Annotated in this window: 45 protein-coding genes and 3 pseudogenes; 29 read left to right on the top strand and 19 right to left on the bottom strand. The window is 47.6% G+C overall.

The window, feature by feature from the left end; genetic code table 11:
• Positions 1–30: 30 nt before the first annotated feature.
• Positions 31–366: a hypothetical protein gene (locus EAO33_RS04475; protein WP_162982207.1), complete on the bottom strand. Its 336-nt coding sequence runs from the start codon at positions 364–366 to the stop codon at positions 31–33.
• 111 nt (positions 367–477) lie between these two features.
• Between EAO33_RS04475 and traF the strand changes: the two genes are divergently transcribed.
• Positions 478–1878 (top strand): conjugal transfer protein TraF, encoded by a 1401-nt coding sequence (gene traF, locus EAO33_RS04470; protein ID WP_120945383.1) that lies wholly within the window; start codon positions 478–480, stop codon positions 1876–1878.
• Between the two features lie 393 nt (positions 1879–2271).
• On the opposite strand, the pseudogene EAO33_RS09830 reads toward traF, so the two are convergent.
• Positions 2272–2459 (bottom strand): annotated as a pseudogene (locus EAO33_RS09830) (hypothetical protein).
• Positions 2460–2692: 233 nt separating this feature from the next.
• Here EAO33_RS09830 and EAO33_RS04455 point away from each other — a divergent pair.
• Positions 2693–2855 (top strand): annotated as a pseudogene (locus EAO33_RS04455) (AAA family ATPase); the annotation flags it as partial.
• 101 nt (positions 2856–2956) lie between these two features.
• Here EAO33_RS04455 and EAO33_RS04450 read toward each other — a convergent pair.
• From EAO33_RS04450 to bioD, 5 genes are read right to left on the bottom strand one after another with little or no spacing between them, the layout of a single operon-like run.
• Positions 2957–3649: a tetratricopeptide repeat protein gene (locus tag EAO33_RS04450; RefSeq protein WP_120945367.1), complete on the bottom strand. Its 693-nt coding sequence runs from the start codon at positions 3647–3649 to the stop codon at positions 2957–2959.
• Positions 3650–3664: 15 nt separating this feature from the next.
• Positions 3665–4363: a carboxy-S-adenosyl-L-methionine synthase CmoA gene (gene cmoA / locus EAO33_RS04445; protein WP_120945365.1), complete on the bottom strand. Its 699-nt coding sequence runs from the start codon at positions 4361–4363 to the stop codon at positions 3665–3667.
• Positions 4360–5136: a thiazole synthase gene (locus EAO33_RS04440; RefSeq protein WP_120945363.1), complete on the bottom strand. Its 777-nt coding sequence runs from the start codon at positions 5134–5136 to the stop codon at positions 4360–4362. The genes cmoA and EAO33_RS04440 overlap by 4 nt, the downstream gene beginning before the upstream one ends.
• Entirely contained in the window at positions 5136–5777 is a 642-nt protein-coding gene (sodB, locus tag EAO33_RS04435) for a superoxide dismutase [Fe] (RefSeq protein WP_120945361.1), read from the bottom strand. The genes EAO33_RS04440 and sodB overlap by 1 nt, the downstream gene beginning before the upstream one ends.
• A 47-nt stretch (positions 5778–5824) precedes the next feature.
• Positions 5825–6484, bottom strand: coding sequence for a dethiobiotin synthase (bioD, locus tag EAO33_RS04430; protein ID WP_120945359.1), 660 nt, complete (start codon positions 6482–6484; stop codon positions 5825–5827).
• A gap of 89 nt (positions 6485–6573) precedes the next feature.
• Between bioD and EAO33_RS04425 the strand changes: the two genes are divergently transcribed.
• Genes EAO33_RS04425 through EAO33_RS04370 form a run of 12 tightly spaced genes read left to right on the top strand, consistent with a single transcriptional unit; the run spans position 6574 to position 16239 of the window.
• Entirely contained in the window at positions 6574–6990 is a 417-nt protein-coding gene (locus EAO33_RS04425) for a universal stress protein (RefSeq protein WP_120945357.1), read from the top strand.
• Positions 6991–7010: 20 nt separating this feature from the next.
• A complete protein-coding gene (locus EAO33_RS04420) occupies positions 7011–9230 on the top strand; it encodes an AAA family ATPase (protein WP_120945355.1) in 2220 nt (739 codons plus the stop codon).
• A gap of 8 nt (positions 9231–9238) precedes the next feature.
• Positions 9239–9604 carry an aspartate 1-decarboxylase gene (panD, locus tag EAO33_RS04415; RefSeq protein ID WP_120945353.1) on the top strand — a complete coding sequence of 122 codons (366 nt, stop codon included), beginning with the start codon at positions 9239–9241 and terminating at the stop codon, positions 9602–9604.
• Positions 9598–9900, top strand: a complete 303-nt coding sequence (locus tag EAO33_RS04410) for a YbaB/EbfC family nucleoid-associated protein (RefSeq protein ID WP_120945351.1) — start codon at positions 9598–9600, stop codon at positions 9898–9900. The genes panD and EAO33_RS04410 overlap by 7 nt, the downstream gene beginning before the upstream one ends.
• 5 nt (positions 9901–9905) lie before the next feature.
• Positions 9906–10901: a DUF7488 domain-containing protein gene (locus EAO33_RS04405; protein ID WP_235853055.1), complete on the top strand. Its 996-nt coding sequence runs from the start codon at positions 9906–9908 to the stop codon at positions 10899–10901.
• Positions 10888–11778 (top strand): polyprenyl synthetase family protein, encoded by an 891-nt coding sequence (locus EAO33_RS04400; protein ID WP_120945379.1) that lies wholly within the window; start codon positions 10888–10890, stop codon positions 11776–11778. The genes EAO33_RS04405 and EAO33_RS04400 overlap by 14 nt, the downstream gene beginning before the upstream one ends.
• On the top strand, positions 11775–12542 hold the full coding sequence (gene surE / locus EAO33_RS04395; RefSeq protein ID WP_120945349.1) for a 5'/3'-nucleotidase SurE: 768 nt from the start codon (positions 11775–11777) through the stop codon (positions 12540–12542). The genes EAO33_RS04400 and surE overlap by 4 nt, the downstream gene beginning before the upstream one ends.
• Positions 12543–12571: 29 nt before the next feature.
• Positions 12572–13237, top strand: coding sequence for a hypothetical protein (locus tag EAO33_RS04390; RefSeq protein WP_120945347.1), 666 nt, complete (start codon positions 12572–12574; stop codon positions 13235–13237).
• Between the two features lie 3 nt (positions 13238–13240).
• Positions 13241–13870, top strand: a complete 630-nt coding sequence (locus EAO33_RS04385) for a 6-pyruvoyl trahydropterin synthase family protein (protein ID WP_120945346.1) — start codon at positions 13241–13243, stop codon at positions 13868–13870.
• A complete protein-coding gene (locus EAO33_RS04380; RefSeq protein WP_120945344.1) occupies positions 13867–14616 on the top strand; it encodes a 7-carboxy-7-deazaguanine synthase QueE in 750 nt (249 codons plus the stop codon). Before EAO33_RS04385 ends, EAO33_RS04380 begins: the two co-directional genes overlap by 4 nt.
• On the top strand, positions 14616–15935 hold the full coding sequence (locus EAO33_RS04375) for a DHH family phosphoesterase (RefSeq protein ID WP_205589499.1): 1320 nt from the start codon (positions 14616–14618) through the stop codon (positions 15933–15935). The genes EAO33_RS04380 and EAO33_RS04375 overlap by 1 nt, the downstream gene beginning before the upstream one ends.
• Positions 15925–16239, top strand: a complete 315-nt coding sequence (locus tag EAO33_RS04370) for a hypothetical protein (RefSeq protein ID WP_120945342.1) — start codon at positions 15925–15927, stop codon at positions 16237–16239. The genes EAO33_RS04375 and EAO33_RS04370 overlap by 11 nt, the downstream gene beginning before the upstream one ends.
• A gap of 18 nt (positions 16240–16257) precedes the next feature.
• Here the strand turns inward: EAO33_RS04370 and EAO33_RS04365 are convergent, their stop codons facing one another.
• The 4 genes from EAO33_RS04365 to EAO33_RS04350 all read right to left on the bottom strand — a co-directional run bounded on the left by EAO33_RS04365 (position 16258) and on the right by EAO33_RS04350 (position 21542).
• Positions 16258–16971 carry an HpaA family protein gene (locus EAO33_RS04365; RefSeq protein WP_120945340.1) on the bottom strand — a complete coding sequence of 238 codons (714 nt, stop codon included), beginning with the start codon at positions 16969–16971 and terminating at the stop codon, positions 16258–16260.
• A gap of 159 nt (positions 16972–17130) precedes the next feature.
• Positions 17131–18570, bottom strand: coding sequence for a type I glutamate--ammonia ligase (glnA, locus tag EAO33_RS04360; RefSeq protein ID WP_120945338.1), 1440 nt, complete (start codon positions 18568–18570; stop codon positions 17131–17133).
• Between the two features lie 40 nt (positions 18571–18610).
• Positions 18611–20671 (bottom strand): carbon starvation CstA family protein, encoded by a 2061-nt coding sequence (locus tag EAO33_RS04355; RefSeq protein WP_120945336.1) that lies wholly within the window; start codon positions 20669–20671, stop codon positions 18611–18613.
• 22 nt (positions 20672–20693) lie between these two features.
• Positions 20694–21542, bottom strand: a complete 849-nt coding sequence (locus EAO33_RS04350) for an outer membrane beta-barrel protein (RefSeq protein ID WP_235853054.1) — start codon at positions 21540–21542, stop codon at positions 20694–20696.
• Positions 21543–21660: 118 nt separating this feature from the next.
• Between EAO33_RS04350 and EAO33_RS04345 the strand changes: the two genes are divergently transcribed.
• The 3 genes from EAO33_RS04345 to EAO33_RS04335 are packed head-to-tail and all read left to right on the top strand — an operon-like array spanning position 21661 to position 25461.
• Entirely contained in the window at positions 21661–23208 is a 1548-nt protein-coding gene (locus EAO33_RS04345; protein ID WP_120945334.1) for a glycerol-3-phosphate dehydrogenase/oxidase, read from the top strand.
• A gap of 8 nt (positions 23209–23216) precedes the next feature.
• Positions 23217–24704, top strand: a complete 1488-nt coding sequence (glpK, locus tag EAO33_RS04340) for a glycerol kinase GlpK (protein ID WP_120945332.1) — start codon at positions 23217–23219, stop codon at positions 24702–24704.
• Positions 24705–24714: 10 nt separating this feature from the next.
• The gene (locus EAO33_RS04335; RefSeq protein WP_120945330.1) at positions 24715–25461 is read left to right on the top strand and encodes an MIP/aquaporin family protein; all 747 of its coding nucleotides are present in this window, start codon (positions 24715–24717) and stop codon (positions 25459–25461) included.
• Here the strand turns inward: EAO33_RS04335 and dnaK are convergent.
• Genes dnaK through EAO33_RS04320 form a run of 3 tightly spaced genes read right to left on the bottom strand, consistent with a single transcriptional unit; the run spans position 25451 to position 28677 of the window.
• Complete coding sequence (gene dnaK, locus EAO33_RS04330; RefSeq protein ID WP_120945328.1) at positions 25451–27328, bottom strand: molecular chaperone DnaK; 1878 nt, start codon at positions 27326–27328, stop codon at positions 25451–25453. The two genes, EAO33_RS04335 and dnaK, sit on opposite strands and share 11 nt — an antisense overlap.
• A gap of 21 nt (positions 27329–27349) precedes the next feature.
• Complete coding sequence (gene grpE / locus EAO33_RS04325; protein WP_120945326.1) at positions 27350–27868, bottom strand: nucleotide exchange factor GrpE; 519 nt, start codon at positions 27866–27868, stop codon at positions 27350–27352.
• Positions 27835–28677 carry an HrcA family transcriptional regulator gene (locus tag EAO33_RS04320; RefSeq protein ID WP_235853053.1) on the bottom strand — a complete coding sequence of 281 codons (843 nt, stop codon included), beginning with the start codon at positions 28675–28677 and terminating at the stop codon, positions 27835–27837. The genes grpE and EAO33_RS04320 overlap by 34 nt, the downstream gene beginning before the upstream one ends.
• A gap of 226 nt (positions 28678–28903) precedes the next feature.
• On the opposite strand from EAO33_RS04320, the gene EAO33_RS04315 reads away from it, so the two are divergent.
• A complete protein-coding gene (locus EAO33_RS04315) occupies positions 28904–30379 on the top strand; it encodes an SEL1-like repeat protein (protein ID WP_120945324.1) in 1476 nt (491 codons plus the stop codon).
• A gap of 60 nt (positions 30380–30439) precedes the next feature.
• On the opposite strand, the gene EAO33_RS04310 is transcribed toward EAO33_RS04315, so the two are convergent.
• On the bottom strand, positions 30440–30607 hold the full coding sequence (locus tag EAO33_RS04310; protein ID WP_205589498.1) for a hypothetical protein: 168 nt from the start codon (positions 30605–30607) through the stop codon (positions 30440–30442).
• A 72-nt stretch (positions 30608–30679) separates the two neighbouring features.
• Here EAO33_RS04310 and EAO33_RS04305 point away from each other — a divergent pair, with 72 nt between their 5' ends.
• The 4 genes from EAO33_RS04305 (at position 30680) to EAO33_RS04290 (ending at position 35546) form a co-directional block, all read left to right on the top strand.
• Positions 30680–30883 carry a 2-hydroxymuconate tautomerase family protein gene (locus tag EAO33_RS04305; RefSeq protein ID WP_120945322.1) on the top strand — a complete coding sequence of 68 codons (204 nt, stop codon included), beginning with the start codon at positions 30680–30682 and terminating at the stop codon, positions 30881–30883.
• Between the two features lie 76 nt (positions 30884–30959).
• Positions 30960–32201: an MFS transporter gene (locus EAO33_RS04300; protein ID WP_120945320.1), complete on the top strand. Its 1242-nt coding sequence runs from the start codon at positions 30960–30962 to the stop codon at positions 32199–32201.
• Between the two features lie 150 nt (positions 32202–32351).
• Positions 32352–33656 (top strand): methyl-accepting chemotaxis protein, encoded by a 1305-nt coding sequence (locus EAO33_RS09965; RefSeq protein ID WP_120945318.1) that lies wholly within the window; start codon positions 32352–32354, stop codon positions 33654–33656.
• Between the two features lie 183 nt (positions 33657–33839).
• Positions 33840–35546 carry a DUF262 domain-containing protein gene (locus tag EAO33_RS04290; RefSeq protein ID WP_205589500.1) on the top strand — a complete coding sequence of 569 codons (1707 nt, stop codon included), beginning with the start codon at positions 33840–33842 and terminating at the stop codon, positions 35544–35546.
• A gap of 11 nt (positions 35547–35557) precedes the next feature.
• On the opposite strand, the gene EAO33_RS04285 is transcribed toward EAO33_RS04290, so the two are convergent.
• Positions 35558–36466 carry a radical SAM protein gene (locus tag EAO33_RS04285; RefSeq protein WP_120945314.1) on the bottom strand — a complete coding sequence of 303 codons (909 nt, stop codon included), beginning with the start codon at positions 36464–36466 and terminating at the stop codon, positions 35558–35560.
• Positions 36467–38746 carry a type I DNA topoisomerase gene (gene topA / locus EAO33_RS04280; RefSeq protein ID WP_120945312.1) on the bottom strand — a complete coding sequence of 760 codons (2280 nt, stop codon included), beginning with the start codon at positions 38744–38746 and terminating at the stop codon, positions 36467–36469.
• 108 nt (positions 38747–38854) lie between these two features.
• Here topA and EAO33_RS04275 point away from each other — a divergent pair, with 108 nt between their 5' ends.
• The 7 genes and pseudogenes from EAO33_RS04275 to EAO33_RS04245 all read left to right on the top strand — a co-directional run bounded on the left by EAO33_RS04275 (position 38855) and on the right by EAO33_RS04245 (position 47395).
• Positions 38855–40399 (top strand): flagellin B, encoded by a 1545-nt coding sequence (locus EAO33_RS04275; RefSeq protein WP_120945310.1) that lies wholly within the window; start codon positions 38855–38857, stop codon positions 40397–40399.
• Between the two features lie 16 nt (positions 40400–40415).
• Positions 40416–42328 (top strand): annotated as a pseudogene (locus EAO33_RS04270) (motility associated factor glycosyltransferase family protein).
• 40 nt (positions 42329–42368) lie between these two features.
• Positions 42369–44525, top strand: a complete 2157-nt coding sequence (gene flgE, locus EAO33_RS04265; RefSeq protein ID WP_120945308.1) for a flagellar hook protein FlgE — start codon at positions 42369–42371, stop codon at positions 44523–44525.
• 8 nt (positions 44526–44533) lie between these two features.
• Entirely contained in the window at positions 44534–44878 is a 345-nt protein-coding gene (gene hypA / locus EAO33_RS04260; RefSeq protein WP_120945306.1) for a hydrogenase/urease nickel incorporation protein HypA, read from the top strand.
• Positions 44875–45471, top strand: coding sequence for a nickel-binding protein Mua (mua, locus tag EAO33_RS04255; protein ID WP_205589497.1), 597 nt, complete (start codon positions 44875–44877; stop codon positions 45469–45471). Before hypA ends, mua begins: the two co-directional genes overlap by 4 nt.
• Positions 45468–46556, top strand: a complete 1089-nt coding sequence (lpxB, locus tag EAO33_RS04250) for a lipid-A-disaccharide synthase (protein WP_120945304.1) — start codon at positions 45468–45470, stop codon at positions 46554–46556. Before mua ends, lpxB begins: the two co-directional genes overlap by 4 nt.
• Positions 46557–46591: 35 nt before the next feature.
• Complete coding sequence (locus tag EAO33_RS04245) at positions 46592–47395, top strand: outer membrane protein (protein ID WP_120945302.1); 804 nt, start codon at positions 46592–46594, stop codon at positions 47393–47395.
• 464 nt (positions 47396–47859) lie between these two features.
• On the opposite strand, the gene EAO33_RS04240 is transcribed toward EAO33_RS04245, so the two are convergent.
• Positions 47860–50034, bottom strand: a complete 2175-nt coding sequence (locus EAO33_RS04240) for an Eco57I restriction-modification methylase domain-containing protein (RefSeq protein WP_235853052.1) — start codon at positions 50032–50034, stop codon at positions 47860–47862.
• 5 nt (positions 50035–50039) lie between these two features.
• Positions 50040–51194 (bottom strand): N-6 DNA methylase (locus tag EAO33_RS09450; RefSeq protein ID WP_235853051.1); only part of this gene is annotated, 1155 nt, incomplete at its 5' end.

The following is a 51194-nucleotide window of genomic DNA, read 5'->3' as shown; positions in this document are numbered from 1 at the left end:
CTCCATGCCTTGATTCTCTGCCTGAGCTCTCTATACACATCTTCTTCTGCATGTCGGCGTGCTAACCCTTGAGCGCGTTCTGCATTCCCACACATACTCCATCACTTCTGTATTATCCACCCCAAAATGACTCTTCGCTAGTTTCAGCCCCGCCTTGAGCAACATATACAAAAACGCCCTAAAACGCGCACTCTTGCTATGAAATTCTTGCAAAAAGGACTCTATCATCAAGGCGGTGAGATGATTAAGGGGGACATCCCCAAGCCGTGCCACAATCTGGGCGCAATAGTACGCATACGCGCGGAGTGTCTTAGGGCGCACCTGTTGGGATTTAGCAGAGAGAAAAACAGGATAGACCTGTGCCAAAGTAGCAGAACTTTGTTGCTTAATGTGTTTTTAACCCATCAATGTTTTCAAAAGCCAAAGCTAATGGCTAAGGATTATGCTATCATTACCCAAATCTTTCAAAGGTGTTTAATGTCTGTTAGTAAAACGCTAATTTGGTGCACTTTAGCCTGTGTGGGCGCAGAGGCTTTAGAATTTGGTGAAATGGGGAATACCAGTTTTGGCATGGGTGGGGCTGGGGTTGCTTTAGAAAACTCGGCTTGGGGGCTGTATTACAATCCGGCTTTATTAGACATGGATGCGCGCACCAAGCTAGGTTACAGCTTTGGCATGGGAATTAGTGAGAAAAATATTCTGCCATTAGCTTCTACAGCCCTAGAGAATATGAATTTAAGTAACCTCGATATTTCTAGTCTGTTATCTGGCTCTAGTCTGCGGAATTTTATGAGCGGGAAGAGTGTTAGTATTAGTGCCGCTCAAGGTCCAGCCGCACAAACAGCAGTGCAAGCCGCTAATGCCTTACAAAGTTTTTTGTCGTTGAATGGTGTGAATATGAGTTCCCAAAATGGCATTGTGGTGCAGATTCACCCTAAACTTAAAAAAGTCAAAGGTGGGATCGGGACTTTTGGGGTAGGTATTTTTGCTAGCATCTTTGCTGGGGCAAGTGTAGTAACTGACCCGCGCTATAGGCAGCTCATTGTAGGTCCCATAGGTAATGGTATATACGCTGGTGTAAGTGCAAGCCCAAATAGTCTAACCATCTCTCCAAGTAGCCAAAATGCCTTTATCAATAATTCGCTTCTCTCTCCCTATGCGCAAAATGCCGCCCGTGTGCAAGCCCTAGCCATTGGTTCTCTCCCCATTGGCTACGCTAAAGGGTTTGACTTTAACAAAGCGGGCAAACTCTCTGTAGGGGTAACCTTTAGGTATCTATACACTCTGAGTTACGGCTTTGGTGCTTCTGGAAGTGATTTCATAAATAAAACCGAACAATTATTATCAAACTTTTCTTTTAGTCCGCAGGACATGGTGCGCCAAAGCCACTTTGGTCTAGATTTGGGAACAGCTTATCGCATTAAAGGTTTTGCTGTAGGTTTGGTGGGTAAATACCTCAATGCGCCTAAAATCACCTATGCCCACATACCTAGTATGCGTATTGATCCACAAGTGCGTCTAGGTTTAGGGTATCGTTGGAAGTGGCTCAATTTGGCTATGGATTTTGATCTCACCTCTAATAAAATGCTTATGTTGGATAAGCGTAGCCAAATGATTGGGGGCGGAGTGATGTTTAATTGGAAATGGTTCGCGCTGAAATTGGGCGCGATGGGCAATGTTGCAAAAGAAGGGCTACACCAAGGCGTGATTTTGACTGGCGGAATACGCTTGTTCAAAGTACTAGACATTTCTGTGCAGTCTGGCTTGCAAACAGTCGCTCTAGGTGGCAGTGGAGAGGGTGGTTTGTTAGGCAGTCTATCTCATCTTAAAATTCCTAATTACCTAGCCATGCGTATTGGTGGAGGTTGGGAGTGGTGATTGAGGCTTAAAAACTATCTGCATTTGTCTTAAACTATGTAGAGCGCAGAGCTTATGGCGGGTTATTTGGTCTTTGAAAACCCTATGGAGGCTTTTAAGCAAAACTTGCTAGCACGCTTAAAACCACCACCATAGCATTTTGAAGGTTTTTATCGCTTGCGTCTTTATATAGTAAAGGCGTATCCATATCTGTGTGGTGTTAGGGCACGCTTTTTTTAAGAATCCAGCGTATTCCAAGTGTCTTTTTTAGAGCGCGTGAAGCATATCAGAAGACGCACCCCAAGCTAGGTAAGAGAGAATAAGCATGCGCGTGCCATCAACCACACTTAAACAAAGTGGTGCATTTGCTCAGAGCGGACATGCAATAGCATAAGGGACGCAGGTGTGGTATTACTAGAAACACTTGTTGGTGGCTAGACACGCGTTGATGTTGCATTCTAGAAGGTGAAGCACCCAAATGCTAAAGACATTTGGGCTTCCTAGGCTGATGTTGCCCGTAGGGAGAGTTTGGTTCTCACTCTAGTCCCTATAGTAGGGATTTTACAGAGTTTGAGCTCCAACGCATTCCCTACAGGTCTCACACATCATATCTCCAAAGGCGTAACTTTCGACACTCCCTGCCGTAGATACGAATGTATGAGAGCATTATACCACGAATTAGTGGCATTCATCCCACCCGCTAAAGACGAGTGGGATTTCTGCCGAGGAGGCTTAAAACAAATCTCTTTAATCCAGATCATCGTATTGTTGTATATAAAAATATTATTATTTCGTGTTCTTGTGTGGTTTTATGAAGGTTTTATAAAGAGAGCCCATAATCATCACGGTTACCAATGAAAAGGGAAGCGGTAAAAAGCACTTTATGCATTAACTTGGCGTTGCAGTTTCTAAAAGAGCGAAAAGATGTCGTGGTGCTAGACACTGACTCTCAACAGAGTGCAGAAGTCTTTGTCAATATTAGGGCTATAGGGGATAGAGATGGGCAAAGACGCTTGTCAAGCAACACAGAATGATTAAGATTACCTTAATAAGTATATTTTTAGCCACACCTGTCATTTTCTCTCCTTTCTAACAGGGCTTAGTTCTTGTGCTTTAGCTCCTTTAGGGCTTGACAAGAACTACTTACGCCCATATCACAAGCCTTTTTGTAATATTGGCGTGCTTTTTCTTTGTCGGGCTTGACACCTTTGCCATGTGCATATGTAATCGCCAAATTATAGTAACCCAAAGAATTTCCCATGTCTGCTGCCTTTTGGAAGTATTCTTTGGCTTTGGCATCATCTTTGGAGATGCCTTCATATAAAACAGAACCATAGCTATACATCACTCCCGCATTGACATAGCCTGCTGCATACCCCATATCTCCTGCCTTTTTGTAATATTGCAGGGCTTTTTTATTATCGGGTTTCACATTGCATCCAAATCTATCGCAATCACCGCCCACCTCATACAAATAGCCTAGGCGAGAATAAGCCTCTGCATCCCCCAAATCCCTCGCCTTTTTGTAATAGAACAACGCCTGCGCATAATCACTAAAACCACTATCATAGTCGCTATACAGATCCCCCAAACCAATATAACCCTTAACGCTCCCTAGATCCGCTGCTTTTTGGAAGTATTTTAAAGCCTTGTCATAATTTTTGCGATCGTAAGCCTTATGAGCCACAGAGAGGTATTGTTTAATTTGTTGGGCTTTGGTTTGGGCAAAGACGCTTGCCAAACAACACAGAATGATGCAGGCTACCTTGAATAGGTGTTTAACATTTTTCATAAAAACCTCACAATTTTAGGGCTTTCTAGCCAAGAGCAAGCCAAAATTCACCCACTTAAAGAGCACCTCTACATTTTTAAAACCCGCCTGCTCCAAAAGGGCGGTGTTTTCTTGCAAGCTGTAGGGCACGAGCACATTTTCTAAGGCTTCGCGTTTAAAGCTGATCTCATTGAGGGTATAGCCCTGTTGTTGTTTGTAAAAATAATACAATTCGATCATCTGCTTGTCTAAAATGCGATCTAAGCTCATCATTTTTTCTGCCACCACCACCACGCCCCCGGGCTTTAGGGCATCAAAAATGCGTTGTATCAAGGCTTGGCGTTGCAAGGGTCTAATGAATTGCAAGGTGTAAAGCAAGACCACAGCCCCCGCATTGTCTAAAGAAGTGTGTAAGAGGTCTTCACAACGCCAAGCTATATTAGAGGCTTGTAGTTTTTCTTGCGCTTTTGCTAGCATGCTAGGGGAGTTATCCACCCCCACTAAAGGCACATTATTAGGGAGCAAGGGGGCGAGGGTGGCTAAAAAATTGCCCGTAGAACAACCCAAATCATAAACCACGCCCTCCAAATCTTGGGCGACAAAATGGCTGGCTAGCTTTAGGGTTTCGTGGTAGTGGGGGATGCTTCTTGTGAGCATGTCATCAAACATGCCCGCCACTTGGCTATCAAACTCAAAGCGTTTAGGTAGGGGGGTGTTAAAGAGGGTGTCCTTCACAACTGCGCTAGCCCAAAGACAGGTGAGCTAGGGTCTGCATAGGCTTTTTTAGGGATGCGCCCGGCTAAATAACTTTTGCGCCCGGCTAAAACGGCGTGTTTCATGCTTTCAGCCATCAATACGGGGTCTTTGGCTAGAGCAATGGCAGAGTTGGTGAGCACCCCATCTGCGCCTAGCTCCATCGCAATGCTCGCATCCGAGGCACAGCCCACACCTGCATCCACAATTACGGGCACTTTTACAGCTTCTTTAATAAAGCCAATGTTATAGCGATTTTGTATACCTAACCCGCTACCAATGGGGGAGGCTAAAGGCATGACCGCACTCGCCCCCGCCTCTTCAAGCTTTTTAGCCATGATGGGATCGTCATTGGTGTAGGCTAGCACACAAAAGCCTTCCTTGGCGAGGATTTGACACGCTTCTAGGGTTTCTAGGGTGTCGGGATAAAGTGTGCGTTGATCGCCAATGATCTCTAGCTTGATAAAATCAATCCCCGTGGCTTCTTTAACGAGTCTAAAAAGCGCAATGGCTTCCTTAGCAGTGGTACAACCCGCGGAGTTGGGCAAAAAGCTAATGCCCGTGTCCTTAAAAGTGTCTAGTAGATTTTCGCTATTAGAATCGGTGATATTGACCCGGCGCACTGCCACGGTGATCATTTCTGCCCCGCTAGCAAGAGTCGCCTGCTTGGTGGTGGCAAAGTCTTTATACTTGCCACTGCCCACAATCAAGCGGGAGACAAAACTCTTAGAGCCAATGATGAGGGGGTCGTGCATTAGGCTTTCTTATGCACAATTTGGTTGATGTAGTAATCTACAGAGCCCAAGCCCTCTTTTTTCGCCCACTCATAGCATTGGGAGACAAACGCCCAGTTGATATGGGGGTAGAATTTCTCCAAATACACGGGGCGGGCGTTTTTGTGATCGATGTAGTAGGCGTGCTCCCACACATCCACGGTCAAAATGGGGATTTTGTGGTCGGTTACCGGGGTTTGGGCGTTGCTGGTTTGCACAATCTCAATTTTTTGGGTTTTGGGATCATAGACTGCCCAATTCCAGCCAGAACCAAATAGGGTGGTCGCGCTTTTGAGAAAAGCCTCTTTGAAGGCATCCAAAGAGCCATAGTCATGCTCTAGCGCGCTTTTGAGCTCCGCGCTCATTTGCGTGGCTTGAGGGCTTAGGCAATCCCAATAAAAGTCGTGGTTATAAATTTGGGCAGCATTGTTAAACACCCCTCCGCTGGATTTGGTCAAAATGCCAAACAGACAGCTACTTTCAAACTCTGTGCCTTTGATGAGGTTGTTGAGGTTATTGACATAGGCTTGGTGGTGTTTGCCATGGTGGAAGTCAAAGGCAGTAGGGCTTAAAAAATCCCCCATGCTATCTTTGCTATAGGGCAACTGGCGTAAAGTGAACATCACATCTCCTTGAAATTAGATTGAGCGCGCATTATAACACTAGATTCTCAACAAGGGACTAATATCGCGTCTAAAAGACGCGCGCTTTGCTCGGGAAACTCTAAGATCGGGGTTTTTAGGGTGGCGTTAAGGTGATCGATGTAGGGTTTGCAAATTTGGGAGTAGGCGCGTTTGTCGCGCACATTCACCAAGAAGTGGTGGGGGATCTTGTGCGCATTGAGATACTCTTGATTGAGCAGTAAATCATTGAGCATCCCTAAGTGATCAGCACTCACCAGTAAAAATTTGGCTTTGAGAAACAAGCCCAGATCGACAATCTTGTTTTTAGCGTCCAAAGGGGCCAGCAACCCACCCACCCCTTCTACCATGAGTAAATCGCACCGCTCTTGCAGGGCATCTAGCTTTTTTTTAATCTCTTTAAAATCTATCACAATATGGGGTTCAAAGCGCGTGGCTACAAAAGGGCTTGCCCCCAAGACAAAGCGGTAAAAACTGATGTCTTCCAACTTCAAATTGGATTCTACGCTCAAATTTTCCTCTAAAAACAATTGTGCATCGCTAGATTCTTGCGCGTTAATGCCCGTTTCAATGGGCTTGGCTAATAGTGTTTTGATCCCGCGCGCTTTGCATAGCCTAGCGATTTCTAAGGAAAGAGTAGTTTTGCCCACACCCGTATTGGTCGCGCTTACAAAAATGGGGGTATACATCCAAAGTCCTTTGCCTATTTTAGGCAATAGCTTAAGCTTATTTCTCTTATAATGGCTTTAACAATCTAGTATACGCATAAAGGTAGCGCATGTTGAGGGTGCTTTTTGGAATTAGCGACACACAGGAGTGTAGGAGTGGGCTGGATGCGACTCTTAAACTCTTCACTAAGCTTAAAGAGGTGCATTTTACTTTAGTGCATGTGAGTCCAGAGGTGCTGATCTATCCAGAGAGTGGGATTATGAATTACAGCCAAGCCGAAGTGATCGCGCACGAACAATCCAACCAACTCTTAGAAGAATTCACCCAGCTATTCACCCAAGAGGGGATCGCCTGCGAGGGCTTACTCAAGGTGGGTAATCCGGTGGATGTGATCTTAGAAATGGCACCCGGTTTTGATCTCTTGGTGATTGGGGCGAGCGAGTCCTCAGCTTTTTATAAAATCTTTGGATCGCACCAAAATAGTTTTATTGACAATTCCCCCATCCCCGTGTTGGTCGCCAAATGAATTTGCCAAAAAGGTAACTAATGCCCTCTATCACCATCCGCTTGCATCGTATCCTCAACGCCTCTGTCGCGCTCGCCTCTAAATTATCCCACCGCTTCACCACCGTAGAGCATGTTTTTCTAGTGATGCTCAACGACAAGGAAGTCCAAAGTTTCTTGCGCCAATTGGATGTGGATATTCTGGACGCTAGACAGATCATCCAAAGTTATCTAGTAGAGAGCGTGCCCATTTTTGCCAGCACCGAAGAGCACAAACGCCCCAAACATGATCAAGAGTTGTTAGACTTGTTCCAAGCCCTAGAAGATTATGTCAAAGACACGCACCACCGCGTCATTGATGTCCAAGATTTTCTCTTTATCATGCTACAAGAGAACAAGAGTTACAGCGCGCGGGTTTTGCACTCTTTCCATGTAGATAGCCTCAAAATCCTAGAACACCCCCCCCTCTCTTTTTCCAAAGAAAAAGTTTCAGCCCTGCAGAAATTCGCCAAGAATCTCAACGAATTAGCCAAACAGAATGCCATTGATCCGGTTTCGCACCGCGATGAAGAGTTAAAAAAGGTGATAGAAGTGTTGGGGCGGCGCAAGAAGAATAACCCTCTATTAGTGGGCGAGCCGGGAGTGGGTAAAACGGCGATCGCTGAGGGGTTAGCCCTAAAGATCGTGCGTCAAGAGGTTCCGGCGTTTTTACTCCAGCGCACGATTTACGCCCTAGACTTAAGCGCGATGGTGGCTGGGAGCAAATACCGGGGTGAGTTTGAAAAACGCCTGAAGAAAACCCTCAAGGAGTTGCAAAAGGACAAGGGGAGCATTCTTTTCATTGATGAAATCCACACGGTGCTAGGGGCAGGAGCTTCTAGCACGGGCGCGCTCGATGGTGCCAATATCTTAAAACCCATGCTCGCTGATGGATCTTTGAGTTGCATTGGGGCGACCACTTTTGAGGAGTTTCGATTGGTGCTAGAGAAAGACAAGGCGTTTTGCCGGCGTTTTAGCAAGATCGACATTTTAGAGCCCTCCAAGCAGGATTGCTACGCCATTTTAGACGATCTATCCGGACACTATGAACGCCACCACCATGTTAAATACAGCAAGGAAGCCCTCAAGGCATGCGTGGATCTCTCGATTCACTACCTCCATGAGAATTTTCTTCCCGATAAGGCGATCGATCTGATGGATTTAGCTGGATCGTTTAAAAAAATCTACTCCCCCCCCAAAGCCACCCCTCCTCTCATCTCTACCCACGACATTGAAAATGTGCTTTCTTCTAAAATTGACATTCCCAAGTCCCATATTAGTCTAGAGAAACAAAACCGCCTCAAGGGCTTAGAAGCCCAGCTTAAAAAAGAAGTGGTTGCTCAAGATGGTGCGATTCAACGCTTGGTAGAGGCGATCAAAATCCATGCCTCTGGACTTGTGGGCGCACAAAAGCCTATTGCCAGCTTTTTATTTGTGGGACCTAGTGGGGTGGGCAAGACAGAGTTAGCCAAAGCTCTAGCCAAGCACCTACACTTGCATTTAGAACGCTTTGACATGAGCGAATACAAAGAACCCCATAGCATTTCTAAACTCATTGGCGCGCCCTCTGGTTATATCGGTTTTGAGCAGGGCGGGCTGTTGGTGAACGCCATGCGCAAACACCCTCATTGTGTGCTTTTGCTCGATGAGATTGAAAAAGCCCACCCCGATGTTTACGATCTCTTATTGCAAATCATGGATAACGCTACACTCACGGACAACAATGGCAGAAAAGGCGACTTCAAGCATGCCATTTTGATTCTGACTTCTAATGCCGGGAGTGGGGCGTTGGGGCAAGTGGGCTTTTTGGATCACCACGCGCATAAATACCACCAAGCCCTCAAAGACTTACTGAGCACCGAATTGCGATCTAGATTAGACGCGGTTTTGACTTTCAACCCCTTGAGCTTGGAGCATTTAGAGCGCATCGCGCATAAGGAGTGCCAAAAACTTGAAGAACTCTTAGCTCCCAAAAATATTAGCCTGAGCTTAGATAAGAATGTGGGCGCGCACTTAGCCAGCCTTTGTTTCAAAGACCCCCTAGGGGCGCGCGTGATGGCTAAGTTGGTGCATGATCACATCAAGGTTAAACTCAGTGATGCGATTCTGTTTGGGGGGCTTAAAGAGGGGGGGAGTGTGCGCGTGGGGCTTAAAGATCAAGAAATCAAGGTGGTGTGTAAGCAAAAGGCGCGCCCCAAGTCCAAGAAGATGAGAAACCCTTAAGGATAGCCATGCCTGCTATACCCGTGCTTTATTCTAAGATTCACCGCGCGGTGGTTACGGATGCCAATTTGCATTATCAGGGTTCAATCACCATTGGCAAGACCCTAATGCAAGCGGCTAAATTACACCCGTGGATGCAAGTAGATGTGGTGAATATCCACAATGGAGCGCGCTTTAGCACCTATGCGATTGCCGGGGAGGATGAGCATGAAATCTGTGTCAATGGCGCAGCAAGCCGTTTGGTGCAAGTGGGGGATTTGTTGATTATCTTGGCTTACATGCACCTAGAACTAGCGCACATCCCCACCCACCAGCCTCATATTCTTTTGCTAGGGGATCATAACGCGATCTTAGAACAAGGAAATCCATGCTAGATTTGGGACAATTAGGCGGGTTATTATCCCAGCTCCAAGAGCAATTCAAGGACATAGAAGCCAAGCAAAAAGCCACTAAGTTTAGCGCTAAAAGTGGGGGGGGGCTGGTGCAAGTGTCCATCAATGGTGCGGGGGAACTCTTGGATATACAAATCGATGATAGCTTGCTAGAAGACAAAGAAGCCCTGCAAATTTACTTGATGAGCGCGCTCAATGAAGCCTACAAAAGCGTAGAAGAAGGGCGCAAGAACTCCGCTTTTGGCATGTTGGGCGGTTTGAATCCCTTTGGTAAATAGGGCTTGTGTTGGTTTGGATCGGGCTGTTGCTAGCATTAGCTACCCCCCTTATAGCCTATGATTTTTCCCAATGTGCCCAATACCACCGCTTAGCTAGTCATGAGCATGGCGTGTCGCTATTTTGGGATCACAAACAAGTTAGCTTTTTGCACTCTAGAATCCCCCCTAAGGGGGTGAAAATTCTCAAAGCCGATCCCTTCATCGGGTTTTATCTTATCCAAGCCCCCAAAACCCGTTTTGCTTACCACCTGCTAGATATTGATGCGCAAGCCACCAAACGCCCCCTAGCCAGTGTCAGCGCGCAAGCTAGAGCAGGTTCTATTTTGCATCGCCAAACGGGGTTTTTACACTTTGCGCGCTTTTCTAAACCCATGCCCATTAATGCGGTGGTGAGCAATATCTGTTATCAAATCTATGGGGTGGGAGTGGGTGGGCATGATTTCATAGAAAGCAGGTATCTCAAACGCTTCTTAAAACAAAAAAGCCCTTATTATGGCGACATTGGGGTGCGCGTGCGCGCAGGGGCGGTCGTGCAGAGTGTGGACCCCTTTTTTAAGCACAACCCTTTTTTAGAGCGCGATGTGATCACCCGTATCAATAACCAACCTATCCGCAATGCCCAAGATTTTGAGTGGGTGGTGAGCAATTTAGCCTACCAAAGCCGCGCGCGCATCACCATCAAGAGGGGCAATGCTTTGAAAACCTTTGTGGTGCGCGTGGATAAAAGGCATGGGGGATTTTTATTGCCAGACACTTTTTTAGAACGCTTTGGGATTACTCTTAACCACAAACTCATCATCACCAAAGCCACCCACCTAGCTCCCCCCTTAAACCAGCTCCAAGTGGGGGATCAATTAGTGTGGATCAACAAGCGCCCCATTGTCAAACCCGGGCAATCCCCACGCGTGGCTTTACAAAGGGCGTTGAGCGAGGCGTTTATGCAGGGGCGTATTGAAATGCTGATTCTAAGAAACGGGTTTGAATTCTATGTGCGCCTCTAAACTAGATTTTTACACAAATGTCTGTGAAGACTTCAACGCTTATATTCCCCAAGCCAAGCCAAAGATAGAAACTTTTCACCCTTTTTTTGAAGATGCCTTTTGGGAGATGCTCTTAAATGGGGGCAAACGCTTTAGACCTAAGCTCTTTTTGGCGGTGCTGTGCGCCTTTGAAAAGAATGTAGAAGTGGTGCGCGCAAGTTTTCCTGTCGCTCTAGCCTTAGAGGTCTTGCACACCTATTCGCTCATCCATGACGATTTGCCCTGCATGGATAATGCCGATGAGCGCCGCCACCACCCCACCTTGCATAAAACCTATGATGTAACTACCGCCACTCTGGTGGGCGATGGACTCAACACTTACGCCTTTTATTGCATTGCCCAAGCCCCCCTAGAGAGCGCTTTAAAAGTGCAACTCATCGCGTTATTAGCCCAATGTGGGGGCATAGAGGGCATGCTCTTAGGGCAGGCACTAGATTGTTATTTTGAAGGTCAAGCCCTAAAAAGAGCGCAATTAGAGGAATTGCACACCTTAAAGACGGCAAAACTCATCGCCGCTAGCCTAAAAATGGGTGCTCTCATCGCCCAGGTCTATGGGCACACACCTGAAGGGCTACCGGACACGCTTTTTAGTTGGGGGCTCAAACTGGGGCTATTTTTCCAAGTGCGCGATGACATCATCGATCGCACCCAAAGCCCTCAAGAATCGGGCAAAAGCACCCAACTAGACACCCTAAAAAATAACTATGTCAATCTCTTAGGTCTCTCCCAAGCCCAAGCCTATTTACAAGAGCTTAAAGCGTATTTGTTAAAAACGCTCGCGGCATTCCCTCCGACTCTAGGGCTTTATCTGCAGACTTTGCTAAAGGAACTTGCATGAAACCGCATATCTTGCTCACCAATGACGATGGTTATGAAGCCAGAGGGTTATTAGCACTAAGAGATACGCTAAAGAGTGTCGCCGATGTGATGGTGGTTGCGCCCAAGAACGAACGATCAGCCTGCGGGCATGGAATCACCATTAGGGTGCCCCTACGCCTAGAGGAGATTGAGGCGGGGTATTTCCGTGTGGACGATGGCACACCTAGCGACTGCGTGTCTTTAGCTATCTCGATAAGCCAAAGACCTTTTGATTTGATGATCTCTGGGATTAACCATGGCTCTAATATGGGTGAAGATGTGCTTTATTCAGGCACGGTGGCTGGAGCCATTGAGGGCACTTTACAAAAAATCCCCTCCATTGCGATCTCACAAAGTATCCAAGATCGCGCCAAATTTGCCCAACACGATTTTAGCCTAGCCACCCAAATCGCCTTGCGTCTTGTGCAACAATGCCTCAAACATGGCTTCCCTTTTACCCCCAGTGCGCGCAAGTTTTTAAATGTCAATATCCCCCAACGCGCCCCCAAAGGCATTAAGATCACCCAACAAGGGGTGCGTCTTTATGCTAACAATATCCATTTGAAAACCGATCCCAAGGGCAAGCAATATTGCTGGCTAGGACTCAACCCGCTAAAGTGGGAGGAGCGTCCCGGGGGGTTGAATGATTTTGAAGCCATCGCGCATGGCTATGTGTCTATCACACCCATCACTCTCAACATGACCAGTTACACAGATTTGCAAATTCTGCAAGAGTGGGTCTAAATGCCTCAACTTTGTAGTAAAATGCGGAGATGGAAAGGAACGCGAGAATGCGCCGTGCTATTTTGGGCTTGTTAGTGCCATTGGTGTTTGTGCTGGGTGGTTGCCATCGCTTGAACATGGGATATTTCTCTGAGGTGCGCGGGGATTATGCCTTCAACTACAACGCACCCATTGTGGTGGTGCATGACAAAGAGGACATGGTGAGCTCTTATTATCTACAATTCATCATCTACCAATTGCAACAGCTAGGCTTTTACAATGTCTTTAAGCCCCAAGATTACCCCATCTCTCAAGCCAAGAACACCATTTATGTCCAGGTTGTGCGCAATATCATGGCTCAGCCGGTTTATACTTATGACTACACCTTGATCGAGCGCACCAAAAGGCATCGTTGCTATTGGCATGAGGGGCAGTTTTACTGCGCCAAAGTGCCCACGAATTATTATGCCATTAGCGGGTTTTCTGCCTCTAGCCAAATGTTAGCCGGTTCACACTTTATCATGGACTGGTGGGACAATGTGCGTAATAAACGCGTGCTTTACATTGATGGGAGTGTGAGTGGCAAGACTTGTGGGTATAATAGACTCTATGAAGATCTAATTGGGGACACCATTAAACGCATTGATTTCACTAGGTCTGAACACTACCGTTATTACCAACGACTCCCCGTTTACATGCCATGTTACAAGCGTTAGATCATGCAAATTAGAAGAACTTTCCACTTTTGCGCTAGCCATGTTGTGCGCAACTGCACCTCTAAACGGTGCGCTACCAGTATCCATGGGCATAATTACACCCTAGAGGTGTTTGTAGAGGCACATAAATTAGATCGAGCCGGGATGCTCTTGGATTTTGGGCTGTTTAAAAATGAGATCGCCAGCTTTATTGACGCTTTTGATCATGCGCACCACTTTTGGGATCGCGAAGAGGCGCATTTTCAGGAGTGTATCACTAGCACTTGTGCGCGCTATGTCAAGTTGGGCTTTAACCCTAGTGCAGAGGGGTATGCGCTGATGTTCCATCTCTTCTTAGACGCGATTATGGGCGCTACACAGTTTCACAATGGTGAAGCCCCCTTGAGTGTGTGTTCTGTGCGTGTGCATGAAACTGATTATGGCTACGCGCAAAGTTTTAAAGAGGATTTGCAAAATCCGGATTTGATGGAGCATATCTCTTTACACAGTGTGGATTTTTCCCCGGGCATTCTAGAAGAGATGCGCGATCCCGCCCTTGTAGATAAACTCAGGGCTTATTACGCCATGTTAGCCTGCGCGCTTTTGCCCCCCAAAAAGCCCTTTATAAGCCCCTTACCCCTGATACGCGTATGAAACTGCCCTTAGTAGAGGCTTTTTATAGCCTACAAGGGGAGGGGGCGCATGTGGGCACGCCTAGCATTTTTGTGCGCTTGGGGGGGTGTAATCTACGCTGTCGGGGTTTTGGGGTGGTAAGTTTCAAGCAGGGGCGCAAGATTGTAGGCTGTGATAGCGCGTATGCTGTGCACCCTATGTATGCTAGGCAGTGGCGCGCTTTGCAAACCTCCCAAGCGTTATTAGACACCATCGATGCCCTAACACCTCCCACCCCCAACCTCCCCCATATTGTGCTCACCGGGGGCGAGCCTACCTTGCATTTTAATAACCCCTTGCTCTTGGACGCGCTAGAAAAACTCTTAGCACGGGGGTATTTTATCAGTGTGGAGAGCAATGGGAGTGTGGATTTTGAGTTTTACCCCTGTTTGCAGGCTTTGCATTTTAGCCTAAGCGTCAAGCTCAGTTTTAGTTTGGAGAGCGCGTCCAAACGACTCAATTACCCAATTTTACGCGCCATTTTAAGCCATGCGCGCGCGGTGTTTAAGTTCGTGGTGCGCCCTGAGGCTTTGGATCAAGACTTGGCTGAGATCGACTCTATTTTAGAAGATCTAGCCTGTGCGCCCCCACCAATCTATCTTATGCCCTTAGGCACGCATGGCATAGAAATGCATGCCAAAGCTCTAGCTCCAGTGTGTTTGCAAAGAGGGTATCGCTTAAGCGATCGTCTGCATATCCGCCTTTGGGGCGATGTGCGGGGGCGTTGATGTTAGAGGCGTTTGCTACCTATATTGAAAACATCGCTAAAGACGATGGGAAGCATAAATTCAGCCTAGATAGTGTGTTAGAAATGGGCGCGGTTTGCCAAGCCTTAAGCCTCTTGCACGAAGCTATCAAAGCCCAACGCCCCATCATCATCGGGGGGGATTACGATTGCGATGGGATGAGCGGGACGGCGTTAGCATGTTTCTTTCTCAAAGAGGTCTTAGCTTACCCCTTTGTCAATTACATTATCCCGCGCCGCAACACCGACAGCTATGGCATGAGTGTAGAACTCTTACAAGCTTATGCCACCAAAGAGCGTCTAGTGCAAGAAACCTACACCCCACAAGGGATTATCCACGCCAAACCCCTAGATTTACACAATGCCCTATTTCTCACCATTGACAATGGCGCAACCATTCCTGATGAGGTGTATGCCTTTCTACGCGCCTGCAACACGCCTTTAATCTTGAGTGATCACCACGAATTTTTAGAGGGGCGTATCCCCGCTTGCGATGCTTTTGTGCACCCCCTTTTAAGCGATAACCACCCTTTTAAGGGCATTAGTGGGGCGTGTGTGGGCTATTTACTCATGTTAGCCTACGCCAAGCACTACCACATCAAAATGCGCCCTCAAGATTGGACTTACATGCAAGTTTTAGCCGGTCTTAGCACCATTGGGGATATGATGGACTTAAGCCAGCCCTATAACCGCCACCTAGTCAAGCGCATGGATCAAACCTTACAAACCTCCATGCCCGCCAATCTAGCCCAAATTTACCAGCTTAAAAACCGCCTTTATCCCCAAACTTACAAACTTGGCATGCTCAGTTGGGACATCATCGCTCCGATCAACGCTGTAGGGCGTATGGACGGCATTGAAGGGTGTGTGCATTGTAGCGTGGTGGTGGATTTGCTCTCTAAACCCACGGCTAATCCCTATTACGCACATCTCTTACTCCAAGCCCACCAACAACGCAAAAACCTGATCGCCCAAGCCAAAGAGAATTTAGAAGTGGTGGTGTGCGGGGTGGTGGTGCATGCAGGTGGGGCGATCGCGCGCGGGCTCATGGGTTTGATTGCTAACCAACTCTTAGAACAACACGCTAGTAGCTTGAGTTTGTGCTGGCGTTACCAACAAGAGAGCATCGAAGCTTCCTTGCGCTCCAAAGAGATCGATCTCATCGCCCTCTTGGGGCATTTACAAAATAATGGGATTGGTGTAGTGGGGGGCGGGCACAAGCGCGCTTGTGGCATGGTGTTTGAAAGCCAGCAGGATTTCCAAAACGCCCTGCTCTATTTAGAAAGACACCATGCTTTTTGAAGTGGATCGCATCGCCACTTTGCACTCCAGTGTGTTTTTAGCCTTACTCAAACAAGGCGAGCCCTATGGAGTGGGCAACCCAACACCCCAATTTGCTGTGTGTGCGCGTTTGAAAAACTATAATTTCATGGGGCGCAATCGAGCGCACGCGCGTTTGGAGTTGGAGGATGGGAGCGGATCGCTTAAAGTCCTGTGGTGGTTTCACAAGCTCCCTGCCTTGCAAGAGGGGGATTTAGTGCGCGTGGTGGGCACTTACGATTATGTGGATCGCGAGTTGCTCTGTATGGATTTTGCGCTCCTGTAACAGGCGCGCATGGGGGGATTAGTTGGACTTGGCGTGCTTGAAGTTTTCCACTAAGTGTTTGAAGGGCTTGAGGTTTTGGGGCATGAGGTCTTGGGAGAGTTTAGCCATGCTTCTAGCATACACCTTAGATAAGACTTGATCGATGTGTTTGTCAAAGTTTTTATCGCGCACGGACACGCTTTGGCTAACGGGCATGAATCCCCCTGAGCTGGTGCGTTGCCTGCGGATCACCGTGTGGGTTTTAACCTTGAAACTAGGAAGCTCTATGCTAGCCATGTGGAAAGCGTTGTTGCTCTTGGGTTCTACCAATTTGAGGCGCAAAAAGCCCGCAGAGATGTCTGTGAAGTCTTCTTCAATGCCCTGGTTGTTTTGGGTGAGTTTCATGTCCGTGTCTTCTAAAATATTGATAAAAGCACTCACATGCACCACGGCAAAGGTTTCATCTTGCTGTTGAGGGCTGAGTTTGACAGAGGTCAGCACAGAAAAACCCCGATTTTTTAGCATTTGGACTAATTGCTCCTGCAGGGATTTTGTGAACTTATCTTGCAGGGCTGTAGACACATTCTTGCTAAAATCCAAGGACAAGGGAGCTAGTGCCAAAGTGTAGTGGTTTTGCGGTTGGGTTTTTTCATGCAATTCGTAGACATACTTTTCCGTGCTTGCATGGTGTTCTGTAGCGTAGGCTAGCCCCGCCATTCCTAAAAAAGCGCATAAAACTACCTTCTTATACATACCAATCCTTTTTTTAAAAAATTTTTGCCATGCTAGCTTAAAATGGTTAATAAGCTTAGCGTTTTTTTAAAAAGCGCATGGCTAATTTTAACATGCGCACCATTAGGTTGAACTTCTTGGCGCTATCCCAAAAAGACGCGCCCCTTCTGCGCCTAGCCATTAGCACGAGTAGGTGGTTTCAAACTCAAAAGGATGAGGCTTGCTCTCCCAAGGAAACACCTCGGATTTGAATTTGAAACTTTGGTAAGCTTGGATAAACTCTTCGGTAAAAACCTCGCCCTTTTTCAAGTAGTCCTTATGGGCTAACATCTCTTCTAAAGCGCTACGCAGGGTGTGGGGCAATTGTTTGATGCCTTGATCCCTAATTTCATCTAAAGTGAGCTTGAAGAGATTTATGTCCATGGGCGCGCCCGGATCGCTCTTAGTGTGAATCCCATCTAAACCGGCCATCAAGATCGCCGCAAAGGCTAAGTAGGGGTTAGAAGAGTTATCTGGAAAACGCAATTCAAAGCGGGTTGCCTTGCCACTCACTCCATAGGGGATACGCACACTCGCGCTGCGATTTTGCGCTGAATAGGTCAGAATAGAGGGAGCTTCATACCCGGGGATCAAGCGTTTATAGGAGTTGCTAGAGGCATTGGTAAAGGCGGCTAGACTTCTGGCGTATTGCAACACCCCGCCCAAAAAGTGCAACGCCATTTGGCTTAAATTCTTATACACATCTCCACAAAAGAGATTCTCTCCCCCTTTCCAAATACTCACATGGGTGTGCATTCCGCTCCCATTGTCTCCATGCAAGGGCTTGGGCATGAAAGTGGCGGTTTTACCATTGAGATGGGCGACCATTTTCACCACATATTTGAGCTTTTGCACATTGTCAGCCGCCTCTACCAAATTGCCAAAACGCACCCCGATCTCCCCTTGTGCTTGGGCTAATTCGTGGTGCACGACATAGGTTTCTAGCCCCACTTGGTTTAACACCTTGACGATCTCCGCGCGTAAGTCCATCATAGTATCTGTAGGAGGAGTGGGCAAATACCCACCCTTGCGCCCGGTGCGATGCCCAAAATTCACCCCCCCCTCAAAACTGCGCGCTCTATTCCACTCCCCCTCTTCGCTATCAATTTCGTAGTATTGGCAATTCACATCCCCTTTCATCTTAATGGAGTCAAAGATAAAAAATTCATTTTCTGCCCCAAAGTAAGCCATATCCCCCAGCCCGCTCTCTTGGAGGTGTTTTAGGGCGCGCTTGGCAATCACCCTAGGGCATTTCTCATACTCTTGTTGCTTGTAAATGTCCCACACATCGCAAAACACCACCGCTGTAATATCCGCACTGAAGGGATCGATGAAGTAGCGCACCAAATCGGGCTGTAAAATCATGTCAGACTTGTCAATGCTCTGCCATGCCTTAAAACAACTCGCATCAAAGGGGATGCCTTGCTGCAATAAATCCTCATCCACACTGCTAAAAGAATACCCGATGTGATTCCAAGTGCCCTTGACATCGGTAAACCTAAAGTCTACAAACTCAACCTCCTTTTCTTTACAAAATTCCAAGAATTTTCGCACATCCGCATCACTATTATGAAGATCCATGCCAAGCCTTTCTTTTATTTTTATTCTAACATAACCAAAGTTAAGGCACAGCTACAAAGGGGGCTTCAGCCAAAGGTGGGCTTATATGCCCCCTATAAGCCCGGTAACAAATACGCACACTCGCTATAAGCACCATGAAAGCCACTAACATGAAAAACACGCACAAAAGCGCGTCTATGGTGTGGTTGGCGATGGTGTGTTTAAGCAGACTAATTTGCTTAGGATCGTTGGTAGTCGCTAATTTTTCAACAAGGGTTTGGATAGTGGCGACATGAGAAACATGGTTTAACACGCTATCACTCCCCCTAGGCAACACCTTTAGCACCCCGCTATAAAGGGTGATCCCCAAAATCAAGGCGGCCGGAATTGCCGTTACTAGCGCGTATTTAAAGCGTTGCATTTTAAAAAGAATAGTGGTGCCTAGCAAAAGAGCCATGCCAGCTAACATTTGGTTACTCACCCCAAAGAGGGGCCAAAGCGTGTAAATACCCCCCTTGGGATCGATAGTGGCTTGGTGCACAAAATGCCCCCAGAGAGCTACACACACCAAAGTCGCAAAAATCCCCGCGCTATAGGACTTGGTGTTGCCTAAGGGCTTGTAGAGATGCCCTAAGATGTCTTGAATCATAAAGCGTGCCGTGCGCGTGCCCGCATCTACAGCTGTGAGGATAAACAAGGCTTCAAAGAGAATAGCAAAGTGGTACCAAAAAGCCATCACACTAGGATCACCCACAAGCTCATAAACCACCATACTAAGCCCAATAGCAAAGGTAGGCGCGCCCCCTGTGCGGCTCAAAATACTCTGTTCACCGATGTTGTGCGCGATCTGGGCGATCTCTTGGGGGGTGATAGAAAAGCCCCAAGAGCTAATCACCTTAGCGGCTTGGGCGATGTCATGACCTATGGTGCTAGCGGGTGCGTTGATTGCAAAATACAACCCGGGGTGCAAAATCGCAGCCATCAATAAAGCCATGATCGCCACAATGGACTCCATAAGCATAGCACCATAGCCTACAAAGCGCGCATGGCTTTCTTTGGCGATCATCTTGGGCGTGGTGCCTGAGGCGATCAAAGAGTGAAAACCACTGATCGTCCCGCAGGCGATTGTGATAAAGAGAAAGGGGAAAAGCGCGCCGGCAAACACGGGTCCGCTCCCATCTACAAAATGCGTGATCTTGGGGATTTGCAGGGGTGGGGCGACGATGATGATCGCCCCAGCTAAGATCAAGATCACCCCGATCTTTAAAAAAGTGCTCAAATAATCCCTAGGGGCAAGCAAGAACCACACGGGTAAAATAGCCGCCACAAAACCATAGGCAATAATGAGCCATGCCAAACTGCCCTCTGTTAGGGTGAAATAAGAAGCCAACACGGGGTCATTGGCTACTATTTTGCCATAGTAGATTGCCAAGAGTAAGAACACAAAGCCCAAGAGTGAACTCTCTAGCACCTTGCCCGGGCGCAAAAAGCGCATGTAAAGCCCCATTAAAATAGCGATGGGAATGGTGCAAGCGATGGTAAAAAGCCCCCAAGGGGAGTGGGCTAAGGCTTTGACAACCACCATCGCCAAGACCGCGATGAGAATAACCATGATCCCCAAAATCCCCAACATGGCAAACCAGCCCACCACCGCTCCCATTTCTTCTTTGATCATTTCGCCCAAAGACTTCCCATCGCGCCGCACAGAACAAAACAACGCCACAAAATCGTGCACACAGCCCCCTAAAACACTCCCAATTAAAATCCACAGCACAGAGGGCAGGTAACCCATTTGCGCGGCTAAAATGGGTCCCACTAAGGGTCCTGCCCCTGCAATGGCTGCAAAGTGATGTCCAAACATCACGACCGGATTAGTGGGGACATAGTCGCGCCCGTCATTGCGCACACAGGCGGGTGTGGCGCGCGTGTCATCTAAGCCTAGCACCTTATAGGCGACAAAATGGCTATAAAAGCGATAGCCTAGAGAGTAAATGCAGATCGCCGCACACACCAGCCACAGCGTGTTAATGCTCTCGCCCCTGTGCAAGGCTAATACCCCCAAACACACCGCCCCCAAAAGAGCCACCAACCCCCACAACAAACGCCCCACAGATTTCCACATCAAAGACTCCTCATGCCCTAGATCAGAAATTATAAATGTAGTTGGCAAACAAGACTAATTTGCGTTGTAGGGTGATATGCGCTGATCCCCCCCTTCCATAATTCCCCCACTTATTCTTATCCACCTCCTCATAATAGGGGTGGGGGATAAAGGGGTAGCGCACCCCCACCTCAAAGCCTTGGTGTTTGGTCAAATGCACCCTCAAGCCCGCTTGAATCGCCACTTGGAAGCTGGGTATTTTATAATACTTGGCTTGATTGCCCCTAGATTCCATCATGGTCGCCTGATTTTCCCACACCGCGTCTGCGCTCACGCATTGGCGCGCTTGGAGGGGTAGCTGGGTTTGGCAGGTTTTATTGCTAGCGTAACTCTTGCCCAGTAGCCAACTCTCCCCTCCTAAAATCCCCCCCACAAACATGCCAAAACTCTGATCATTCTTATCATAGAAATTAGCCAGCAAATCCATCCCCGCTCCATAGAAGAAAACCGCCGCGCTTTGGGTGGCGTTGATACTCTGGGCTTTGGCATTGAAAGTGAGGTAGGAATAATTCCCCCCTTGCGCGCTTGCAAAAGCGAAGTAGCGTAACCCAAAGAGTTTTGGCTTGCCAAAGAATTGTTTATAACCCACCTGTAAATTGCCCCCATAAAGCGCGCCCGTGTGCGAATTGCCCCCGGTAATGGTAGCACCCACCTTAGGAACGGGCGCAAAAGGCTCGTAAATATTCTCCATCACCATTTTAAAATCCCATACCCGTGTGAAGTGTGAATAGACAAATCCGCCCCCCACAAACACCCCATTTTTCTCCGCGCCCAAAGCACCCGCAAGGCACACCAATAACCCCACAAAACGCCTTAATCTAAATAACAACATGGTAATCCTAGTGTCAATATTGCCCATGGTGGCATAAAAGTATGGGAGTGTCAAGATGCTATTAACATTTAGTTAACCATCACACCCAACACTTCAGTATCATAAAGTTGGGGCTTTGATGCAACGCGCAAGACAGATAGAGAACCTACAAGAGAGCAAATGGGATTTGATCATCATTGGAGGGGGGGCAAGTGGCTTGGGGCTAGCCCTAGATGGAGCAACGCGGGGGTATAAGACCCTCCTATTAGAAGCGCGCGATTTCACTCAGGGCACTTCGAGCCGTTCTACCAAACTCTTGCATGGGGGGGTGCGCTACCTAGCCCAGGGGGATTTTAGCCTAGTGTATGAAGCCCTGCACGAACGAGGAGCTTTGATCGAAAACGCCCCACATTTGTGCGCGTGGCAGGGCTTTGTGATCCCGTGCGCCCACTGGGGGCACACACTTTTTTATGGGCTAGGCTTAAAACTCTACGCTTTAATGGCGGGCAAGTGGCAGGCGCATGGCACGGATGTCATTTTTAAGCCCGATGGCTTGTTGCCCGGGGTGCGTCCTCAAGCATGCCAGCACGCCGTGCGCTATTATGATGGGCAATTTGATGACGCTAGATTGGGGATCACTTTGGCGTTGAGTGCGCATGCGCATGGGGCTAGCTTACTCAATTACATGCCAGCAGATCGCCTCCTCTTTGACGCGGATCAAAAGATTTGTGGGGTGGGCGCGCAGGATCGCTTGGGGGAACAGACTTTTACCTTGCACGCCCCATGCGTGATCAACGCCACAGGGGTATTTAGCCAAGCTATCAACCAAATGGACCCCAGCACCACGCAAAACCAGATCACCCCCAGTCAAGGTATCCACCTTGTGCTAGATTCTAAATTCCTGCCCTCCAAGCACGCGTTGATGATTCCTAAGACCCCTGATGGGCGCGTGTTATTTGCCATTCCTTGGCATGGTAAATTGCTGGTGGGCACAACAGACACCCCCATCCAAGAAGTCAGCTACAATCCCCTCCCCCTAGAAGAAGAAGTTGACTTTCTTCTAGACACTCTAGCCCAGTATTTAGAACAGCCCCCTAAAAGACAAGATGTGCTCTCTGTCTTTGTGGGGCTTAGACCCTTGATTTCTTCCAACCACGCGCGCGCGACCAAACAGATTTCTAGGAGTTATAAAATTTACATCGCCCCTAGTGGCTTGGTGCATTTGAACGGGGGCAAGTGGACAACCTATAGGCGTATGGCACAAGAAACCCTAGATGCGTGCATCAAACAGGGTTTACTCCCCCCTAAAACTTGCCAAACCCAAACTTTAAAGCTATACGCCTACACCACAGATGCGCTAGATTCACGCTTAAAAGTCTATGGTAGCCAAGCCCAAACCCTCTTAGAGTTGGAGCGCACCAACCCCGCTCTTGCGCGCCTCATCCACCCTAATTACCCCTATAGTTATGCGCAAGTGTTTTGGGCACTAGAACATGAGATGGCTTATAGTTTAGAAGATGTGCTCTCAAGGCGTATACGCCTCTTGCTCTTGGACGCGCGTGCCGCTTATGGTTGCGCCATGTCTGTGGGGCAGTTCATAGGCGAGTATTGGGGCTGGAGTGTGGAGAAGACCACCCAAGAGATCGCAGACTTTCAAGCTCTTGCGCGCGCCTACATCTTGGAATAAGGAGAATTATGCCAGCCTATTTAATGGCCCTAGATCAGGGCACCACTTCCTCGCGCACCTTGATTTTTGACAAGCAGGGGCGTGTTGTTTCTATGGCGCAAAAGCCTTTCAAACAGATTTTTCCCAAGCCCGGTTGGGTGGAACACGACCCTAAAGAAATTTGGGCTAGCCAGATTGCCACGCTCACAGAGGCTTTAGCCCAAGCCAATTTAGATGCCAAGCATATCGCTGCCATTGGGATCACCAACCAACGCGAAACGACTGTTATTTGGGATCGCGCCAGCGCGCAACCCATTTACAACGCCATCGTGTGGCAAGATCACCGCACCGCCGATGTGTGCGAAGCCTTAAAAAAGACGCGAAAACAATGGATTTATGACAAGACCGGTCTAGTGGTGGACGCGTATTTTTCGGCGACTAAAATCCAGTGGTTGTTAGAACATGTGCCCGGGGCGCGTGCCAAAGCCCAAGCGGGCGATCTGTGTTTTGGGACTATTGATTCGTGGTTACTCTACAATCTCACCCGCCACCAAGTGCACGCCACTGATCCTAGCAATGCTAGCCGCACCATGCTTTACAATATCCACACCTTGCAATGGGACACAGAACTTCTAGAATTCTTTGATATCCCTGCTGCGCTTTTACCAGAAGTCAAATCCTCTAGTGAAGTCTATGGGCACACCGCCACGCGCTGGGTGGAGTGCGCCATCCCCATTGCCGGAATGGCTGGAGATCAACAAGCCGCCTTATTTGGGCAGATGTGCACGGAGCCCGGACTTATCAAAAGCACCTATGGCACGGGTTGTTTTTTACTCATGCACACTGGGGATAAGCCCGTAAGTAGCCAAAACAATTTACTAAGCACCATCGCTTGGCAAGTGGGAGGTAAAACCAGCTACGCTCTAGAGGGGGGGGTATTTGTGGGCGGGGCGGCTATCCAGTGGTTGCGTGATGGGGTGCGCATGATTGATAGCGCTGCAGACATCAATAACCTAGCTACTAAGGTGCAAGACAATGGGGGGGTGTATATCGTGCCCGCTTTTACGGGTTTAGGCGCGCCTTACTGGGATCAATACGCTAGGGGAAGTATTTTTGGGATCACGCGTGGCACGACAGATGGGCACATTGCGCGCGCGATCCTAGAGGGGATCGCCTTTCAGGTGCGTGATATTATCCAAGAAATGCAAAAGGACGCGCGCACGCAAGCTAAGCAGATCCGCGTAGATGGGGGGGCTAGCGCAAGCGATTGTTTGATGCAAATCCAAGCGGATATTTGCGATGCGCAAATCGTGCGCCCCCAAAATATTGAAACCACCGCGCTGGGTGCGGGCTATTTGGCTGGGCTAGCCGTGGGTTTTTACCGGAATTTAGAAGAAATTCAGTCCCTATGGGCAATCCAGCAAATCTTTAACCCCCAGCTAGACAGGGAGAAGATCAAGGAGATGTTGCGTTTTTGGGATAAGGCAGTGCAAGCCTCTAGGCATTGGTTGGCTTAGGGGGTGGAGCATGGAGATTTTTCTTTACGAACTCTTGGGGACGGCTTTGATGATCTTGCTGGGTAATGGGGTGGTGGCTGCATGCTGTTTGGAGGGCACAAAGTGCGGGGGGGCAGGGGCTGCCCAGTGGATGGTGATCACCACGGCATGGGGTTTTGCTGTCTTTGTGGGGGTGGTGGTGGCTGGACCTCATAGCGGGGCGCATTTAAACCCGGTGGTAACACTCAGTTTAGTTTTGCTGGGTAAAGTGAGTTGGGCGCATTTGCCCCTATACCTCAGTGGGGAATTTTTAGGCGCGATGTTAGGAGCCTTGCTGGTGTATGCGCTTTATTACGAACATTTTAAGATCACCAAGGACGCTTCGGCTAAACGGGCGTGCTTTTGCACGGAGCCAGCCCTTAGAAACCCCATGTCTAATTTTTTGAGTGAGTTAATCGGAGCCTTTGTGCTGATCTTTGTGATCTTGCATTTTAGCGACCCCTCCATCCACACCCAAGACCCCAGCGCTAAGATCGGCTTGGGGAGTTTGGGGGCACTACCTGTAGCGCTATTGGTGTGGGCGATTGGGTTGTCTTTGGGTTCTACCACCGGGTATGCGATCAACCCGGCTAGGGACATGGGACCTAGGATTGTGCTAGCCCTCCTGCCCTTGAAAGTGTCCCCCGATTTTGCTTACAGCTACATCCCCTTTATCGCCCCCCTAGTGGGTGGGGCGTTGGCTGTAGGTTTGCATAGTTGCTTGATGGCTACCTTCTAGCGTCCTCCACTTCCGCATCGATCACATCCTCATCTTTTTTCTTGCTTTGCTGGGCGTTTTGATCCTTCTTCATCATCGCCTCGGTGAGTTTGGCTGAAACCTCGCCCAAGCGCTTCATCTTAGCCTCCAACATCTCTTTGGTGGCGTTTTCATCCTTGAGCGCGCTCTCTAAGTCGTCCAAAGCGGCTTGGATTTTCTCCACCTCGCTAGATTCTAGATTGGCTTTGTGCTCCTCTAGGCTTTTTTTGGTTTGGTGCGCCAAGCTTTCGGCTTGGTTTTTAGCCTCTACCACCGCTTTACGGCGCGCATCCTCCTCTTTGTGCAACTCCGCGTCTTTGACCATTTTTTCGATCTCACTCTCGCTCAAACCACTTGAGCCAGAGATTTTGATCTCTTGGGATTTGCCGGTATTTTTGTCTTTGGCTGAAACGGTCAAAATCCCATTGGCATCAATGTCAAAGGTAACCTCAATTTGGGGCACACCACGGGGGGCTGGGGCAATCCCGGTCAAGTCAAATTTGCCCAAAGATTTGTTGTCTTTGGCAAATTCTCTCTCACCCTGCAAGACTAGAATAGAGACGGCGGGTTGGTTGTCCTCAGCCGTGGAGAAAACTTGGGCTTTTTTAGCCGGGATGGTAGTGCCCTTTTCAATGACCTTTGTCATCACGCCCCCCAAGGTTTCAATGCCAAGACTAAGTGGGATCACATCTAAGAGCAAGACATCTTTGACATCGCCTTTGAGCACGCCTGCTTGGATGCTCGCTCCTACCGCCACAACTTCATCGGGATTGACGGACTTATTGAGCTCTTTGTTGATGAAGCTTTTGACCCTCTCTTGGACTTTGGGGATACGCGTAGAACCGCCCACCAACACCACCTCAGCGATGTCTGCCTTGCTCAAGCCGGCATCTTCGATCACGCTATCAATCTTGCTAATGGTCTCCTCAATGAGATCCTCAATGAGGCTTTCAAATTTAGCGCGGCTGAGTTTTTTCACCAAGTGTTTAGGTCCGCTGGCATCTGCGGTGATGAAGGGCAAATTGATTTCGGTTTCGTTAGCCGAACTGAGCTCCTTTTTGGCGTTTTCGCTCGCTTCTTTCAAGCGTTGCAAAGCCATGATGTCCTTTTTGATGTCGATCCCGCTTTCGCTTTGAAATTCTTTGGCGATGAAGTCAATGATGCGGTTGTCAAAGTCATCCCCGCCCAAAAACGCATCCCCGCCTGTGGCAAGCACTTCTACCACATTGTCCCCGGTTTCTAACACGGTCACATCAAAAGTGCCCCCGCCCAAGTCATAGACCATGATTTTTTCCGACTCTTTTTTGTCCAAGCCATAAGCCAAAGCCGCAGAAGTGGGCTCGTTGATGATGCGCAAGACATTTAGCCCAGCGATTGTGCCTGCCTCTTTGGTGGCTTTTCTTTGGCTGTCATTAAAGTAAGCGGGCACGGTGATCACCGCTTCATTGACTTCTTCGCCCAAGTAGCTTTGCGCATCCTCTTTGAGCTTCATCAAAATTTTGGCAGAAATCTCTTGGGGGGTGTAGATCTTGCCGGCGATCTCAATGGCGCATGCCCCATTGCGATCCACAATCTTATAGGGCAGGCGTTTTTTTGCCTCTTGGGCTTTGTCCTCATTGCTCATCAAGCCCATGATGCGCTTGATAGAATAGATTGTTTTTTCAGGGTTGGTGATGGCTTGGCGTTTGGCACTCTCGCCCACTAAAATCTCTCCCTTGTCTGTGAAAGCTACAATAGAGGGGGTGGTGTTTTTGCCCTCTTTGTTGGCGATGATTTTTGCCTCATTGCCCTCATAAACCGCCATCGCGGAGTTGGTTGTGCCTAGATCGATGCCGATCACTTTTGCCATATTGTATCCTTTGTGTTAAGATTAAGTATTTTTAGCGATGCTCACCATCGCAGGGCGCAACAAGCGCTCTTTATATTTGTAGCCTTTTTGAAACACCTCCACAATCTCCCCCTCTTGCTTGTGTTCTGCGCTCACATGCATGACCGCATTATGCACGCTGGGGTCAAACTCCGCCACGCACTCCACGCACTCAATGCCATGTTTAGCCAACACTTCGTGCATTTTATGCAAGGTGAGTTCTAAGCCCTTAGAGATGGGCTGTGTCTCTCTGCTTTCCTCCTCTCTTTGCGCGCTCTGCAAGGCGGCATGCAACGCGTCAATCACGGGCAAGAGATCGCTAGCGATCTTTTCATAGGCGTATTCTAAAGCCATCGCCTTGTCTTTCTCTAGCCTTTTCTTGGCATTTTCAAAATCCGCATGGGTGCGCACATACAAATCCTGCGCCTCTTTGAATTTGGCTTGGTAGTCAATGCCCAGCGGAGGTGCCTCCTCTTGAGGGGTGCTCTCTAGTTGCTGTGTTTCTTCTGGTTGTTCTTCCATGTTCTCCCTTTATTAAGATGCATGCGCGATGGCGTGGTAGAAGCCCTCAAAATTCTGCTCCAACCCCCCCACGCATAGCATTTTTGTCTCCTCCCCTTGGGTTTTAATGGGTTGCAACACCCCCAAAAAACCAAGGGCAATAGACTTTCAAAATACAAGCCCTCTTTTAAATACCTAAAAATGCGCCCCCCCAACATCTCTAGCAAAAGCCCTTGATCCCCTTGAGCGCTCAAGGGGATCAAAAACCCCAACCCAAAATAAAGCCGCTTTTGGTAGAAATGCTCGATCTGCCTAGCCAAGCGCATGGCGCACACAGAGAGGGCGATCTGGCGAATCGCTTGGCATTCTAGCCCAATTAGCGCGCTGATAAAGCCCTCTAATTTCCTGTGGTAGTCCAAAGAGATTTGCAACGCCCCAAAATCCAAGATCAACCACTTGTGCGCGTGGTTGTGCACGGCTTGCAAGCGCGCCTTTTCATAGAGTTCCACAATGCTACAAATCCCATAGCGCGCGCTGGCTTGTTCCAAACGACTCAAATCCACCTCTAGGGGGGTATAGGGGTTGAGTTTGGCGCGCCAATAATCCTTGAGTGCTTGATTTGTGGGGATGCGCCCCGCACTGCTATGGCTTTGGCACAACACCCCTTGTTTGGTGAGCCGTTTGAAGTGGTTGCGGATGGTCGCTGAGGAGATATGCTTATTTTGGTGGGCGCGTAAAAAGAGGCGCAAACTCTCTGAGCCAATGGGCGTGTGGCTATTCAAATACGCTCTAATGCACGCTTCTAAGAGCCACTCTTTTTTAGCACCCATTCACTAACCTTTCTTGCCATGTTTTAAACCAAGCGCATTATAGCATGAAATTTGCAAAATTTAGCATTACTTTTCAAATATTGCTAAAATTTAGGGATTTTTATCCCATAACTTTATATATATAGACTAAACTTTAATAAAGTAATATATTTAAAATACTTTCTAGTTTATAAGTAGATTTGAAATTTGTCTGCTTTAGTTATAATGCGCGCAAAAAGGACGCATTGTGTTCAAAGGGGTGTTGTGGGCATTGTGGGTGTTTTTAAGTGTAGGGTGGGCTAAATCTAGCCCAACATCCTATGAATACATGATGAAAGATGGTTGGATCGCCTTTGACAATAAGGAGTATAAAAAAGCGCTGAGGATATACCACAAGCTCAATCAAGCGGGCAGCGCGATGGGGGCAGAGTTTTTGGCAGATCGCTATTTGGCTGGGGATGGGGGGATAAAGCGTAATTATGCCAAAGCCAAATTTTACTACCAGCAGGCTATCTTAAATTTTATAGGTCCCATTCCACAAGGTTACACAGTGGGGGATGGTTCTTATGAGTATGAGGCCGCAATACGCGCGGGCTTTAAATTAGCGGGCATGTATGCTAAGGGTTTAGGGACACCCAAAAACCCTAAAAAAGCCTTTGATCTCTACCAAAGAGTATTGGTCTATAAGGCTGATAATGCCTGCTATCCTATCTCTAAAGATTGGCGCTTTGGACACAAGCGGTGTCTTAAGTTACTTGGCTCCTACTCCTCTTATGACTATGGGTGGAATCGCTTTGAGGACATTCCTCAATTAAGCGATGCGCTTTACTATGTGGGCAAGGCTTATAAAAAGGGCAAAATCGTGCCCAAAAACCCTAAAAAAGCCCAGCAATTTTTAGCAAGTGCCGTGGATTTGCAAAACCAAGACGCGCTTAAAGATATGGATCGCTTACTAGAACTAGCCAAGCAAGCCAAGAAGCGCCAAGATTACAAAAGGGCTGCTAGGCTGTATAGCCAAGCTAGCAATTTGCACAGCATTATGGGAACCTTTCTCTTGGCTGATTTATATTTTGAGGGCAAGGGAGTGAAGCAGGACTTTAACCAAGCAGGTCTTTACTACGGCTTGGGTTTTGATCGTTTTTTAGGATTGCGCTATGTGTTGAGTGGTTATTATCGCATGCCAATGTGGAATGGTGAGATTCTCTGGACAGTGGATCGCTCTGTGGCTGATAATTATGCGCACCAAACTTTCAATGATTTAGCCAATCGCGCTTTTTATGCGTTTTACCAGCTCGCTTTTTTGATCAACACCCACGCGTTAAAAGCACGCCATGTTATCGAGCAGGGCGATCCCTCCGCCTCTAAATTCAAGTTGTATCAAAATATCTTGTTATTTGCCAAAGGGTGCATGCCCGCTTCGGGAACAAAATTTGAACACGACACGAGCGATAAGTGGCAACTGAGCTTGAACATTGATTCGCATTATAAAGTGTGTGATCTTAAACTCTTACACCCTAGCGACTTTGACTATAAGCGCGCTAAACAATCTAAAATAGATACCCAAACTCTAGGCAAAACTCTTTATGCTCTAGCTCAAGCCTATTTAGAGGGTTTGGGCACAGCCAAAGACGAACAACAAGGGTTAGAATATTTGAAAAAAGCGGTGGAGTTTGGGAACAAGGATGCAACTTTAGCGTTAGAGAAGTGGCAGAAATTACATTGATGCTAACCGGCAGGTTATTTGTCTAATTGCCACAAGAGATACACGGGTATTTAATTATCATTAATTTTTATCTAGCCGATCGCGCTCGATCGCTTTTCTCTTAACAAGACTTAAGGACAAAGGAGTAGCCAACACCACCAAAGCCCTAGAAGCCAACCCCGCTAAAAAACGCCACGCCCATGCCCGGGGCAGATTATTAAAAAAGCAGGCGAGAATCCGCGTTTTCATGATAGATAAATCTTGTGCGCCATTAACATGCAAATGTTAGAATCATGTCTAATGGCTTGCTAAGGAGAGATCGTGCCCTTTGTCAACATTAAAATCACTAAAGAAGATGGTCCCACTAAAGAGCAAAAAGAGGCGTTGATCGCCGGGGTTACAGATGTATTAGTCCAAGTCCTCAATAAAAACAAGGCTTCTACCGTGGTGATCATTGAAGAGATCGACACGGATAATTATGGCTTGGGGGGACAAAGTATTACGCGGGTGCGCCAAGGGCAGTGATGTCCATCCACCACCAACAAGCCCGTGTTCATCCACGGGAGAGTCTACTTTTTAATGATGGCTCAAAGGTCGCTTAGTGTTACTACGCTATTTGTTCTCTATCTTCATCTACGCACTAGGGGGTTCTATCTTTAGCGTAGGGCTGATGTTATGGGTCTATGAAAGCTCGGGCTCCATTGCCCAATTCGCCCAACTGGGCTTTTTTATGATGTTATCTTCCTTGATTGCCCTGCCATTTTTGCCCAAAGTGGGCGCGCTCATGGAGCGTTATAACCCCAAATTCAGCGTGCAAATATTTCGTCTCTGTTTGATCGCCTTAAGCGTCATGCAATATTTCATTTTAAAAGCGCAGATGAATTTTTATTTTCTAATTTTGATCCTCGTGATTCATGGTGTGGGAGGGGCGTTGCTAGGACCTGCAAGCAAGAGTATACAAATGTCCTTTGCTACATCTAAGAATTACGAGCGCGTCAATGGTTTGATCAAAGCCTCCTATTTTAGCGCCACTCTCATCGCCCCCATTCTAGCGGGGTTCTTATTAAAACCTTTGGGCATCGCTAATCTAGCTTTGATCCAACTAGGGTGCGCCCTGCTTGCGTTTTTGTGTTGTATAGATTGGCTATGGGCTAAGAATAGTAACTCAAGCCCAGTAGCCACAACCCCCAGTGTCTCCTTTCTAGGGGGGTTTAAGATTTTGCGATCCCACCCCATTTTTGCTTATGCTATTTTTGCTTTAATCGCCAATATCTTTGCTGGGATCGCTAATAAAATCATCTTGCCCGTGAGCATCGATCTCTTTTCTTCTGAGATTACGGGGCTTTTAATAGGCTTGCTGACAGCGGGGTCTTTAGGGAGGAGTTTCATCATCTCGGCTATTGGCAATGTAAAGCGCAAAGTTCGCGCCGTGCTTTTGCTAACTCTCTCTCAAGGCTTTGTGCTCATCATTGCTTTTGTGCTGGTGCTCACTAAAATTTTACCCATCAATTTTTGGGCGATTGTCCCCTTTTTAATACTTTGCAGTATCCTAGAAGTGATTGTTGATGCCATTGATCTAGCCTATTGGCAGGCTTGCGCTCCTGAAGCTCAAAAGACTACCTTCCTATCCTGGCATAGCATGAGTGCTTTGCTCTCTGGGTTTCTGGCATGGATTTTGATCACTCCCATTGTGGATGGTGCAAAGACCTTAGGCAAGCATTTTTACCCAGATATGTCTGCTAACCACGACTACATTCTATTTTTTGCCATTATCTTTCTGGCTGTGGCTAATGTGGTGGCGGTATTGGTATTTTGGGGCTTTAAGCACAAAACCCCGCATTGAGAGGTTTGGTAAAGCAGAGATCCTTTACTCCTGTATTGCCCTTTGAAGTTGTGCGTATCCCTCCGTATTTTATCTTTGCGCGCTTATAAGATTTCTATAACGACTTTCTAGCTAAAATTCTCAAAAGTAAAATCATTTTAGGAGGCTAGCATGGGTTTTTTCAATGTGGGGCACCAGCAACAACACAGCGCAGAACAAGAACAGCTCATCGTTGCGCTGCGCACAAAGAACGCCGATTTAGAGGGCATTTTTACAGCTATCCATAAATCCATGGCCGTGATCGCATTTGACCCCTCTGGGGTGGTGCTCGAAGCCAATGATAACTTTTTAAGGCTCATGGGCTATAGCTTGGAAGAAGTGAGGGGCAAGCACCACAGCATGTTTTGCGATCCTGAATCTGTGCGTTCCCCTAAATACGCGCATGCTTGGCAAGATTTAGCCAATGGGCTTTTCAAAATAGGCACTTTCAAACGCCTCACTAAAGAGAAAAAACCCCTTTACTTAGAAGCCACCTATAACCCCATTTTAGACGCGCAAGGCAAGGTTATCAAGGTGGTGAAATTCGCCACAGATGTAACCAGTAAAATTCTCGAGCTCAATGACTTGAAATCCATCTACAACGCCGCTTTGGTGAGCATGGCTCTAATTGAGTTTGACACAGAACGCCAAGTCCTCATGGCTAATGACAACTTTTTAGACCTCATGGGCTATAGTCTAGAGGAAATCAAGGGGAAGAAGCATGCCATGTTTTGTGAATCTGAGTATGTGAAAAGCCCGGAATACGAAGCCTTTTGGGATCGCTTAATCGCTGGGGACTTTACCCGTGGCACCTTTGTGCGCCTCAATAAAAAGGGGAAAAAGGTGTATTTAGAAGCCAGTTATAACCCGGTTTTTAACACTGAGGGCAAGATTTACAAGATTATCAAATTTGCTTGGGATGTAACCCCCAAAGAGGAAAAGATTCTAATGACCTTAGATTTGATCAAAGAAAATCAAGACTTGACCGACCATGGAGTCGCGGTGATCGAAAAAACCACGCAGAGTATCCAAGGCGTAGCAGAGACCATGAAAAACAGCGCGGACCTAGTGAGCACGCTCAAAAGCCAATCTGAATCCATTTCTAGCATCACCCAGACCATTAAGGACATCGCCGATCAAACCAATTTATTAGCCCTCAATGCCGCCATTGAAGCCGCCCGGGCAGGTGAGCATGGCAGAGGTTTTGCGGTGGTGGCTGATGAAGTGCGCAAATTAGCCGAGCGCACAGGCAAATCGGTAGCAGAAATTGGGGGCATTATTAGCGCGATTTTTGAAATCACCGCGCAAGTGGTGGTTAACATCGATGCGGGGACACAGGAGGCAGACAAAACAGTCGCGCTCTCTTGTGAGAGCAAAGACTCTATGGAAAAAATTAAAGTCGCTGGCTCTAAGGTGGCTAAGGGCATGGGGATTTGAGTAATTCCACCTCTTTTAGTGCCCAAAAGCGCGCTAAAAGGGCTTATGATCCTTGCTGCTGACTCCTTATTTTGGTGTGTGTAGTCAAGTTTGTAGGATTTAGGGGGCGCGCTTAGTAAGTGCGCTTTAAGCAAGGGCGCATTAGCATGGCTTACTTGGCTAAAGGAGGCACTTGTGATTACAATGAAAACAGAGCAAAAGAGTGTCTTGGAGCATCTCTCTAAAAATAAGTTTGTGATTCCCCCCTACCAAAGACCCTATGTCTGGGAAGAAGAGCAGTGCGAACAGCTTTGGGAAGATATTTTGGCGTTCTTTTTAGATGGCAAAGAAAACAGCCCTCATCTTTTTGAGGAAAACCCTTATTTTCTAGGTTCTATGGTGATGTATCCGCTCAATAGAGAACAGCACATCGTCGATGGGCAACAGCGCACCACGACCTTAATGTTACTCCTCAAGGCGATGCATACCAAGCTGGTTAGTGGCAATAACGCTAAGAGTAAAAGACTTATCGATGACATCGCTTCTTGTTTATGGGATATTGATAAAATCACGGGCAACCCCCATTATAACACCCCTAATTTACGCAGTGAGGCATTGGGCGATGTGGGGGGGAGAATATTGCAGGACATTTTACAAAACAAGGGGTTGGTGCAGGAGGAGGAGGGGGAGATTATCTCTAATTATGAGAAGAATTACCACTATTTTTGCCAACAATTAGATGAATTCGCTAAAGAATATCCCGATGATTTTTGCGATCTTTGCGTGTGTGTGTTGCATGGTTGCATTGTGCTTCCTGTGGAATGCGAGGGGCATGATGAAGAGAGGCGTTTTGAATACGCTTTGCGTGTCTTCAACACCTTAAATGATCGCGGGCTTCCCTTGAGGGATGTAGACATTTTTAGGAGCGTGATTTTCGCCCACAAAAAAGATCAAGAACGCCAAGAGTTTCTCCAACAATGGAAAGAGTTGGAGTATAAAACTAATATGGAATTTCTATTTAGACTCTGCATGCATGTGGTGCGCGCCCAACATAAAGATAAAAGCCGTGAAATTAGCTTGCGATCTTTTTTTCTTGATAAACACAGGGGGATTTTAAAAGATGGCGTTGTCATGCAAAACATTACCAAGATCAAGCAGTATTGGTATGCAGGAAGTCGCTATACTCTTCGATCGAAGCAGTTTTATAGTGTCCTAGGACTTATCGATAACGAACATTGGAAATATTTAGATTGCGCTTACTACATGTATTGCCTAGATAGGGGTAAGGATTATCTCAAAAACCATGAGGAACTTTTAATGCGTCTGTGCGCACATTTCTTGCTCTATACGATCAGCAAAAACACCATTAAGCTCAAGACTTTGATTCACAACGCCTACACTTCCTTATACCAAAGTGGCACTATGGATTTCCAAGCCCAAAGTCAGGATATTTTGGCGGGTAAACTTCTCTGCACAAAGAACAACCGCACTTTCCGCGCCCAATTTGATGGCGCGCAATCCAGCAAAAAACTCACCAAAGCCCTGCTAGCCCTCAATTTATATTTAAAATACCCACAGCAAATACTAGAGGGGTGCGAGAAACGCGAGATCGAGCACATCTTCCCCCAAACCACGCAGTGGCGCAAAAATTACACCGGCTGGGACAAGATCAAAGCCAAGCCCTTTATCGAATCCATTGGCAATAAAATATTGCTAGAAAAACCCCTTAATATCAAAGCCAGCAATGGGTATTTTGATGATAAAAAAGCCCAATACGCTAAATCCAAATTCCTAGAAGCCCAAGATTTAGCCAAACTCCCCCAAAGCGATTGGCTACAAACCGACATAGAGGCGCGCACAGAGGAGATTTACACGCGCTTGCACGCCTTTTTCAAGCAATATGCGATCTAGACCCCGCTTTATTAAGCATGGTAGTAAAAATCCAGCGCGCCAATTTTTCTCAAGCGCACCTTTCCCTCTTGTAATAGGGTGTTTAAATCTTTGTCTGAGAGGTAGTTGCGCGCCTCTGGTGTGCTTAAAGGGCGGCGTTCTAGCAACGCTAAAAAGGCGCATGGGTCTAGCATTTGCAAAGCAAGAGTGCTAGGGGAGTGTGCGCGCAGGGCTAAACTGACCGGCAAACCCTCAAAATGCGCTGCGATGGCTAATAACGCCTCTGGGCTTAAAGGTTTAGCATTATGGGAGGGGGGGCGATCGATGGTGCTCAAATCCACGCGCGCAATTCTAATTTGGCGCAAAAAGCGCGCGATAGCTTGGATATTTTCCAAGCTATCATTAACCCCCTTGACTAATAACACCTCAGCTACTAACATGCCCTCATAGCGCGCGCTAAAATCTGCAATCCCCTCTAAGAGATGTTCTAGGCAAATGCTTGCGCTGGGTTTATCCACCTTAGCAAACGCCTTAGGCACAGCCGCATCCAAAGAGAATTTCACGATGTCATAGCGCAACAAGGCTTTTTGCACCTCAGGATCGCCAAAGCGCGATCCATTGCTCAAAATCAAAGTCTTAAGTCCGGGAGGGGTTTGAAGTTGGGTGATAAACTCATAGAGATGAGGGTAGAGTGTGGGTTCGCCATTGGCAGTTGTGGTGAGCACATCTAGGGGGGTGTTTTTGTGAATTTGCAAGGCGCCATGCACCGCTTCTAAGAGGGCAGGCAGGGGGATCACATGCGCCATTTTATCTACAGGCTTGTGCGCCTTGAGTTCGCAGTAAACACAATTAAAATTACATTGTTTCATCTCTCCGCTTACATCAATCCCCAAAGACCACCCAAAACGCCGGGATTGCAAAGGACCAAAGACAATTCCCATTCATGCCTCCTCATTTGGGATTATCTCTTGGGCATGGCATTTTAGACACTCTGACACGCTGGGTTTTTTCTTATAGATTTTGAGCACGCGCAAGCCCCCACACTCCTCACATGGCTGAGAGTCAGGTTTGTAATTAGAAATGAATTTACAGCTAGGGTAATTATCACAACCATAAAACATCCCCTTTCTACCTCTTTTAGCGCGCACATCGCCCCCACATTGTGGGCACTTGGCAAGAGGGGGGGTGTTTTTAGTTTCTGTGTTGCGGATATTTTTACAAGTGGGATAAGCGCTGCACGCCACAAACGCCCCAAAACGCCCCTTCTTGCTCACCATGGGCGCGCCGCACTTCTCACACACGCCCAAATCTGCGTTTTCTTCATACTTGATATATTTGCATTTAGGATAGCCACTGCATGCCACAAACTCCCCATACCTCCCCACTCTTTGCACCAAATCCGCGCCACACTGCGGGCATGCCTCTCCTGTGGGGACACTCACTTTTTGAGAGACAATATTGAGCTTGCCCTCCTCAATTTGCGCCATAAAGGGGGTGTAGAAGTCTAAAAGCATTTGTTGCCAACCTAGTTGGTGGCTAGCAATCGCGTCTAATTTGTCTTCTAACCCGGCACTAAAGGTGGTATTCACAATCTGGCTAAAGTGTGTTTCTAAAATCTCAATCACGCTAAAGGCACTGGGGGTGGGGGTGAGCTGTTTTTGTTGCAAGGACACATAGTCGCGGCTAAGTAGTAGGGCGATGGTGGGCGCGTAGGTGCTAGGTCGCCCAATGCCCAAACTCTCTAAAGTTTTGATCAAAGAAGCCTCTGAGTAGCGCGCGGGGGGCTGGGTGGTGCACTCTTTAGCCTCTAAAGCCTCTGTGCGCACTATTTGGTGGAGCTTGAAAGCGGGCAAGAGCATGTCCTTATCCACCTCGCCTAAAACTTTGTAAAAACCCTCAAAGAGCAACTTGCGCCCACTGGCTTTAAAGATCGCCCCTAGCTTTTCATTAGCAAAATACACGCTTTGGTTTTCAAAACGCGCATCGCTCATTTGGGAGGCTAAAAAGCGTTGGTAAATCAAGGTATAGACCTTATGCTCTTCAGGCTTGAGATAGGCTTTAGCCACGCTGGGGGTGAAGTCTAAATTAGTGGGGCGAATCGCCTCATGGGCTTCTTGAGCGCTCTTGTTTTTGGAGGTGTAAGTTTTGGGCTTTTTGGGTAAAAAGGGCGCGCCATAAGTTTTTTCAATAAAGGCGCGCGCGCCCTCTATAGCCTCTTTGGCGATGTTGAGGCTATCTGTGCGCATATAGGTGATCACCCCGCTAGCCCCCTGCGGGGTCATTACCCCCTCATAGAGTTTTTGGGCAATGCTCATGGTTTTTGAGGGGCTATAGCCCAGTTGGCTGGAGGCGCTTTGTTGCAGGGTTGAGGTCATAAAGGGAGGGGGCGTGGGGGTGTTTTTCTCTTTGGTATCGATGTTGCTAACTTGGTAGCTTTGATCGCGCAATTTAGCCACCATTTCTAAGGCTTTTTGCAAATCCCTAAGAGCTTGTTTTTTGAGCTTTTCGTGCTGGTAGCTTTGCAACTCCACCTTAACCCCCCCCATTACCCCCTCAATTTGGTAATAAGTAATGGGTTTAAAAGCCTGTATCTCGCGTTCGCGATCCACGATGAGTTTAAGAGTTGCGCTTTGCACCCGCCCAGCGCTCAAGCCCCTAGAAATTTTAGAGGCTAGTAGAGAACTCAAACTAAAGCCCACAATGCGATCTAGAAGTCTGCGGGCTAGTTGGGCGTTAATTTTATGTATATCTAGGGTTTTAGGGTGCTTGAGCGCGTGTAAAATAGCCGATTTGGTGATTTCATGAAAAACAATGCGCGGGAAGGCAAAGATGGGGTTATGGGGGGCTTTGGGCTGGATTTGGGCTTGCAAAGCGCGCATTTCCTCCAGGGGGTCTTGGGATTTGTGCCCGGCTTGGTTGATGAGGTAGGCAATGTGGTAGCCAATCGCCTCGCCCTCTCTGTCCTCATCTGTGGCGATGTAAACTTCTTTGGCGGCTTTAGAGCGTTGTAAAATCTGGGCGACAATCTCTTTATGGTCTTTATCCACCGCGTATTTGGGGATAAATTGGTTATCTTGCACGCTAATGCCCATCGCGTATTTTCTCAAATCGCGCACATGCCCTTTAGAGGCGATGATCTCATAATTACTGTCCAAGAAATGCGCGATTGTCTTGGCTTTGGTAGGGGATTCTACAATGATGAGTTTGGTGTGTTTAGCCATAAATACCTCGTTTTTGCCGCATTATAAACTATTTTGGTGCATGGATGATCTGCAAAACATGGAATAGCTATTGCTTTGCGTGGGCATATTATCGCAAAGGATGCAAAGATGAGTTTTAGAATCAATACGAATGTCGCTGCGTTAAATGCACACACTATCGGGGTGCGCAACAACCGCGATCTCTCTACTTCTTTAGAAAAATTGAGTTCGGGCTTGCGCATTAATAAAGCTGCCGATGATGCCTCAGGGATGGCAATCGCGGATAGCTTGAGAAGCCAAAGCGCGAGCTTAGGGCAGGCGGTTAAAAACGCTAACGATGCGATTGGGGTGGTGCAAACCGCGGATAAGGCAATGGACGAACAGATCAAAATCTTAGACACGGTGAAAACTAAAGCCGTGCAGGCTGCCCAAGATGGGCAAACCGCTGAAACCAGAAAGGCGTTGCAAAGCGATATTTTACGCCTCTTAGAAGAGTTGGACAATATCGCCAACACCACGAGTTTTAATGGGCAACAACTCTTAGCCGGGAGTTTTTCTAACAAAGAGTTCCAAATTGGGGCTTACTCAAACACTACGATCAAGGCTTCTATTGGTCCTACGGGCTCAGATAAGATCGGGCATGTGCGCTTTGAAACCTCCGCGATGGATCGCGGTGGGATGGAGGTGAGTGCGGGCGCGCACAATCTCCAAGAAGTTACCCTTAGATTCAAGCAGACCAATGGGGTTAACGACTTCAAATTGGAGTCGGTGAAGATCTCCACGAGTGCTGGCACGGGATTGGGCGCGCTGGTGAATGTGATCAACAAAAATTCTGTGGCTTTGGGCGTGCGCGCTTCGGCGGTGGTGATGGGCACGGGGCAGAATTCTGTGGAGTCGGGCACTGTGGTGGGCTTAACCATTAATGGGGTGTTGATCGGGAATGTGAATGATGTCCAACACAATGACCGCGATGGGAGATTGACCAACGCGATCAACTCTGTTAAGGAGCGCACGGGGGTAGAAGCCTATACAGATATTGAGGGGCGCATCAACTTGCGATCCACGGATGGACGGGCGATCTCCGTGCACACCCAAGGCAATTCTGGGCATGTCTTTGGGGGGGGGAATTTCAAGGGCATTTCAGGCGATGGGCATGCCATTGTGGGGCGCTTGACTCTCACTAGGGAGGACGCGCGCGACATCATCGTCAGCGGGGTGAATTTCAGCCATATCGGCTTGCACTCCTCCCAAGGGGTCGCCCAATACACGGTGAATTTGCAAGACATCCGTGGGGTTTTTGATGCCAACGCGGCGAGCGCGAGCGGAGGGAACGCCAATGCCGCCCAAGCGGCGTTCAATCTCAAAGGGATTGGGGCAGGGGTAACCAGTTTGCGCGGGGCGATGATGGTGATGGACATGGCAGAGAGCGCGCGTATCCAGCTAGATAAGATTCGCTCCGATCTAGGTTCTGTGCAGATGGAATTGGTTACCACGATCAACAACATCTCTGTAACCCAAGTGAATGTGAAAGCCGCCGAGTCGCAAATCCGCGATGTGGATTTTGCTGAGGAGAGCGCAAGCTTCTCCAAGTATAACATCTTGGCTCAGAGTGGGAGTTTTGCGATGGCACAGGCTAACGCGGTGCAACAAAATGTCTTGAGACTCTTGCAATAGAGGGGGTGGACTGGGTTTGAGTATTTATGAGAAAAATCTAGGGGTGTTGCAAGCTAAAGACCCCCTACTTGCCCTAGAGTTGAGCAAGCTTAAGAGTAATCTCAAATACGAGGTCTTTGTGCAACAAGACGCGTTCAATATCGTGGACATCTCTACCAATACGCCTCTATTTGCCCATAAACCCTTAGAAGAGAATTTAAATCGTTTTGAAGAGCTAAAGGCTTATGCCTACATTCCCTATCTTTATTTTTATGGCGCAGGCAATGGAATGCTTATGCGCTTGTTTTTGGGCTTGGAGCAACTCAAACGCCTTGTAGTGATCGAACCAGAATTAGAAATTCTTTTCATCATTTTGAATTTACTAGACTTCAGCGAGGAGATACAAAGCGATCGACTCATTTTGCTCCACTCTAGCGCGTGCAATTACCCTTTGATCGCCTCGCTATTTTTAATGGACAAACACGCCAAAATTTACGCTAAAGTCTATGAACTCATCATCACCCACCCCTATTACGAACGCTACGCCCCAGATTTCACACAAATTAACCAGCACTTCATTAAAGCCCTTGAAAACGCTGTGATTGGCGTGGGCAATGACGCTAGGGATGCCATTGTGGGGATCAAACACCATGTGCAAAATCTACCCTTTGTGGTGCAAACCCCCACGCTGATTAACCTTGTGCAAGCCCTCAAAGCGCGCAACGCGCGCTATAACACCGCTATTATTGTCTCTACCGGACCTAGTTTGAATAAACAACTCCCCTTGCTCAAAGAAATTGCCCCTTATGCGACGCTTTTTTGCATTGATGCGTCCTTTCCCATTTTGCACGCGCATGGAATCAAACCCGATCTAGTCTTTTCTTTGGAGCGCGTGGAGGCTAGTGCCAAATTTTACCAAGACACCCCCAAAGAGGCGCAAGAGGGCGTGATCTTTGCGATCACCTCCATTGTGCACCCAAGCTTACGCCAAGCTATTAGCAAGGGCACGATTCAATTTAGTTTGCGCCCCTTTGGCTACACCTCTTTGTTTAATTTGCACGACTATGGCTATTTGGGCATTGGCATGAGTGCGGCTAACATGGCTTATGAGCTTGTGGTGCATGCGCGTTTCAAACGGTGTATTTTTATCGGGCAGGATTTGAGCTTTGCGCCCAGCGGAGAGAGTCATGCGCACGGGGCAATTTATGGCGCACAAGAAATCAAGCCCAAAGATGAGGGAGAGAAGATTTTCATTGAAGCCTATGGCGGGGAGGGGCAGGTAGAGAGCACACGCATTTGGAAACTCTTTTTAGATTTCTTTGAAAAGGACATTTACCACACGCCCTATAACTTAGAAGTGATCAACGCCACGCAAGGCGGAGCTAGAATTAGGGGCACTTTGGAATTGAGTTTTGAGCAGGCAATCGCGCGTATCAAAGCGGATTTACCCGCCCTAGAGCCTAAACCTCCCTTAAAACTCACCCCCCAAGTCCAGAGCGCAGCGCGCGCTGGCTGGAGGAAGCTAGAAACACTTGTTTAGATGCGATTGCCTACGCCCAAGAGTGTAAGGAAAAGATAGAGGCTTTGTTTTTGGAAGTGATGGCTTTTTTAGAGGAGATTGAGGGCTTGAACGCCAAGCAAGAATTGGAGAATTTGGATTTAAAACGCATCGAAGACCTGAGTGGCAGAATTGACGATCTCAAGGGCTTATTTGAAGAGGTCAAATTCAACCAGTGTTTTAATGACGCGATCCAGTCCTATATTTTTCACCAAGAATTAGACATCGCTAAGATTGTGGTCAAACCCACCCCAACCCAAGAGGATTTGCAAGCCAAACAGCTAGAATGGATTTACGCACACAAATACTGGCTTTTTAGTCTAGCAGGGGGGATCACCTGTGTGAAGGACATTTTACAAGAAGCCCTAGATACATGGGAGGGTAGGGAATAATCTTTGCTTTTGGCATGGTAATTTTGATTAAAGGATCACCATGCTCCGTTCGCTATGGTCTGGCGTGAATGGGATGCAAGCCCACCAAATCGCCTTAGACATTGAGAGCAATAACATCGCCAATGTCAACACTACGGGCTTTAAATACTCCCGCGCCTCCTTTGTAGATATGCTCTCCCAAGTCAAACTCATCGCCACCGCCCCCTATAAAAACGGGCTAGCAGGACAAAATGATTTTTCTGTGGGCTTGGGTGTGGGCGTGGATGCCACGACAAAAATCTTTTCTCAAGGCAATTTGCAAAACACCGATGTTAAAACTGACTTAGCCATCGAGGGCGATGGATTCTTTGTCATTAGCCCCGATCGCGGGGTTACGCGTAATTTTACGCGCAGTGGGGAATTCTTATTTGACGCAGAGGGGAGTTTGGTAACCACGGGGGGGTATGTGGTGCAAGGGTGGGTGCGCGATCCTAAGGACATGGGCTCTAAGGGGAGTGAAACCGACATGCTCAAAATTGACAACACCAAGCCCTTACAAAATATCCGCATCGATCCGGGCATGGTCATGCCCGCGCGCTCTAGCAGTAAAATCTCTATGCGCGCCAATTTAAATGCCGGTCGCCACGCCGATCAAACCGGCAATATCTTCATGCTTGATTCCTCTAGCAAAACCCCTGCTGATGGAGTCAAACCCCAATACGACTCTTCGACGAATTTGACTCAATTAGCCGAGGACATGGGGTGTTTATTCAATGAAGATGGGGATGCGTTCTTGCTCAATGAAGATCAAGGTATCTGGGTGAGTTATAAGAGCGCGAGCATGAACAAAGAGATCGATGTTTCTAAGAATAACAGCACCTTAGAGCTCAATGGCACGAAGATCTCTTTTACCAACGACTCCACGATTAGCAAAATCTCTAGCTTGAGCGCGGCTCAGGATGCGATCAACGCGGTGAAGGACAAAACGGGGGTAGAAGCTTATATTGACAATGGCACGCTACGCCTAGAGAACAAGAACAACATGGAGGGCGATGAGCATGTCAAAAACATCGTCATCACAGAGGCGGGCACGGGGGTATTTGACAAATTCACTAAGGGAGAGGGGAGTGTTACGGCTTTTAGATACCGCTACACTAAGGGGGTGAAACCCGATCTTGCTACTGGGCAATTCAAAACCACAGAGGATTTACGCGAACTCATCCAGCGCGATGCCAATATTGTCAAAGATCCCAAACTCAAAGGTAATTACAAGGATTCAGCGGCTTCTGTGTCTGTGGTGGTGAACAAGAATGGCATGTTTGAGATAACCAATAAGGACAATGGCAACCCCACTAGGGAGGATTTGAGCATTTTTGTTACCAACTACGCCTCTAAAAAGGTAACTAAAAATGTCTTGTTTGGCAAAACTATGGGCGCGCTCAACACCGCTTCTCTCATTGAGGGAGGGGTGTCTACAGCCACCTCTAAAATCAGCCATGCCACGCATGCCACTAGCATCGACTTGGTGGATAGTTTAGGCACTAAGCACACCTTGCGCCTAGAGTTTTTCAAAAGCGGGGAATCTGAGTGGCATTTTAGAGCCATTGTGCCAGAGCCAGGCGAACTTGTGGGGAGCTCCCCCATACGCCCCAATGTCTTTGAAGAGGGGCGTTTGCACTTCAATAAAGATGGCTCTTTAGCGGGCATGAACCCCCCCATCTTGCAATTTGATCCTAAAAATGGTTCAGACGCGCCCCAACGCATCACGCTCAACATGGGCACAGCCGGGGGCTTTGATGGGATCACCAGCGTGGATAAAATTTCTGAAACCTACGCCATTGAGCAAAATGGCTACCAAGCCGGGGATTTGATGGATGTGCGCTTTGATAATAATGGCGCGCTTTTGGGGGCTTTTAGCAATGGCAAAACCCTAGCCCTAGCCCAAGTGGCTTTGGCAAATTTTGCTAACGATGCGGGTTTGCAAGCCATTGGGGGGAGCGTGTTCTCTGAAACGGGCAACTCGGGTAAAGCCTTGATTGGGGCGGCTAATACGGGGCGCAGGGGTGGGGTGTCTGGCTCTAAATTGGAGTCTAGCAATGTGGATTTGAGTCGGAGTTTGACTAATTTAATCGTGGTGCAACGCGGGTTTCAAGCCAACTCTAAAGCCGTAACCACTTCCGATCAAATCCTCAACACCTTGCTCAATCTCAAACAATAGGGCGATGCGTGCATGAGTATAGTGTGATCTCTTCTTTGATGGACTTGTGCCAAGCGCACGCCAAAGAACACCACGCCAGCAAGATCGAAAAGGTGGTGGTGAGCATCGGGGAGAGATGCGCGATGGACAAACAGCTTTTCATGAGCGCGTTTGAAACCTTTAAAGAGGAGCTAGACTTATGCAAGGACGCGTTACTAGAGATTGTAGAAGAAAAGGTAGAATTAACTTGTTTGGCATGCGGGCATGTCTTTGAGCCGACCAAGCTAGATTATAGCGCGTGTGAGAAATGCGGGGGGAGGGTGCGCCTTAGCAAGGGCACACAGATGACTCTCTTGTCGCTGGAGATGGTATGAAAGATTCGATCTTCCAAGAATTTATCCAAAAAGCCCCCGAAATCAAAGAAAAATGGGAACTGGTGCGCCTTTTTGAGGAGGAGCGCCAGAAATTCCAAGAAGAATTGCAGGTGTATGACAATGAGATCACCCAAGCTAGGGAGGTGCTAAAAGGTTTGCGCGCGGAATTGTTGGAAGCAAGGGCGCATCTAAAAGATCTGCAACAACGCCACCAGAGCAAAAAAGAAGAGATCAAGGCGATCCAACAAGAACTCTTGACCCACAAGGTGCAACGCGACTTGCTTGCCCAGCAGAATAATAAAGAAAAACTCCTAGAACAAGATGACGCGCAACTCTTGCCCCAGCCCTTGAGTTTTGTAGAGATCTATCTTAAAGATCGCTCTGTGGCTAAGGCGCGCCCAGCCAAACGCTTTTTTGGGGATCAGCTTTATCGCAAATACCGCGTGCTTTTGCGCGAAAACCGCGCGCTCAAAGATCGCATTTTTGAATTGGACTTAGAAAACAGCACCTTGAAGATCGAATTGAGGGACATAAAAACTAAGGACTTCTTAAAAGCCAATGGCTATTTAGAAGAGCCCAAGGAGGAACCCTGAAAGTGCTTGTGAGCGCGCTAGAAGTGAGCGCGAATACCCACTTCAAGGCGTTGCGCGCGCTCTTGCCCGAGGTGGAGTGGCTGGGTATTTATGACCCCCTAGAACCCCGGGACAAACCCCTATTTAGCTCTAAGGACTTTGCGGTGATGGGCTTTAAGGAGGTGATCTTAAAGCTGGGCTTTATCTATAAAGCCTTGCGCCAAATGGGCGCGCTATCCTGCCAAGCCGATGTGATCTTGCTGATGGACTCTAGCTCGTTTAACATCCCCCTAGCCAAGCGTATCAAAAAGCACAGCCCCAACAAGCCCATCATTTATTACATTTTGCCCCAAGTGTGGGCGTGGAAGAGTTACCGCGCGCCGATTATAGAACGCTATTGCGACCAACTTGGGGCGATCCTGCCCTTTGAGCTCTCCTATTACAAGAGCAAGGCGGAGTATGTGGGGCATCCCCTTTTAGATGAGATCAAGGACTTTAAAACCCGACCCCAGGGCAGGGGCGTGGTGTTTATGCCCGGGAGTCGCAAGCAAGAGATTGACGCGCTCTTTTCTATCTTCGCGCAGGTAGCCCAAAAAATCCCCCTAAGGCGTATTTTAGTTGTGCCCCCCAATTTACAAGGTAGCGATCTAAGCGCGCTCTATGGCAAGGACATTTCTCTCTTTGAAATTTCTTACAACGCGCCACAAAGCCTCTATGAAGCCGAATTTGCCTTTATTTGTAGTGGCACGGCGACTTTGCAAGCCGCTTTGATTGGCACGCCCTTTGTGCTAGCCTATAAAGCCAGAATCCTAGACTATTACATCGCCAAGAGTTTGGTCAAGCTCACTTGCATCGGGCTAGCTAATATCTTTTACAACGCCCTGCACCAAGAAAGCCCGGGGCGGGGCACGACCATGCTACACCCGGAGTTGATCCAAAAGGATGTGAACCCCACTAATTTACTACAAGCCTACGCCCAAATGGATCGCGCCCATTTTGTGCGCGAAGCCCAACGCTTAAGAGCCTATCTTAATACGGGTAGTGCCAAGCGTGTGTCAGAGTGGATTAAGTCAAAAGCTCTTGACAACACTTTTAGTTTTCTTTAGAATACAGAACTTATTTTATATCACTAGGAAGTGTTATGTTAATTTCTAAAGTCATACATAAAAAGTTTTTCGCACTGGGTTTGTGCTTGGGGCTAGCCCCTTTGGGCGCGGGGAATAATGGCGGGTATTTCGCGCTGGGGTTTCAGTATTCCAATATGGGCGCAGGAGGGAGCGCTAATAGCACCTTTTTGAGCAATGAATCAGACACCGCGACCACTAACGCCACTTCGGGGAATCTCTTTGGGGGCGATGTGCAACTGGGTTACAGACAATTCTTTGGCAAGAAAAAACGCTTTGGGATGCGCTATTACGCCATGTTTAGCGCGCAGGGAGGGCATTATAGCTACCCGCAAAACTACTTTGCCCCCGATGATAGCACACATGTGTATGTGATTAGAAATGGCGCGCTGGCTAATCTCTTTTATGGCGCGGGTTGGGATATGTTGCTAGATTTCTACCAAAGCGACACGCGCTCTTTTGGGATTTTTGGGGGGGTGATGTTGGGGGGAACTTCATGGCTACTAGGGGGGAGCGATGGGGCGTGCCGGGCGGATCGCTACAATTTAGACACGGGGGATTTAGCATGCGGACCCACAGGGCAATCCTATGCCCAAATGGCTAAACAGTTGGGCAAGCTAGCCAGCTATTCTCCCAGTTATGTGCAATTTGCCTTCAATTTTGGGGTGCGCGCCAATGTGAGTAAGCATAATGGGCTTGAGGTGGGCGTGCGTGCCCCTGTGATCAACACGCCCTATTTCGTGCACAAGGGCGACCCCATTGCTAGTTTGCACTTTAGACGCATGATCGTCCTCTTTGCTAATTATGTGGTGAATTTCTAGGTATCACCCCAAAGCCCAGCGCGCCTACCCGCGCTTGCTCTTAAATTTTTCCAATTTTTCGTCATAATCTTAGTGGTGTTAGTGATTCTGACTCAACCACTCTACTAACAAAACCCGGTAGATCGGGTGTTGTGCCATAACTTACTTAATTTTGCGCTTTAGCCCTTAGATTTTTCAAGTTTTGGTTATAATGCGACCTTATGGCACGCATGGTGGTCTGCTTTTGGGCTATTTGGCGTAACGGCTAGAGATTGTTCTAGTTTGTGGGTTAGGGGTTGCAGTGGGTGGCACTCCGGAAAGGAGACACACCATGAAATTGCTTATAATCTTAGCGGTGTTAGTGGTTTTTGCCCAGCCACTACACTAGGATAGTGCAAACCCGGGGAAACCCGGGCACCGCTAGGATTATTGTGCCATAAGTTTTTAAATTTTGCGCTTACAAACTTTTCAATTCAGGCAAACTTTCAGTTTGCTTCCCATAGTTCTTTTAAGAGTGCCACAAACTCGGGTTGTTTTTTTGCCAAGACTTTAAAAGATTCTAGCAGATGTAAAAACTCAGCGCGATTGAGGGCGTAAATATCCCGGGCGATCAAAATATCTAGCTTGGCGCGTTTGGTGTCAAAAAGCTTAGCGGTTTTGGGGACATCTAGGTCTTTAAAGAGAGTTTTAAGTGCGCTAAAATGCCCTGTGTCGTGGTAGAGTTGGCATTCTAGCGCGCTCTTGGCGATAGCCACATAAAGGGGGTTGTTTTCTATCTCTGTGGGGCTAGGCTGGGGGAGGGGGAGTTGTCCAAGATAAGTTCTTGTGATATTAATTTGGGTTAGTGATCGCAAGTAATAATCTACTACCAAAGAATTAAACAAGCCCAAAGTAAAGAGAGTTTGCAAAAGTGGCATTTCTATAATGCCCTTTGGGGCGTAAAGCTTAGGCACAACAAAATACATACTCTCGCCCACCGCGCAATTTTTAGGTAACAAGCTCGCAACAAGACTTCTCTCATCTGTATCGCGCGCAATTTTTCTATACCCCAGCCTAAAATATCCAAACTCGTAGGCGATTGCCCCCGTATAGCCCCCCTTTTTAGCGCGGTGTTCTTCTCTACTTTTTAGTTTCTCTTGCAGTGCCTCTAGCTCCACACAAAAGCGGGGTGGGCTAAACTGGGCGTTAAATTGGTGGATGTGTTTGCCCTCTAATAGGGGCAAAAGCGTAGCTTTTGCTTCTAGCGTAGCTTCTTCTAGCGTAGATTTTGCTGGGGTTTTGCGTGTGTCAATGGGCTTAAACAAGTCTTTATCGGCGGTCATGTGCAACTCGGATCTAAAATCTAGCCACGCCTCACTTAATTTTGCAAAACGCTTAGAACAATGCTCTAAAATCTGCAAATCTAGGGGGCTTCGCACCTCTTTAAGGGCTCTTTTGGGCGTGTTTAGTAGGTCTTTAGGGGAGATTAACAGGGGCTTTAGCTGGGCGATGTCTTTAGGGTCCTCTAAATAAAAAAGGGCTTTGATGGGCAAAAGCGTAGCTTTTGCTGGCGTAGCCTTCGCTGGCGTAACCTTCGCTAGTGTTGCTTTGCTTGGCGTAGCCTTGTCTAGCGTTGCCTTGCCTGAGCGCACGCCTAGTAAAGCGAATTTGTAACAGCGATGCACATCGGGGAAAATCCCTTGGCGGTTTTCAAAACTATAGAAAAACTCTAAATGGTGTTGCTCTAGGATCGCGCTTCTAAGATTTAAAGAACCCTCTTCTAACATCAGCGCGCTAGGGATCACTAAAGCTAATTTAGCTTGAGCGCAAAGTAGGCTCAAATTGCGCTCAATGAAAAATCTAAAGAGATTGCCATCCCCTGCCCCACGGCTTAGAGGGTAATGGGCTTTGTAATAGGCGTTGGTGGTTTGGATGTGGGCTTTTTGTGTGTCGTATTCTTGTTGGATATAGGCTTTGCTTAGGGCTTCTTTCTTAAAATCTGCCTTTTCTTGCAGGCTAAAGCTGCGGTAATTACTCCTAAGGCTAGCAAAAAACTCGCTTTCATCAAATTTGCTCTTCTCCCATGGGGGGTTGCCAATGATGGCATCAAAGCCGCTAAAGCGCGCTTGATCATCTACTAACTCGGGGAAGGCGATTTCGTAGTTGAAAAAGCGGTGTTGCTGGGCAAGCTTGATCACAGCTTCTTTGAGCTTGTAGGGGTCTTTGGGGTTGTTGAGCTCTTCTAAGCCCTCCTCAAGCCCACCTTCAAAAAGGGCGGCGCATTTTTCTCTCAAAGAGGGTTTGTCTTTATGGGTTTTGGTGTTGTCCAAAAAGTCTAGCGCGGTGCGGGTGTGTAACATCAGATTGAGTTCTTGCATGGCTGTTTGGGCTTGCACATAGAGGTCTTTGGATTGTGCGATCTCTTCGGGCTTGGTGTCTTTGAGATCGCTTAGGGCTTTAAATTGGGTTTTGAGTTGATCTAGGCGATCTTTGAAGGGTTTAGCAAATAAACTATTGGGGTCTAAATTTAAATCTTCAAAGCTTGAGCCCATCAAAGCGTTGCCGCATTTAATGTGGTGCTCAATAAAGCTCAAAGGCGTGCCAAAGATAAAGCTATCAATCCATAAAGAGAGTTTAGCTAGCTCTATGCTAAAGGGATTGACATCTATGCCATAGATCATTTTCTTTAAAAGCAGGCGTTTAAGACAGCCGCTTCGTCTATTTCATACAAGAGGTTGTATTGTTCTACTTGCTTGGCAATGTCTTGAATCTCACTCTCTAGTAGGGGGGCTAGGCTTTTAAAATGCAACGCCTTTTGGCTAGCCTGATTTAGCGCTTCTATGAGAAATGCCCCACTCCCACAGGCATTATCTAAAATCTTAAAGCTTAAGACATTGTCATCATTTAAGCCCTCTAGGGCGTTTTGGACTAAAATTTTAGTGATCTCCTCATTAGTGTAAAAACTCCCGCTAGATTTTCTAGAGTTGGAGGTGTTTTTTAAATAGATTTGCCCTTTTTTATAATCTTGGCTAGAGGTGATCTTTTCTTGTTTTTCTAAGCGCGCTTTGTCATAACGATCGTAATAGCCCTCGCCTTTTGAGGTCTTGCAGTAGTGAATCTCCTCTTTGGCGATGGCAAAGCTGTAGGACATTAGCCCCTCGTAAATGCTGCCTAAATGCGCCACGCTCAAGGTCGCATACCCGCGCTTGGTGTCCTTTTCATAGTAGAGCAGGTGCTTTAAGATTGTTTTTAAAAGGGGATCGTTGATGATCTTGCCTGTTTTAAATAGGGCGGTCTTTTCTGGCTCAAAGAGTCCGCCATCAAATAGGGGCATGGCGTAGTTGGGGTTACCTTCGTTGTAGATGGTGAAAAGTTGTTCAAGTCTGGCGATGCCATAGTAGGTGCTAGGGTTGTCCTCTAGCCAAGTTAAAATGTTGTGGATGCTCAAATGCTTGGCAAACCCGCTATGCCCTTTGAGCACATCCTCAAACTTGTCTTCAAAGTAGGCAATAAAGAGCAGTCTAAAGAGAAAATACAGGGTGTTTTCATAGATGTCTTTGAGGGGGGCTTGTGGGTGTTTGGCATACAAAGCCGCGCCGATGGTTTCAAACAAAGAGAAGTCATAGCCCTCTGTGCCATAGATGAGATTTTGTAAATCTTTTTCAATGTCTGTTTTGTGCTGTTCATTGGCTTGGAGTGTGGCGCTGATTTTGGGGTCTTGATCCTCTTGATCCTCTTGGGGCAAGAAGTTAGTCGCATTAAAAAGGTGGTAAAAGTATAAAAAACTCTCTAAATCTTGCTTTTGTAAAATCTTTTCTAAATGCACTTCAAAAAAGACTTT

The sequence above is a fragment of the Helicobacter labacensis genome (assembly GCF_003660285.1).
Lineage (GTDB): Bacteria > Campylobacterota > Campylobacteria > Campylobacterales > Helicobacteraceae > Helicobacter > Helicobacter labacensis.
The sequence above is the reverse complement of the archived record's forward strand: the minus strand, read 5'-3'. Positions and strand labels throughout refer to the sequence as shown.

Bases quoted from the DNA above. Each gene is read 5' to 3' on its own strand.
- traF (WP_120945383.1), top strand. From the start codon at position 478: ATGTCTGTTAGTAAAACGCTAATTTGGTGCACTTTAGCCTGTGTGGGC.
- EAO33_RS04450 (WP_120945367.1), bottom strand. From the start codon at position 3,649: ATGAAAAATGTTAAACACCTATTCAAGGTAGCCTGCATCATTCTGTGT.
- EAO33_RS04440 (WP_120945363.1), bottom strand. From the start codon at position 5,136: ATGCACGACCCCCTCATCATTGGCTCTAAGAGTTTTGTCTCCCGCTTG.
- sodB (WP_120945361.1), bottom strand. From the start codon at position 5,777: ATGTTCACTTTACGCCAGTTGCCCTATAGCAAAGATAGCATGGGGGAT.
- bioD (WP_120945359.1), bottom strand. From the start codon at position 6,484: ATGTATACCCCCATTTTTGTAAGCGCGACCAATACGGGTGTGGGCAAA.
- EAO33_RS04425 (WP_120945357.1), top strand. From the start codon at position 6,574: ATGTTGAGGGTGCTTTTTGGAATTAGCGACACACAGGAGTGTAGGAGT.
- EAO33_RS04420 (WP_120945355.1), top strand. From the start codon at position 7,011: ATGCCCTCTATCACCATCCGCTTGCATCGTATCCTCAACGCCTCTGTC.
- panD (WP_120945353.1), top strand. From the start codon at position 9,239: ATGCCTGCTATACCCGTGCTTTATTCTAAGATTCACCGCGCGGTGGTT.
- EAO33_RS04410 (WP_120945351.1), top strand. From the start codon at position 9,598: ATGCTAGATTTGGGACAATTAGGCGGGTTATTATCCCAGCTCCAAGAG.
- EAO33_RS04400 (WP_120945379.1), top strand. From the start codon at position 10,888: ATGTGCGCCTCTAAACTAGATTTTTACACAAATGTCTGTGAAGACTTC.
- surE (WP_120945349.1), top strand. From the start codon at position 11,775: ATGAAACCGCATATCTTGCTCACCAATGACGATGGTTATGAAGCCAGA.
- EAO33_RS04390 (WP_120945347.1), top strand. From the start codon at position 12,572: ATGGAAAGGAACGCGAGAATGCGCCGTGCTATTTTGGGCTTGTTAGTG.
- EAO33_RS04385 (WP_120945346.1), top strand. From the start codon at position 13,241: ATGCAAATTAGAAGAACTTTCCACTTTTGCGCTAGCCATGTTGTGCGC.
- EAO33_RS04380 (WP_120945344.1), top strand. From the start codon at position 13,867: ATGAAACTGCCCTTAGTAGAGGCTTTTTATAGCCTACAAGGGGAGGGG.
- EAO33_RS04375 (WP_205589499.1), top strand. From the start codon at position 14,616: ATGTTAGAGGCGTTTGCTACCTATATTGAAAACATCGCTAAAGACGAT.
- EAO33_RS04370 (WP_120945342.1), top strand. From the start codon at position 15,925: ATGCTTTTTGAAGTGGATCGCATCGCCACTTTGCACTCCAGTGTGTTT.
- EAO33_RS04365 (WP_120945340.1), bottom strand. From the start codon at position 16,971: ATGTATAAGAAGGTAGTTTTATGCGCTTTTTTAGGAATGGCGGGGCTA.
- glnA (WP_120945338.1), bottom strand. From the start codon at position 18,570: ATGGATCTTCATAATAGTGATGCGGATGTGCGAAAATTCTTGGAATTT.
- EAO33_RS04355 (WP_120945336.1), bottom strand. From the start codon at position 20,671: ATGTGGAAATCTGTGGGGCGTTTGTTGTGGGGGTTGGTGGCTCTTTTG.
- EAO33_RS04350 (WP_235853054.1), bottom strand. From the start codon at position 21,542: ATGTTGTTATTTAGATTAAGGCGTTTTGTGGGGTTATTGGTGTGCCTT.
- EAO33_RS04345 (WP_120945334.1), top strand. From the start codon at position 21,661: ATGCAACGCGCAAGACAGATAGAGAACCTACAAGAGAGCAAATGGGAT.
- glpK (WP_120945332.1), top strand. From the start codon at position 23,217: ATGCCAGCCTATTTAATGGCCCTAGATCAGGGCACCACTTCCTCGCGC.
- EAO33_RS04335 (WP_120945330.1), top strand. From the start codon at position 24,715: ATGGAGATTTTTCTTTACGAACTCTTGGGGACGGCTTTGATGATCTTG.
- dnaK (WP_120945328.1), bottom strand. From the start codon at position 27,328: ATGGCAAAAGTGATCGGCATCGATCTAGGCACAACCAACTCCGCGATG.
- grpE (WP_120945326.1), bottom strand. From the start codon at position 27,868: ATGGAAGAACAACCAGAAGAAACACAGCAACTAGAGAGCACCCCTCAA.
- EAO33_RS04320 (WP_235853053.1), bottom strand. From the start codon at position 28,677: ATGGGTGCTAAAAAAGAGTGGCTCTTAGAAGCGTGCATTAGAGCGTAT.
- EAO33_RS04310 (WP_205589498.1), bottom strand. From the start codon at position 30,607: ATGAAAACGCGGATTCTCGCCTGCTTTTTTAATAATCTGCCCCGGGCA.
- EAO33_RS09965 (WP_120945318.1), top strand. From the start codon at position 32,352: ATGGGTTTTTTCAATGTGGGGCACCAGCAACAACACAGCGCAGAACAA.
- EAO33_RS04290 (WP_205589500.1), top strand. From the start codon at position 33,840: ATGAAAACAGAGCAAAAGAGTGTCTTGGAGCATCTCTCTAAAAATAAG.
- EAO33_RS04285 (WP_120945314.1), bottom strand. From the start codon at position 36,466: ATGGGAATTGTCTTTGGTCCTTTGCAATCCCGGCGTTTTGGGTGGTCT.
- topA (WP_120945312.1), bottom strand. From the start codon at position 38,746: ATGGCTAAACACACCAAACTCATCATTGTAGAATCCCCTACCAAAGCC.
- EAO33_RS04275 (WP_120945310.1), top strand. From the start codon at position 38,855: ATGAGTTTTAGAATCAATACGAATGTCGCTGCGTTAAATGCACACACT.
- flgE (WP_120945308.1), top strand. From the start codon at position 42,369: ATGCTCCGTTCGCTATGGTCTGGCGTGAATGGGATGCAAGCCCACCAA.
- mua (WP_205589497.1), top strand. From the start codon at position 44,875: ATGAAAGATTCGATCTTCCAAGAATTTATCCAAAAAGCCCCCGAAATC.
- EAO33_RS04245 (WP_120945302.1), top strand. From the start codon at position 46,592: ATGTTAATTTCTAAAGTCATACATAAAAAGTTTTTCGCACTGGGTTTG.
- EAO33_RS04240 (WP_235853052.1), bottom strand. From the start codon at position 50,034: ATGATCTATGGCATAGATGTCAATCCCTTTAGCATAGAGCTAGCTAAA.